Annotated in this window: 37 protein-coding genes and 2 pseudogenes; 16 read left to right on the top strand and 23 right to left on the bottom strand. The window is 72.0% G+C overall.

Annotated elements, in window-relative coordinates; genetic code table 11:
- On the top strand, positions 1–265 hold a 265-nt coding region (locus ACH4K4_RS27935), incomplete at its 5' end, for a hypothetical protein (RefSeq protein ID WP_398171033.1).
- Between the two features lie 3 nt (positions 266–268).
- Here the strand turns inward: ACH4K4_RS27935 and ACH4K4_RS27930 are convergent.
- Both ACH4K4_RS27930 and ACH4K4_RS27925 read right to left on the bottom strand, forming a co-directional pair.
- On the bottom strand, positions 269–1,009 hold the full coding sequence (locus tag ACH4K4_RS27930; RefSeq protein ID WP_398171031.1) for an ANTAR domain-containing protein: 741 nt from the start codon (positions 1,007–1,009) through the stop codon (positions 269–271).
- Positions 1,006–1,695 (bottom strand): GAF and ANTAR domain-containing protein, encoded by a 690-nt coding sequence (locus ACH4K4_RS27925; protein WP_398171066.1) that lies wholly within the window; start codon positions 1,693–1,695, stop codon positions 1,006–1,008. Before ACH4K4_RS27925 ends, ACH4K4_RS27930 begins: the two co-directional genes overlap by 4 nt.
- Before the next feature lie 570 nt (positions 1,696–2,265).
- Between ACH4K4_RS27925 and ACH4K4_RS27920 the strand changes: the two are divergent.
- The 6 genes and pseudogenes from ACH4K4_RS27920 to ACH4K4_RS27895 form a co-directional block, all read left to right on the top strand.
- Positions 2,266–2,559, top strand: a pseudogene (locus ACH4K4_RS27920) (urease subunit gamma); the annotation flags it as partial.
- Positions 2,542–3,129 (top strand): urease subunit beta, encoded by a 588-nt coding sequence (gene ureB / locus ACH4K4_RS27915; RefSeq protein WP_398171065.1) that lies wholly within the window; start codon positions 2,542–2,544, stop codon positions 3,127–3,129. The pseudogene ACH4K4_RS27920 and the gene ureB, both read left to right, overlap by 18 nt.
- A complete protein-coding gene (ureC, locus tag ACH4K4_RS27910) occupies positions 3,114–5,087 on the top strand; it encodes an urease subunit alpha (protein ID WP_398171029.1) in 1,974 nt (657 codons plus the stop codon). Before ureB ends, ureC begins: the two co-directional genes overlap by 16 nt.
- Positions 5,088–5,166: 79 nt before the next feature.
- Positions 5,167–5,841: an urease accessory protein UreF gene (locus tag ACH4K4_RS27905; RefSeq protein ID WP_398171027.1), complete on the top strand. Its 675-nt coding sequence runs from the start codon at positions 5,167–5,169 to the stop codon at positions 5,839–5,841.
- 30 nt (positions 5,842–5,871) lie between these two features.
- Entirely contained in the window at positions 5,872–6,567 is a 696-nt protein-coding gene (gene ureG, locus ACH4K4_RS27900) for an urease accessory protein UreG (protein ID WP_398171025.1), read from the top strand.
- The gene (locus ACH4K4_RS27895; RefSeq protein WP_398171024.1) at positions 6,564–7,436 is read left to right on the top strand and encodes an urease accessory protein UreD; all 873 of its coding nucleotides are present in this window, start codon (positions 6,564–6,566) and stop codon (positions 7,434–7,436) included. Before ureG ends, ACH4K4_RS27895 begins: the two co-directional genes overlap by 4 nt.
- Before the next feature lie 70 nt (positions 7,437–7,506).
- Here the strand turns inward: ACH4K4_RS27895 and ACH4K4_RS27890 are convergent, their stop codons facing one another.
- The 3 genes and pseudogenes from ACH4K4_RS27890 to ACH4K4_RS27880 form a co-directional block, all read right to left on the bottom strand.
- Positions 7,507–7,710: a hypothetical protein gene (locus ACH4K4_RS27890; RefSeq protein WP_398171022.1), complete on the bottom strand. Its 204-nt coding sequence runs from the start codon at positions 7,708–7,710 to the stop codon at positions 7,507–7,509.
- 70 nt (positions 7,711–7,780) lie between these two features.
- The gene (locus ACH4K4_RS27885; protein ID WP_398171021.1) at positions 7,781–8,005 is read right to left on the bottom strand and encodes a helix-turn-helix domain-containing protein; all 225 of its coding nucleotides are present in this window, start codon (positions 8,003–8,005) and stop codon (positions 7,781–7,783) included.
- An 80-nt stretch (positions 8,006–8,085) separates the two neighbouring features.
- Positions 8,086–8,993 (bottom strand): annotated as a pseudogene (locus ACH4K4_RS27880) (oxidoreductase).
- A gap of 136 nt (positions 8,994–9,129) precedes the next feature.
- On the opposite strand from ACH4K4_RS27880, the gene ACH4K4_RS27875 reads away from it, so the two are divergent.
- Complete coding sequence (locus tag ACH4K4_RS27875) at positions 9,130–10,062, top strand: winged helix-turn-helix domain-containing protein (protein ID WP_398171064.1); 933 nt, start codon at positions 9,130–9,132, stop codon at positions 10,060–10,062.
- Between the two features lie 71 nt (positions 10,063–10,133).
- Here the strand turns inward: ACH4K4_RS27875 and ACH4K4_RS27870 are convergent, their stop codons facing one another.
- From ACH4K4_RS27870 to ACH4K4_RS27860, 3 genes are all read right to left on the bottom strand, one after another.
- Complete coding sequence (locus ACH4K4_RS27870) at positions 10,134–11,285, bottom strand: MDR family MFS transporter (RefSeq protein WP_398171062.1); 1,152 nt, start codon at positions 11,283–11,285, stop codon at positions 10,134–10,136.
- A gap of 92 nt (positions 11,286–11,377) precedes the next feature.
- Positions 11,378–12,646 carry an ATP-grasp domain-containing protein gene (locus ACH4K4_RS27865; RefSeq protein WP_398171020.1) on the bottom strand — a complete coding sequence of 423 codons (1,269 nt, stop codon included), beginning with the start codon at positions 12,644–12,646 and terminating at the stop codon, positions 11,378–11,380.
- 194 nt (positions 12,647–12,840) lie between these two features.
- Positions 12,841–14,205, bottom strand: coding sequence for an aspartate aminotransferase family protein (locus ACH4K4_RS27860; protein ID WP_398171019.1), 1,365 nt, complete (start codon positions 14,203–14,205; stop codon positions 12,841–12,843).
- A gap of 228 nt (positions 14,206–14,433) precedes the next feature.
- On the opposite strand from ACH4K4_RS27860, the gene ACH4K4_RS27855 reads away from it, so the two are divergent.
- Together ACH4K4_RS27855 and ACH4K4_RS27850 are read left to right on the top strand one after the other, a co-directional pair.
- Positions 14,434–15,618, top strand: a complete 1,185-nt coding sequence (locus tag ACH4K4_RS27855) for an LLM class flavin-dependent oxidoreductase (protein ID WP_398171018.1) — start codon at positions 14,434–14,436, stop codon at positions 15,616–15,618.
- A 40-nt stretch (positions 15,619–15,658) separates the two neighbouring features.
- Positions 15,659–16,663: an alpha/beta fold hydrolase gene (locus ACH4K4_RS27850; protein WP_398171017.1), complete on the top strand. Its 1,005-nt coding sequence runs from the start codon at positions 15,659–15,661 to the stop codon at positions 16,661–16,663.
- Between the two features lie 71 nt (positions 16,664–16,734).
- Here the strand turns inward: ACH4K4_RS27850 and argJ are convergent, their stop codons facing one another.
- The 5 genes from argJ to ACH4K4_RS27825 all read right to left on the bottom strand — a co-directional run bounded on the left by argJ (position 16,735) and on the right by ACH4K4_RS27825 (position 23,295).
- Positions 16,735–17,916: a bifunctional glutamate N-acetyltransferase/amino-acid acetyltransferase ArgJ gene (gene argJ / locus ACH4K4_RS27845; RefSeq protein WP_398171016.1), complete on the bottom strand. Its 1,182-nt coding sequence runs from the start codon at positions 17,914–17,916 to the stop codon at positions 16,735–16,737.
- A 153-nt stretch (positions 17,917–18,069) separates the two neighbouring features.
- The gene (gene cs1, locus ACH4K4_RS27840) at positions 18,070–19,044 is read right to left on the bottom strand and encodes a clavaminate synthase Cs1 (protein ID WP_398171014.1); all 975 of its coding nucleotides are present in this window, start codon (positions 19,042–19,044) and stop codon (positions 18,070–18,072) included.
- Between the two features lie 13 nt (positions 19,045–19,057).
- Entirely contained in the window at positions 19,058–20,002 is a 945-nt protein-coding gene (gene speB / locus ACH4K4_RS27835) for an agmatinase (RefSeq protein ID WP_398171012.1), read from the bottom strand.
- A 40-nt stretch (positions 20,003–20,042) separates the two neighbouring features.
- Entirely contained in the window at positions 20,043–21,578 is a 1,536-nt protein-coding gene (locus tag ACH4K4_RS27830) for an asparagine synthase-related protein (RefSeq protein WP_398171011.1), read from the bottom strand.
- Position 21,579: 1 nt separating this feature from the next.
- Positions 21,580–23,295, bottom strand: a complete 1,716-nt coding sequence (locus tag ACH4K4_RS27825; protein WP_398171010.1) for a thiamine pyrophosphate-binding protein — start codon at positions 23,293–23,295, stop codon at positions 21,580–21,582.
- A gap of 363 nt (positions 23,296–23,658) precedes the next feature.
- On the opposite strand from ACH4K4_RS27825, the gene ACH4K4_RS27820 reads away from it, so the two are divergent.
- The 4 genes from ACH4K4_RS27820 to ACH4K4_RS27805 all read left to right on the top strand — a co-directional run bounded on the left by ACH4K4_RS27820 (position 23,659) and on the right by ACH4K4_RS27805 (position 27,141).
- Positions 23,659–24,654 carry an aldo/keto reductase gene (locus ACH4K4_RS27820; RefSeq protein WP_398171009.1) on the top strand — a complete coding sequence of 332 codons (996 nt, stop codon included), beginning with the start codon at positions 23,659–23,661 and terminating at the stop codon, positions 24,652–24,654.
- A 149-nt stretch (positions 24,655–24,803) separates the two neighbouring features.
- On the top strand, positions 24,804–25,259 hold the full coding sequence (locus ACH4K4_RS27815) for a nuclear transport factor 2 family protein (protein WP_398171008.1): 456 nt from the start codon (positions 24,804–24,806) through the stop codon (positions 25,257–25,259).
- A 49-nt stretch (positions 25,260–25,308) separates the two neighbouring features.
- Positions 25,309–26,496 (top strand): serine hydroxymethyltransferase, encoded by a 1,188-nt coding sequence (locus ACH4K4_RS27810; protein ID WP_398171007.1) that lies wholly within the window; start codon positions 25,309–25,311, stop codon positions 26,494–26,496.
- Between the two features lie 78 nt (positions 26,497–26,574).
- Entirely contained in the window at positions 26,575–27,141 is a 567-nt protein-coding gene (locus tag ACH4K4_RS27805) for a flavin reductase family protein (RefSeq protein WP_398171005.1), read from the top strand.
- A gap of 12 nt (positions 27,142–27,153) precedes the next feature.
- Here the strand turns inward: ACH4K4_RS27805 and ACH4K4_RS27800 are convergent, their stop codons facing one another.
- Together ACH4K4_RS27800 and ACH4K4_RS27795 are read right to left on the bottom strand one after the other, a co-directional pair.
- On the bottom strand, positions 27,154–30,213 hold the full coding sequence (locus tag ACH4K4_RS27800; protein WP_398171060.1) for a BTAD domain-containing putative transcriptional regulator: 3,060 nt from the start codon (positions 30,211–30,213) through the stop codon (positions 27,154–27,156).
- A gap of 375 nt (positions 30,214–30,588) precedes the next feature.
- The gene (locus ACH4K4_RS27795) at positions 30,589–30,762 is read right to left on the bottom strand and encodes a hypothetical protein (RefSeq protein WP_398171004.1); all 174 of its coding nucleotides are present in this window, start codon (positions 30,760–30,762) and stop codon (positions 30,589–30,591) included.
- Positions 30,763–31,024: 262 nt separating this feature from the next.
- Here ACH4K4_RS27795 and ACH4K4_RS27790 point away from each other — a divergent pair, with 262 nt between their 5' ends.
- Positions 31,025–33,811, top strand: a complete 2,787-nt coding sequence (locus ACH4K4_RS27790) for an AAA family ATPase (protein WP_398171002.1) — start codon at positions 31,025–31,027, stop codon at positions 33,809–33,811.
- 76 nt (positions 33,812–33,887) lie between these two features.
- On the opposite strand, the gene ACH4K4_RS27785 is transcribed toward ACH4K4_RS27790, so the two are convergent.
- The 6 genes from ACH4K4_RS27785 to ACH4K4_RS27760 all read right to left on the bottom strand — a co-directional run bounded on the left by ACH4K4_RS27785 (position 33,888) and on the right by ACH4K4_RS27760 (position 40,044).
- Positions 33,888–34,535, bottom strand: a complete 648-nt coding sequence (locus tag ACH4K4_RS27785) for a hypothetical protein (RefSeq protein WP_398171000.1) — start codon at positions 34,533–34,535, stop codon at positions 33,888–33,890.
- Complete coding sequence (locus ACH4K4_RS27780; protein WP_030023694.1) at positions 34,532–35,653, bottom strand: ROK family glucokinase; 1,122 nt, start codon at positions 35,651–35,653, stop codon at positions 34,532–34,534. Before ACH4K4_RS27780 ends, ACH4K4_RS27785 begins: the two co-directional genes overlap by 4 nt.
- 278 nt (positions 35,654–35,931) lie before the next feature.
- Positions 35,932–36,804, bottom strand: coding sequence for an ATP-binding cassette domain-containing protein (locus tag ACH4K4_RS27775; protein ID WP_398170998.1), 873 nt, complete (start codon positions 36,802–36,804; stop codon positions 35,932–35,934).
- Positions 36,801–37,871, bottom strand: coding sequence for an ABC transporter permease (locus ACH4K4_RS27770; RefSeq protein ID WP_398170996.1), 1,071 nt, complete (start codon positions 37,869–37,871; stop codon positions 36,801–36,803). The genes ACH4K4_RS27775 and ACH4K4_RS27770 overlap by 4 nt, the downstream gene beginning before the upstream one ends.
- Positions 37,868–38,881 (bottom strand): sugar ABC transporter substrate-binding protein, encoded by a 1,014-nt coding sequence (locus ACH4K4_RS27765; RefSeq protein WP_398170994.1) that lies wholly within the window; start codon positions 38,879–38,881, stop codon positions 37,868–37,870. Before ACH4K4_RS27765 ends, ACH4K4_RS27770 begins: the two co-directional genes overlap by 4 nt.
- Before the next feature lie 443 nt (positions 38,882–39,324).
- On the bottom strand, positions 39,325–40,044 hold the full coding sequence (locus ACH4K4_RS27760; RefSeq protein WP_360140676.1) for a GntR family transcriptional regulator: 720 nt from the start codon (positions 40,042–40,044) through the stop codon (positions 39,325–39,327).
- Positions 40,045–40,255: 211 nt separating this feature from the next.
- Between ACH4K4_RS27760 and ACH4K4_RS27755 the strand changes: the two genes are divergently transcribed.
- Positions 40,256–40,993 (top strand): GNAT family N-acetyltransferase, encoded by a 738-nt coding sequence (locus tag ACH4K4_RS27755; protein ID WP_398170992.1) that lies wholly within the window; start codon positions 40,256–40,258, stop codon positions 40,991–40,993.
- A 277-nt stretch (positions 40,994–41,270) separates the two neighbouring features.
- Here the strand turns inward: ACH4K4_RS27755 and ACH4K4_RS27750 are convergent, their stop codons facing one another.
- Positions 41,271–42,470, bottom strand: coding sequence for a cytochrome P450 (locus ACH4K4_RS27750; protein WP_398170990.1), 1,200 nt, complete (start codon positions 42,468–42,470; stop codon positions 41,271–41,273).
- A gap of 135 nt (positions 42,471–42,605) precedes the next feature.
- Entirely contained in the window at positions 42,606–43,271 is a 666-nt protein-coding gene (locus tag ACH4K4_RS27745; protein WP_398170988.1) for a bifunctional 4-hydroxy-2-oxoglutarate aldolase/2-dehydro-3-deoxy-phosphogluconate aldolase, read from the bottom strand.
- Positions 43,272–43,601: the final 330 nt, after the last annotated feature.

Here is a 43,601-nt window from a genome sequence, read left to right as displayed (position 1 = left end):
GCCGGTCACGGCACCCGGCAAGCTCCTCCGGAGTCATCCCCCCAGCGAACTACCAACCGAAATCCCTGACCAGCCACCTAACAAAGTCCTACTAGGAGCGATCGATCTCGATTCCGGGGCCGGTGCCGTATTCCTCGTGCCTGGCGGCCTGTCCGAAGTAGTGCTCCCGCTTCTGCTGATCTTCAAGGGTTTCCGCTCCGTGGAACAGCGCGCCCGTACGCAGGGAAATCGTTCGGATATGGCGCCCGACAGCCCTGGCGGGTGAGTTTCAAGTGTCTTTGGGGGGCCAGGTGCGGGTGCACATGACTTCGTGGGCCAGTTCGTGGAGCCTGGCGCGGTGTGAGCGGGCGTAGTTGCGCAGGACGGTGAAGGCGTCGTCGGGTTCGATGTCCAAGTGACCGGCGAGGAAACCCTTGGCCCTCTCGATGACCAGGCGGGTGTCGAAGGCCCGTTGCAGTTGGCCGACCAAGGTTGCCTGCTGAGCGGCGATCTGGTGGTGGCTCAGGGCGATGGCGGCGGTGTCGGCCAGGGCCTGGGCGTAGGTGCAGTCGGTGGGGGTGAAAGGGGTGGCGTCGTTGCGGTAGAAGACCAGCACACCGCAGGTGAAGCGGCCCTGGCGCATCGGGGCGGCGTACAGGGCGTGGAAGCCGGCATCGGTGGCGGGCGAGCGCTGTTGTGGCCAGGCGGAGGCAGGCGCGGACAGGTCGGTCACGGAGACGGCGTCCCCGCTGGTGTAAGCGGCGGTGCTGGGCCCGCTGGCGTGAGCGGTATGGGCGGCGAAGGAAGCGGCTGCGGCCGAGGAAGCGGCCACGGTTTCCAGGGTCCCGGAGGCATCGGGCATTTCCATGCTCAGAGCGCTGCCGGGCACCAGGCAAGCAGCGTGCCGCAGCACCAACGCGGCGTGAGCGTGCAAGTTGAACGGAACGTCGCTGGAACTGGTCAGTGCCAGCAGGGCGTCGACCAGGGCCTGCTGGCGAGGTTCGCCCTGCGAGGGGGAACCGGACGTCATGGCAGATGCTCCACCGGAAGTCGTCGCTGAAGGAGGTCTTCGGCCACCTCGGCCAGCGGGCGCTGCGCGACGAAGGCGTGTGCACGCAGCCGGGCCAGCGCCTGATTCTCATCCAGGCCCAGGCGGGAGACGAGGAAGCCGATGGCCTGCGAAATCACCGCGAGCGACGGCGGGATGAGTGCGGCCACCTCGTCCTGGTCCCGACCGGAGGCGAAGAGCGTGTGGGCGTCATGCAGCAACAGCACCGCTGCCGCCACGGCATAGGCCGCCGCCATCCGCTCCCCGGTCGCCGACAGTGCCCCTGGGGCCGCGCGGTAGAGCGAGAGGACCGCCACGACCTGCTCGTGCAGCAGCACCGGGAAGGTGAACACCGCCCGGATGCCCGCCTCCCACGCCTGCCCGGCGAACACCGGCCAGCGCTGCGCGGGCCCGCTTGCTCCCAGGTCCTCCGCCAGTACCGCCCGCCGCTCCATATGCGTCTCGATACAAGGCCCCTCACCCAGAGTGAACTGCAAGGCTTCGCCCGGTTCGGCCAACCAGCCGTGCGTGCTGACCGTCAGTCGGGCCTCGGCCGTCGGCTCTATCGCCACGGTCAGCCCCACCGCATCGACATCCGGCACCACACGCTGGCAGTGCTCGGATACCTCGGCCAGCCCTCCTCCTGCTGTCAGCATGGCCACCAGCATGGCCACCAGCTCCGTATCCGAAGACGCGGCCCCGCTCACCGGGTACCCGGCCCACGCGGTTGGTACGAGCACGTTCCCTCTGCCGGGTGCATCCCATGCTCCCGATCTCCTGAACGCCCACTACCAGCCGTGCAGCCGAAAGCGCCCGCCCGGGCTACCGCAGGACTTGAGCAGCGGCCCGGCTGGGCCGCAACCGCCCTGCCCTCTGATGGTATGACGGGGCGTGCGCCGCGTGCGGTCCGTCTTTGAGGCAATTGCTGTAAGCAATCTGATGTACGTGAAGCCGTCCACCCACCGGGCCGACGACCGCGACCCGACGCCGAAACCAGCCGCATGCCGGCCACGTCCTGGGGTCCTGGCGCTCCGGTATCGCGCAACCGCTCGTAAGGCCCTCTCAAACGAGTTGGAACGTGCGGTCACCTCATTGTGTGCAATGCCGCCGGCTCTCCCCTGCTCGCCTGCGGGGTCGGCCAAGATCTGCCTGCGGTTTCCGGCGCACCTGTACGCGTGCCGTTGTCCTCGTGAGCCCTCACCGCACGGATCGCAGTGACGAGCAGGAGGAGGGACGGGATGCATCTGACCCCGCATGAGCAGGAACGTCTGCTGATTCATGTGGCGGCGGACGTGGCGCGCCAACGCCGCCGACGCGGGTTGCCGTTGAATTACCCCGAAGTCATGGCGCTGTTGACGGCGTACGTGTACGAGGAGGCGCGGGCCGGGGCGACCGTCGACTCGATCATGGAGTCCGGCCGCCATGTGCTCAGCCGCGGCGACGTCATGGACGGCGTGCCGGAAATGATCGACAACGTGCAGGTCGAGGCGACGTTCCCGGACGGGACGAAGCTGGTGACCATCCGCGACCCGTTCGAGAAGCTCGCCGGCGACGAGGACGTGGCCGTCTACCCCGGAAAGGTCGACCATGTGCCCGCGCCCGAGGAGCACGAGGACGAGAAGGACTGTGTCTGCCCTGGGCACCAGGACGCGTCGGGCAGTGGCCGGTCAGGCGGCCGGCCGTCGTACACCGTGCCGTTCAACGAGGGCGAACCGGTCACCCGGCTCTGTGTGAAGAACCCGACGGACCGCCCCATCCAGGTCGGTTCCCACTTCCACTTCTACGAAGCGAACACGGGATACACCGCCGACGGGGAGAGCAGGCCGGGGCTGGACTTCGCGCGAGCGGAGGCGTACGGAAAGCGGCTGAACATCGCGTCCGGGACCTCGGAGCGGTTCGAGCCCGGCGATGAGCGCTGCGTGGAACTCGTGCCGATCAAGGGCCAGAAGACGGTCAAGGGGCTGCAGATCAAGCCGGACGCGGACGGCGGCAAGCTCGACGAGAAGAAGATCACCGCTCCGGCTGTCCCGGGGACGGGCACGGACACGGGCACCACGCGGAACACCGGCGGACGGGGGCGGTCGTCATGGCCAAGGCGCTGACGCGGCAGGAGTACACCGATCTGTACGGGCCGACGACGGACGACCGCGTGCGGCTCGCCGACACCGGCCTGGTGATCCGTATCGATGACGACTGGTCCGGCGGCCCCGGGCGCAGCGGCAACGAGATGGTCTTCGGCGGGGGCAAGTCGATCCGGGAGTCGATGGGCCAGTCGCACATCGAGCGCAAGGACACCTGCGCCGACCCGAAGACGGAGCAGATCCGCGCGGACGCGCCGGTGGACACCGTCATCACCGGGGCGCTGATCGTCGACCACTGGGGCATCGTGAAGGCCGACGTCGGCCTGTTCGACGGCATGATCGTCGCGGTCGGCAAGGCGTACAACCCGGAGACGATGGACCCGCTGCGCTTCGACGCCGAGGCCGAGGCCGAGGGCGCGGTGAACTTCGCCGTCGGGCCCGAGACCGAGGTGATCTCCGGGAAGGGCCGGATCCTGACCGCGGGCGGGGTCGACACGCATGTGCACTTCCTGTGCCCGGGAGAGATCCACGAGGCCCTCGCCGCGGGGGTGACCACGCTGATCGGCGGCGGCACCGGCCCCGCCGAGGGCAGTACGGCCACCACCGTGACGCCCGGCAAGTGGCACATCCACCGCACACTGGAGGCGCTCGACTCCTACCCGGTGAACATCGGGCTGCTCGCCAAGGGCAGTACGGTCAACAAGGCGGCGCTGCGGGCACAGTTGGCGGCCGGTGCCGTCGGCCTGAAGATTCACGAGGACTGGGGTGCGACACCCGCGGTGATCAACGCGGCCCTGGCGGTGTGCGAGGAGGAGGGCTACGAGGGACAGGTCGCCCTGCACGCCGACTCGCTGAACGAGGCCGGGTTCGTGCAGAGCACACTGGCCGCGACCCGGAAGCCGGGCGCGGAGGATGCGCCCAAGGCGCCGGGGGCGGAGGATACGTACCGCAGCCTGCACGTCTTCCATGTCGAGGGCGCCGGGGGCGGCCATGCCCCCGACATGATCAAGCTGGTGGCCGAGGAGAACGTGCTGCCCGCGTCGACGAATCCCACCCGGCCCCTGACGGTCAACACCGTCAAGGAGCACATGGACATGATGATCGTGTGTCACCACCTCAACCCGGAGATCGAGGCGGACATGGCATTCGCCGACTCGCGGATCCGGCCCTCCACGATGGCCGCCGAGGACCTGCTGCACGACATGGGCGCCATCTCGATGATGTCCTCCGACGCGCAGGCCATGGGCCGCATCGGCGAGATGATCATGCGGACCTGGCAGACCGCCCACGTGATGAAGTCCCGTTACGGTCTCCTGGACCAGGACAACAAGACCGATCGCCCCAAGGCGGACAACTTCCGGGTGCGGCGCTACATCGCCAAGTACACGATCAACCCGGCCATCGCCCACGGCATCGACGGCCTGGTCGGTTCCGTGGAGCAGGGCAAGCTCGCGGACCTGGTGCTGTGGGAGCCGAAGTTCTTCGGCGTGAAGCCGCACATGGTGCTCAAGGGCGGGCAGATCGCGTACGCGCAGATCGGCGACGCCAACGCGTCGATCCCCACGCCGCAGCCCTACCTGCCGCGCCCGGTGTGGGGCTCCTGCGGCCGGGCCCCGAAGGCGAACTCCGTCAACTTCGTGGTGCGGGCCGCCATCGACGGGGTGGACGCCGAGGGCAACGTCAACGCGAAGGGCGCCCGCGAGGGTGCGCTCACCCGGCTCGGACTGCTCAAACCGCTGTACGCCGTCGCATCCACCCGCACCGTGACCAAGAAGGACATGGTGCACAACAGCGGGAAGCCCGAGATCGTGATCGACCCGGACACCTTCCACGTCACCATCGGCGGCGCCGGCACCAAGGACGTACGCGTCAGCATCGGTGAGGAGCAGGCGACGAACCCGAACACGCCGAAGCCGGCACAGGTCGGCCGCCACTTCGCCACCGAACTGCCGCTGGCCCAGCGGTACTTCCTCTTCTGACCCGCCCCTCCCATCGGCCCGGCCACCCGCCCGCGGCCGGGCCCCGCAGCCGTGCGAACCCGCGAAAGGCGACGCCTCCATGAGCCGCGCAGCCCTGCTCGTCCTGGCCGACGGCCGCTTCCCCGCCGGCGGGCACGCCCACTCCGGCGGGGTGGAGGCCGCCGTCGCCGCCGGAACCGTACGCGACCCCGCGAGCCTGGAGGCCTTCTGCCGCGGCCGCCTGCACACCACCGGCCTGACCGGGGCCGGGCTGGCCGCCGCCGCGGCCACCGGTTACGACGCCCTGGTCCTGGACGAGGCCGCGGACGCCCGCACCCCCGTACCGGCGCTGCGGCAGGTCGCCCGCAGGCTCGGCCGCCAGATGCTGCGCGCGGCCCGCGCCACCTGGCCCTGCCCCGATCTCGACCGGCTGGCCCGCGACCGGCCGCACGGCATCCACCAGCCCGTCGTCCTCGGCGCCGCGGCCCGCGCCGCGGGCCTGACCCCCTTGGACGCCGCCCAGGCCACCGCGTACGAGAGCGTCGGCGGGCCGGCAGCCGCGGCCGTACGGCTGCTGAGCCTGGACCCCTTCGACGCGACCGCCGTACTGGCCCGGCTCGCCGGCGATCTCGACCACATCGCGGTCCAGGCAGCCTCGGCGGCAGCCCGCGTCGCCGACGAGGGCACCGGCGCGCTACCCGCCGCGTCCGCGCCACTGCTGGACATCGCGGCCGAACAGCACGCCACCTGGACCGTACGGCTCTTCGCCTCCTGAACCCGCCCCCTGCTCGCACCCGGAGTTGACATGCACCTCGACCACGCCGTGGACTTCCCCCAGCGGCACACCCACAGCTCCGAGCCGCTGCGCCCCGACGGCAGCCGCCGCGCCCTGCGCATCGGACTGGGCGGCCCCGTCGGCTCCGGCAAGACCGCCACCGTCGCGGCCCTGTGCCGGGCGCTGCGCGACCGGCTGTCCATCGCCGTGGTGACCAACGACATCTACACCCGCGAGGACGCCGAGTTCCTGCGCCGCGAGGCCGTCCTGCCCCCGGAGCGGATCACCGCGGTGGAGACCGGGGCCTGCCCGCACACCGCGATCCGGGACGACATCTCCGCCAACCTCGAAGCGGTCGAGGAACTGCAGGAGAGCCTCCCGGCGCTGGACCTGATCCTCATCGAGTCCGGCGGTGACAACCTCACCGCCACCTTCTCCCGCGGCCTCGCCGACACCCAGATCTTCATCATCGATGTCTCCAGCGGCGACGACATCCCCCGCAAGGGCGGCCCCGGCATCACCACCGCCGATTTGCTGGTCGTCAACAAGACCGACCTCGCACCCCATGTCGGCGCCGACCTGGACACCATGGCCGCCGACGCCCACAAGCAGCGCGGCGATCTGCCGGTCGTCTTCACCAGCCTGACCGCACCCGACGGGATCGACCAGGTCACCGCCTGGGTCACCGGACGCCTCACCGCCTGGCAGGCCGGGGCCCCCGCGTGACCACCACACAGGACCCGCCGCTGCCCCCGACCGCTCTCGCGCCCGGCGGGGTCCACGCCACGGCCCGGGCGCGCGCCGCCCACAACGGCCGGGTCACCACGCTCCCCCTGCTGCACAACGACGGCCCCTTCGACCTGCGACGGCTGCGTTCACGCGACGGGCGGGCCCGGGTCGGCATCGTCGGTGCCATGAGCGCTCCCCTGGGCGGCGACCGGCTCGCCCTCGACATCACCGCCGAGACCCGCGCCGAACTGGAAGTCACCACCGCCGCCGCCACCCTCGCACTGCGTGGTCCCACCGACGCGCCCGCCACCTACGACGTCCGGCTCACCGCGGGCGAGCACGCCACACTGCGCTGGCTGCCCCACCCACTGATCAGTACCCGCGGCAGCACCCTGCACCAGACCTACACCGTCGAACTCGCCGCCACCGCCCGGCTCGTCCTCCGCGAGGAACAACTCCTCGGCCGCACCGCCGAACCACCAGGCCGCCTCACCACCCGGCTCACCGTGCTCCGCGCCGGACACACCCTTCTCGACCAGCACACCGACTACGGCGGACCGGCCTCCGCCTGGGACGGTCCCGCCGTGCTCGCCGGACACCGCGCCACCGGCCAGCTCCTCATCGTCGCCCCCGACCTGGACACCGACCGCAAGCCGGTCCTGATCAACGAAGACGAACCCGGCCACGAAGGAGACGACCCGGCCCGGGGCCAAGCCGTCCTCACACCCCTCGCCGGCGGACCGGCCCTGCTCGCCACCGCCGTCGCCCCCACCACCACCCGCCTACGCCGCCTGCTCGACACCGCACTCACCCACTCCTTGCCTGCACGGCGCCAGACGTTCCCCGTTCGCGCGAGCATCGGTTGACGTCAAGAGCCCGGGCCCCTGCCCGTTCGGTGGAGCGCCGTACGACTTCGTCAATGGCCGGAGGTCATATTCAGACGTCTTGAAGTCTCATGGCCTTCTTCCCTCGGTGGGAGGAGCCGTTGTCGACGATCCAGAGAACGCGTCTGGCGCTGGCGTAGGGCTCGGTGGTCATGACCTGTTCGATCAGGGCCATGAACGGCTCGATGCCTGCGGTGGCCTCGCAGCGGCCGAAGACTCTCGCCCGATGGACGTCGTAGGCGGCCAGGTAGGCCACGGCACCTCCGCGGCCGCAGGTGTGGTTGACGCGTATCGCCCTGGCCCCTTCGTAAGTTCGGGCGTATAGGTCAGGATGCGCTGAGCCTTGGCGCGGTGGACGGCGAGATGGTGTCGGTGATCCCGCGCGAGGTCAGCTCGGCGGCCGGGAGCTGGCAGGCCAGTGCCTTGGCCTCGGCGACCTGCACGGGAGTGAAGCGGGCCGGGCGCCCGCGCCTGCGGCCGGCCAGGGCCGGCAGGCCGCCGTCGGCGAACCGGCCCCGCCAGGTGCGCACGGTGTCTACGTGCACTCCCACCTCGACGACGATCCGCGCGTTGGACCTGCCCGGGTCGCCAGGAGCACGATCTGTGACCGGACCCCGGCCTGGTGGCTTGTTCATGCTGTTTCGTGGTGGAGGGAGTCCAGAACGGCGAGTTCTTCCTCAGACAGGTGCAGGGAGCCGGCGGCCACGTTCTGGGCGAGGTGGCCGAGGTCACCGGTGCCGGGAATAGCCAGGACGTGGGGGCCCTGGTGGAGTGTCCACGCCAGCCGGATCTGGGCTGCGCTCGCGCCGCGGGCGCGGGCGATGGCGTGCACCTCCGGGCTGTGGTCGGTGGTCGCGCCGGCGTCGCGTCCGGTGCCGGCGATCGAGTAGAACGGCACGAACGCGATGCGTTGTGCACCGCAGATACGCAGGAACTCCCTCTGCTCGGACGATGCGCCGATGCCGTACATGTTCTGGACGCAGACCACCGGCGCGATGCTCTGAGCCTCGGCGAGGTGGTGGGGTCGGACATTGGACAGGCCCAGGTGACGTATGAGTCCGGCCTCGCGCAGTTCGGTGAGCGCGCCAAAGCGTTCGGCGATGGAATCGGTGCCGACGATGCGCAGGTTCACCACGTCGAGGTGGTCGCGGCCGAGCTGGCGCAGGTTCTCCTCGACCTGGCCGCGCAGCTGCTCGGGGTGGCATGCGGCAGCCACTGGCCCGCAGGGTCGCGGCCCGGACCGACCTTGGTGGTGATGACGAGATCCTCCGGGTAGGGGGCCAGCGCCTGATTGATCAGCTCATTGGCCGAGCGCAGCGGCGAGAAGTAGAACGCGGCGGTGTCGATGTGGTTCACGCCGAGCTCGACCGCGCGGCGCAGCACACCGATCGCCTGGTCGCGATCGCGTGGGACGGCATCGGCGGCGAATGCCTCGCCGTGCTGCGGCAGGCGCATCGCGCCGAAACCGATCCGGTTGACGGTGCGGTCGCCGAGCTTCCAGGTTCCTGATGCCGCCGTGGTGATCGTCTGTGAGGTCATGGTGGGATGATCTCCGCGAGGTAGGCTGACCCGCCATTGATTCATGTATGCCTGAATCCGTTGAGGAGCGATTGTCCTGGCAGAGCTGGCGTTCTCGACGAGCGATCTGGCGCAGGTGCGGTTCGCCCTCTCACCGATGTGGGAGGTCGCGCCCAGCTTCCGGCTGCTGAGGTCCGGCTCTACTCATCCGGTGCACCGGCCTTGGGCCGACCAAGTACGCCCGCGCATGGTGGCCGCCGGGCTGGACCGGGGCTGGCTCTGCGAGCTGATCCCGCCGACCGGCGGCTACATCCCCGACTTCCTCAACCCGGCCCCCACCGGACCGGCCCCCACCCCGGCGGCAGAGCGGGACGCGATCCGGGCCTCGCCCGTCGACCGGGTACGCCAGGACCTCGACCACCTGGCCCGCCACCAAGGGAACCTCGGCCCCCGGCTACGAGCCCTGCACAACGACCCACAGGGCCTCCTGGCCAAGGTCGCAGATGAGCTCGAAACCTACTGGGAGCTGGCACTCGCCCCCTACTGGGCACGGATCCGGGCAGTCCTGGACGCAGACATCCTCTATCGGGCCCGTATGGCCGCCGAGCACGGCACCGGCCACCTTCTCAACGACCTGCACACGTCGCTGAGCTGGGACGGCAACGCGCTGCGGATGGCCCGCCGAAAGCAGCCGCTTACCCGCACGACGGCAGGAACAGGGCTGCTGCTGATCCCCTCGGCCTTCACCGGACCGGGACTGCGCACCCGAACGACGCTGCCGGACCCCCCTCAACTCGCCTATCCGGCGCGCGGTATCGGCACACTGTGGAAGCCGCGCTCCGTAACCCAGGCCGACACCCTCTCCGCCGTACTGGGCCGCTCGCGGACCCTGCTGCTGACCGAGTTGGAGATCCCGGACTCCACCACACGCCTGGCCCACCGCACCGGACTCTCCCCCGCGGGGGTATCCCAAAACCTCACCGCTCTACGTAACGCGGGCCTGGTCAGTGCCCACCGAGCCGGCCGCTCCGTCCTCTACGCACGCACCGCCGCAGCCGAAGCCCTTCTCCAAGGCGGCGCCTCCGCCTGACCTCACGTCAACCCCCGAAGGGTTTATGGAGCCGACCACTAAGGCCCCCCCGCCGAGGGACAACAGGACCGTCACGCCTCGGTCGGCCGGCGTAGGCGGGCCAGTAAGAGGTGGGCGGTGGCGGCCAGGAGGGAGAGGGCCAGGCAGGTGGTCCAGACGATGGAGGTGCCGCCGGACGCGCCGATCAGTTGTGAGCTGAGCAAGGGGGCGAGGGTTACGGAGACGCTCCATATGGACAGGAACCAGCCCTGGTAGGCGCCTTGTTGGTGGGGCGGTGCGAGGGCGGAGACCAGTGTCATGCAGGTCGGCCAGACGACGATCTCTCCCAGGCTCCACAGCACCACGGTTCCCGCGTATCCCGGTACGGAGTGGACGGCGGCGGTGAGGCCCAGGCCCAGGCCGGTGAGCACGGTGGCGGCGGCCAGTGCGTGTTCGGGTCTCAGACGCCCGGCGAGCCGGGTCAGCGGCAGTTGGAAGACCGCGATGACCAGGCCGTTCATCATCATGGCCGTTCCGTAGTCGGCCGGGGAGAGGTGGTCGGCGGTCATCGTCAACGGCAGTGCGACCATCGGCTGCTGGAAGAGCGTGCCCAGGAGAAGTACCGAGCCGAGCAGTACCAGGAAGGGCCGGTCGCGGTAGACGGTTCCGGTGGGTGTGGGGGTGGTGGCGTCGGGGTCGGAATCGGGTACGGCCTTTGCCTTGCGGGTCTCCGGGACGCAGCGGTAGACGATGACGCCGGCGATCAGGTTGGCCAGCGCGTTGCCTACGAAGAGGATGAGGAAGCCGTGTTCGGCGGCGGCTCCCGCGGTCACGGCGGCGACGGAGAAGCCGAGGTTGGTGGCCCAGTAGAGCAGGGAGTAGGCGCGCGGGCGGTCCTCCGGGGCCACCAGTTCGGCGATGGCCGCTGCCCGGGCGGGCCGGGTCGCGTTGAGGCCCACGCCGACCACCAGGGTGCCCGCCAGTACCAGGGGTTGGGTGTGGGCCGTGCCGAGTCCCAGCATGCCGATGACGGACAGGGCTTCGGCGGCGAGCAGGACCGTCCGGCGGCCGAAGCGGTCCGCGAGCACCCCGCCGAGCAGTGAGGCGATGCCGCTGCCGACTCCGAACAGGGTGAGCGTCAGCCCGGTGAAGGCCACGGAGTAGCCCCGCACGCTGTGCAGGTAGATCGTCAGGAACGGCACCACGAAGCCGCCGGCGGAGGTGACGAGCGTTCCGCCCCACAGCCACCAGTACGGGCGCGGCAGCCCGCCCAGGGAGTTCCTGAGCGCCTTCGCGAGACGCTTGTCCGCGGTACGCCGCGCGGTGTCGCCGGTGCTCAGCTCTGCTCCTCGTACTCGACGTGCAGCGTGCGGGCGAGGTGGTCGCGGAACTCCGCGGCGGCGGCGTCCGACTCGTGGTGGGAGAGCACCAGCGCCGGGTATCCGGTCCAGTCCGGGTAGGGGCGGAGCAGGGTGCCGGGCGCGGCGGACCGTACGACGTAGTCCACCCGCGGGTCGGCTTCGATCTCCTCCAGGCCGCGTACCCGGACGAAGCGCCCGCCGGGGCCGACCGGTACCAGGTAGAACGCGCTGTGACCGGCCGGTTCCGGCTCCCGGCTCCAGCATTCCGGCTCCCGGCCGAGGTGGATGCGCAGCGCCTCGGCCGCCAGGTCGATCCCACTGCTGGCGTGGGTGACGTAGTGCATGGCGCCCCCGCCGCCGATGCGCGCGCCCATCTCCAGCAGCACCGGTCGGATGCCGCCGACCAGCCGCAGTTCGGTGTGCGTGGTTCCCTCGGTGATGCCGAAAGCGTGGTGGGCGCCGATCACCTCCGCCTCGATGGCCGCGAGGACTTCGGCGGGCAGCCGGGCGGGGGCCCGCAGAGTGGATTCCTCGAAGTAGGGCCCGGTCAGCTCGCCCTTCCAGCTGACGGCGCAGACCCGTACGCGGCCGCCGTGCACCAGGGACTCGGCGGAGACCTCCGGGCCGTCCAAGTACTCCTCGACGAGGACGCCGGCCTCCCCGGCGGGCTCGCCCGCCTGCCGCAGGTTGGCCTCGACCAGCTTCCAGGTGTTGCCGACCGCCTCTTCCAGGCGGTCCTTGTCGTCGACGCGGATCACGCCGAGGCTGGAGTAGCCGTTCGCCGGCTTGACCACCACCGGAAAGCGCAGCGGCAACGCGTCCGTCCAGCGGTCGGGGCCGTCCAGTTCCACGAAGCCCGGGGTCTGCAGGCCCGCGTCCCGCAGCAGCCGCCGCATGCTGCGCTTGTCGCGCACCACGGCCGCCGCGTCCTCGGAGATGCCGGTGAGGCCGAGCGTCCGTGCGGCGTGCGCGACGAAGGGTACGACCTTCTCGTTGCCCGCCATGATCCCGTCGAAGGGCTCCTGCCGGTAGCGGGCCACGAGCGCGGCGAGGGCCGCCGCCGGGTCCCCGTCGATGTCCAGCGGCAGCACCTCGACCACGGCCTTGGCGCGCCGCGCGTTCTCCACCGTGTCGTCTCCCCGGGGGACGAGCACCAGGTCGATACCGGCCCGTTCGGCGGCCTCGAACACCCACGGGAACAGGGTCAGCTGACCGACAAGGACGATTTTCTGGCGCTGCGGCATGGCGTCTCCGGAGGTGCGGGTGCGGGTCTACGTGGACCGGGCTCGTGGGGGGGGTGGCGGCGGCCGCCGGCTCGGAACGGCCCCCGCCAGGCTGTCCCGCCGGCCTTGACGCCCGCTTGCAGAACCGTTTGACGGCCCGCCACACCCCGGTACGACCGGCCAGGTCAGGCCGGGTGCGGCGGGGTCGCGTCAGGTCAGTGGACCTGCCCGTCGGGGCCGGTCCTGCCGAGCACGGACCGCAGCCCGTCCACGAGTTCGTCGGCCTCCTCGTGGGTGAAGACCAGCGGCGGGTTGATCACCAACGCGTACGGGTTGGTGCGCAGGATGATCCCGGCCTGTTCCCGCAGCGCGTCCGCCACCGCCATGGTGCCGCCCGTCAGGGGCCGCCGGGCGTCCCGGTCGGACACCAGCTCCACCGCCATCATCAGGCCGAGCTGCCGGATCTCCCCCACGACCGGCAGGTCGGTCAGCTCCGCCAGGCGTCCGCCCAGGTACGCGCCGATCGCGGCGGCGTTGGCCGGCAGCTTCTCGCGCTCGATGATGTCCAGGTTGGCCAGTGCCACGGCGCAGGCGGTCGGGTGCCCGGTGTAGGTGTAGCCGACGGGGAAGCCGGTGTCGCCGGTCACCACGGCGGCGACCTCCTCGGTCGTCAGGACGGCGCCGTGCGGCACGTACCCGGAGGTGATGCCCTTGGCGGTGACCATGATGTCGGGGACCACGCCGTAGTGCTCGGCGGCGAACCAGTGCCCGAGGCGCCCGTAGGCCGTGATCACCTCGTCGGAGACCAGCAGGATGCCGTAGGACCGCAGCAGTTCCGCGACCCGCGGCCAGTAGTCGCCGGGCGGGACGATCGCGCCGCCGCCGCCCATGACCGGCTCGCCGATCATCGCGGCGATCTTCTCGGGGCCGATCCGCTCGATGGTCTCGCGCAGCTCGGCCAGGCAGAAGTCGGTCACGTCGGCGCCGGAGAACAGCTCCCTGCGGTACGGGTGCGGCGGCGTCAGGAAGTGGACGTCCGGCAGGGAGGGCCCGAACCCCTCGTGGTAGACCGGCATTCCGGAGACGCCGCCGCTGCCGTAGCCGATGCCGTGGTAGGCCATCCGGCGGGAGAGGATCCAGGTCCGCTGCGGCTCGCCGCGCCGGTAGTGGTAGAGGCGGGCCATCCGCAGCGCGATCTCGTTGCCCTCGGCGCCGCCGCTGGTGAAGTACACCCGGCTCAGCGGGTCGGGGGCCAGTCCGGCCAGCCGCGCGGCCAGCTCCACCGCCCGGTCGTTGCTGATGGGGCCCCAGGTGTGGAAGTAGTCGAGGCGGGTCATCTGCTCGGCCGCCGCCTGCGCGAGCTCCCGGCGCCCGTGGCCCACCTGGGTGACCCCCAGCACGGCCGACGCGTCCAGGTACTCCCGCCCGCGGTCGTCGCGGACCCGGCTGCCGGAGCCGGAGACCAGCACGGTCCGGTCGGTACGGTGCGCGGGCAGGGTGGGGTGGATGAGCGCCGCGCGGTCCGCTGCGGCGAGACCGGTGCCGGGCGCCCCGGGCGGGGTGGACAGTGCTGAGGTCAAGACGGGCTCCTTGGGAAGGGGCGAGGACGCGTGCCCCAGGCTCGCCGTGGGGGCTTGCCACCCGCTGGACGTCCCGCTGCGCACGCGCCGGTCCCGGCCCGTCGCCGGCCGGACGGGCCGGGGCGGCGTACAGGCGCCGCGTCAAATGGATGGCAAGAGCGCGGTGGAAGGGTCGAGCCGCCTTCGACGCAACATCACGCGTCGGCGCCGCGAACCGAAAGGACCACGGTGAAGTCCATCCTCTTCTATCTGCCCACGGTCGGCAGCCATGCCCAGATCCAGCGCGGTATGTCCGGTATCAACCCGCGCAATTACCAGAACATGCTCTTGCAGCTCACCCGCCAGGCGCAGGCGGCCGACGAACTCGGCTACTGGGGGCTGTCCTTCACCGAGCACCACTTCCACGTCGAGGGTTTCGAGGTCTCGAACAACCCGATCATGCTGGGGCTGTACCTGGGCATGCAGACCAAGCACATCCGGGTCGGCCAGATGGCCAACATCCTGCCCTTCCACAACCCGCTGCGGCTCGCCGAGGACCTGGCGATGCTGGACCACATGACGCGCGGCCGCACCTTCGTCGGCATCGCGCGGGGGTTCCAGAAGCGCTGGGCCGAGGTCATGGGCCAGGTGTACGGCGTGGGCGGCACGCTGTCCGACGCCGGCGAGAGCGACCGGCGCAACCGCGCGCTCTTCGAGGAGCACTGGGAGATCCTCAAGAAGGCCTGGACGACCGAGACCTTCTCGCACTCCGGTGCCCAGTGGACGATCCCCACGAAGGACCTGGAGTTCCCGTTCGAGGCGGTGCAGCGGTACGGTCGCGGGGTCGGCGAGGACGGCGTGGTGCACGAGGTGGGCATCGCCCCCAAGCCGTACCAGCGGCCCCACCCGCCGGTGTTCCAGCCGTTCAGCTTCAGTGAGGACACCTTCCGGTTCTGTGCCCGCGAGGGCGTGGTGCCGATCCTGATGAACACCGACGACCAGGTCGTCCGCCGCCTGATGGACCTCTACCAGGAGGAGGCCGAGGCGGCGGGGCACGGCAGGCTGCGGCGCGGCGAGCGGGTGGGCGTGATGAAGGACGTCCTGGTGTCCCGGGACGCGGACGAGGCCCACCACTGGGCGGCCCGCGGCGGCGGCTTCATCTTCGAGAACTGGTTCGGCCCCATGGGCTTCACCGAGGCGCTGCGCAACGTCGGCGAGAAGGGCCCGATCGGTTCGGACTACGGGACGCTGGTCGAGCGGGGCCTGGAGTGGGTCGGCACCCCCGACGACATCAACCGCAAGATCGAGAAGCTGGTGGAGCACCACGACCCGGAGTACCTGCTCCAGTGCCAGTACTCCGGGCTGATCCCGCACGACGTGCAGATGCGCAGCCTGGAGCTGTGGGCCACCGAGATCGCCCCCAACTGGCTCTGAGCGGCACGGCCGCACCGGACCACCACCAAGGAGGACCGCGGTGGACCACCGCATCTTCGAGGTCGACGCGCTGCCGCTGCTCGGCGGGGAGACCCTCACCGGCGCCAGGATCGGCTACGCCGTGCAGGGGACGCTGGACGCGGACGGCGCCAACGCGGTGCTGTGCCCGTCGTTCTTCGGCGGCGACCACACCGGCTACGACTGGCTGATCGGGGCGGGCCGGCCGCTGGACACCGACCGGTACTGCGTGGTCACCGCGGGGCTGTTCGGCAACGGGGTCTCCAGCTCGCCCGGCAACCACCCCTCGGGTCGCGGTTTCCCGCTGATCACTCCGCAGGACAACGTCGCGGCGCAGTACCGGCTGCTCACCGAGGAGCTGGGCGTACGGGAGCTGGCGCTGGTCACCGGCTGGTCGATGGGCGCGGCGCACACCTACCAGTGGGCGGTCTCGCACCCGGAGATGGTGCGCCGGATCGCGCCGGTCTGCGGCGCGCCGGTGACCAGTGAGCACAACCGGGTCTTCCTGGCCGGGCTGGCCGCCGCGCTGACCGCCGACGGCGGCGGGGAGCGGGGAAAGCTCGCCGCCGGGCGGGTGTTCGCCGGCTGGGGCGCCTCGCACCCCTTCTGGGCCCGGGAGGCGTACCGGGAGCTGGGGTTCGCCGACCGGGAGGAGTACCTCGCCGGCTTCTGGGAGGAGTTCTTCCTGAGCGGCCCGGCGACCGTGGACCTGCTGGCCATGGCGCGTACCTGGGAGTGCGCCGACGTGGGCGCGACTCCCGGGTTCGGCGGCAGCACGGAAGCGGCGCTGGCCTCGGTCACCGCCGAGGCGGTGCTGCTGCCCGCCGCCTTGGACCAGTGCTTCGCCGCCGCCGACGAGGAGCGGGTCGCGCGTCTGCTGCCGCGTGCCTCGCTGGAGGTGATCCCGGGTGACTGGGGGCACCTCGCGGGAGCGGGCGCGAACGCCGCCGACCGGGAGTTCGTCGAGAGCGCGCTGCGCCGGCTCCTGGCCCGCCGGCCTGCGACCGTACGGGCGGGCGGCGCCTGACCGCCCAGCGGTACATAAGGAAGCGGACGGCACCCCGAGGGGGCCGTCCGCTTCCGCCGCGGCATGCGTGATCAGGTCGAGTAGTCGGCGTTCAGCCGGACATAGCCTTCGGTCAGGTCGCACCCGTACACGGTGAACGCGCCGTCCGCGATGCCGAGGTCGATGCCGATGACCACCTCGTCGCCGGCCATCTCGGCGGCCACGGCGGCCCGCACCTCGTCCTCGCCCGCCGCGCCCGGCCGCCCCGGCGGGTAGACGGCCACCTCGCCGAAGCGGATGACCACCCGCTCCTGGTCGATGTCGGTGTCGTCGGAGCACTTGCCTATCGCCATGGCGACCCGGCCCCAGTTGGGGTCGCCGCCGTGTACCGCGGTCTTCACCAGCGGGGAGTTGACCACGGCCTTGCCGACCCGCTTGGCCTGGGCGTCGTCCCGGGCCCCGCCGACCCGGACCTCGATCAGCTTGCCCGCCCCCTCGCCGTCACTGGCGATGTCCTTCACCAGCGTCAGCGCCACCTCGTAGAGGGCCTCCTCGAAGGCCGCCGGGTCCACCTCGCCCGCCAGGCCGTTGGCGAAGAGTGCCGCCGTGTCGCTGGTGGAGGTGTCGGTGTCGATGCTGACGGCGTTGAACGTCCGGTCCATCACGCGCCTGAAGATCCGGTCCTGCTCTTCGGGGTCGAGCCGGGCGTCGGTGGCGAAGAAGGTGAGCAGCGTCGCCATGTCGGGTTCCATCATGCCGACGCCCTTGGCGATACCGACCAGGGAAGCGTCGCCGATGCGCCGGGCGGCCCGCTTGGGCCGGGTGTCAGTGGTCATGATGGCGCGGGCCGCCCGGTCGAAGCCGCCCTCGGGCAGCGGCACGGAGAGGGTCTTGAGGTGGTCGCGGAGGGCCGGCATCGGGTACTGGCGGCCGATGACGCCGGTGGAGGCGATCAGCAGCTGCTCCTCGTCCAGCCCGGCCGCCCTGGCGACCGCCGCGCGCACCTCACGCGCGTTGCGCTCGCCCTCGGCGCCGGTGGCGACGTTGGCGTTGCGGGCGAGCACCACCACGCCCTGCGCGCGGCGGTCGGCGGTGGCGGCGCGGCTGAGCACCACGCTGGGCCCCGCGAAGCGGGAGCGGGTGAAGACCGCGCTCACCGCGGCCGGTGCGGTGGAGAGCAGAACGGTGAAGTCGTCCCGTCCGTCGTCCCCGAGGCCCACCGGCGCGGTGTGCACCGCGAACCCCCGCGGTTCGTAGGTTTCGCTGTCCGTCATGCCTGTTCGTCTCCCGGGTGCCGAAGGTGCGGGTTGGGTACGGCGCTGCGCCGTCCTGCTGATCCATACCATGTTCCGCCGCCCGCGGAACCGGACCGGGCGGCGCGGGGCCGCCCCGCCCCGCGCCGCCCGGCCCTGGTGCCGTGCCGCGGCTCAGCGGCGCGGGGAGAAGGCGACGACGTCGCCCGCGCGCTCCCCGCCGGAGAGCTGCCCGTTGCGCTCGGTGCGGATGTAGACGCGGTGCAGCCAGCGGTCGCGGCCGTCCCAGCGGGGGGTGAACGGGGTACGGGCGTGCGTGGTGCGGAAGTTGTCGACGATCAGCAGGTCGCCGGGGGTCAGGTACACCGACTCGGTGACCTCGTCCAGCGCCTTCGACAGCGCGGCGACCGCCGCCACGTCGTCCGGGTCGGTGGGGGCGAGCAGTTCGCGGTCGTACCCGAGGAACGGGTCCTCGGGGTTGCCGTACAGCGGCTTGACCTGGGCGATGGCTCCCGGGTCCGGAACGCCGCCGCGGAAGGCCACGTCCACGCAGCACGGCATCTTGCGGTCCTGGAGCCGCTCGCGCGTCTCGGCGGGGAGCAGCGGCAGCGCCTTGCGGACGGAGGCGACCTGGGTGGCCGCCTTGCGCTCGTGGTCGGCCCGGGAGCAGGCCAGCATCACGTAGTTGGGCTGGAGGTGGTGGTACGCCATCTCCGTGTGGAATTCGAGCAGCGTCTCGGAGGTCTCGGACGACAGGTGATGGGCGTTCGGGGAGGGGTACACGTCGTGGTAGACGGTGGCCGAGCGCAGTTCCTTGTAGCCGGTGTGCAGGCCCAGGCGGCGGCCGACGAGGCCGAGCATGGCCTCCATGGTGAGCAGCGCGCGGTCCTCGGGTGCCGGGGTGGTGGTCGGGGTGGGCGGCAGCGCCGCGTCGTCCTCCACCGGGAGGCCGCGCAGCAACAGGTAACCGTCGTGGTTGCCCTCGGCGTTGAAGGTGTCCAGGGCGGTGGCCAGGGCGCCGGGCAGGCCGGCGGCGGCCGACCCGGCGGAGTTCAGGAAGGCGTGAATGTCCGCGCGGGGGACCTGCGGCAGCTGCGCTGCGAGGGCGCGCAGCTCACCGGCGAATGCGGTGCAGTCCACGACTGTCATGGCGGTTTCCTTTCTATGCGTGCTTGCTGACGTGGGCGCGGGCGTACTGGTACAGGAGTTCCGCGCCGATTTCGGTGGCCAGGACGGAGGTGATGCCTCCGTGGTCGTAGAGCGGCGACACCTCCATGACGTCGAACCCGACCGGGTGCAGGTCGCCGATGCCGCGCAGCAGGGCCAGGACCTCCCGGGAGGAGGGCCCGCCGGGGGCTGGGGTGCCGGTGCCCGGGGCGAAGGCCGGGTCCACGACGTCGACGTCGACCGACACGTAGAGCGGTGCGTCGCCCACGATGTCCCGGACCAGCCGGGTGGCGGCCTGGTTGCCGAGGTCGGCGAACTCGTCGGCGGTGACGATGCGCACGCCGTGCCCGCGGGCGTAGTCGAGCGAGTCGGGCTCCGGGTTGTGTCCCCGGATGCCGATCTGCACCATCCGCTGCGGGTCGACCAGCTTCTCTTCGATGGCGTGGCGGAAGGGCGTGCCGTGGTGGTATTCGCCGCCGTAGAAGGCGGGGTTGGTGTCGCTGTGGGCGTCCAGGTGGAGCACGGCCAGCGGTCCGTGCTTCGCGGAGACGGCCCGCAGGGCGGCGAGGGTCAGCGAGTGGTCGCCGCCGAGCATGAGGAACGCCGCGTTGTCGCCGAGCAGTTCGGTCAGCCGGCGGTGCGCGGTGTCCATCGCGATGTGCATGTTGAACGGGGTCAGGTCGATGTCGCCGGCGTCGACGCAGCTGATCAGGTCGAAGGTGCCCGGTCCCCGGTCGATGCCCACGCCGTGGATCAGCCCGGACTCGTTGCGGATGGCACGGGGGCCGAAGCGCGCTCCCGGCCGGTAGCTGGTGCCGCCGTCGTACGGGGCGCCGATGACGACGACGTCCCGGTCGCGCGGGGCGGGGTCGTGCGGCAGGCGCATGAAGGTGGGGATCTGCGCGTAGCGGGGGGAGACGGTGGTGTCGATGCGTTCCACGCCCTGGTTGCTCCTTCGGATTGCGCTGGGTGACGGGACGTCACGCGATGGGCTGTACCGGCTGTGCACGGCGCTCCAGCCGGTCGACGACCAGCTGCACCACCTGCTCGGCGGCGACCTCGTCCGGGTGCCGCCCGGCCACCACCACCTGGTCGAACAGCTCCTGGACGACCTGGCTCTTGGCGTGGTGCACCCGCCCTTCGGGGACCCCGGCGTCCGTGAGCAGCCGGCTGAACGAGGAGGTGGTGCCGGACCCCTCGTGCACGCCGAGCTTGGGGCGCAGCACGGTCTCCTGCGGCAGCACGTCGCCCATGGCGGCCCGGAGCACCCACTTGTCCTGTCCGTAGCGGCGTTTCATGCCCGCTTCCAGCGAGACCAGGACGTCCAGGACGTCGCGGTCCCAGTAGGGGTGGGTGGACCAGTGGCCGGCGATGCCGGAGAGGACCGGGGTCATCTCGTTGAGGCCGTCGAAGGTCTCCATGTCGCGGGCGAGCGCGGTGTCCAGTGCGGGCAGCCGGTCCTCGCGGTGCATGCCGCCCAGGGGGATGTCGGCGCCGTAGCCCGTGAGGATGCGCCGCCCGGTGTCCTCCAGCCGCAGGTACAGGGCGGTCAGCGGGAGCAGGTACTCGATGATGTCCGGGTCCAGGGACTCCGCCGCCCAGACCGTGTGGGGCAGGCGGCGCAGCAGGTCGGCGGTGGGAATGGTCAGTTCGCGGTGCGCGGTGCCGAGGTGTTCGGCGACGACCCGCGCCTGCGGGAACTCGTCGGCGTCCTCCGTGCCCATCGAGACGGTGTCGAGCGGGCCGGCCGCCCGGTGGGCGGCCAGCGCGGCGACGCTGGAGGAGTCGATGCCGCCGGAGAGCACCACCAGGGGCGTTCCCGAGTCCATGCGGACGCGTACCGCCCGTTCCAGTGCCTGGCGGACGGCCGCCACCGCCTCGTCCTCCGGCATGATCCGGCGGGAGAGCGGCGGCGTCCAGGTGCGGTGCGCGGTGCAGGCTCCGGTGCCGAGCGTCACCTCCAGCACGGTGCCGGCCGGGACCTGGTAGACGCCGGGCAGGCGGCGGACTGGGCGGGCCACGGGCAGCGGCAGCCCGGTGGGGGCGGTGCGCAGCGCCTTGGCCTCGGTGGCGGCCAGCACCCGGCCCGGCGCCGCCGTCAGGTACAGCGGCACCGAACCGGCGTGGTCGGTGGCCGCCACGACCCGGCGCTCGTCGTGCACCAGTGTGGCGAACCGGCCGTTGAGCAGCCGGAACGCGTGCACGTCGTAGATGCCGAAGAGCGCGAGGACCAGTTGGGCGTCGCCGGCCGGATCGGCGCCGTGCGGCAGCAGCGAGAGCAGCTCGCCCTGGTTGTACAGCTCTCCGGCGAACACCACCGACGTGCCCGGTCCGCTCGCCCGGGCGGCTTCCGGCGCCCCAGCGTGCAGCAGGCTGGTGTGCAGGGTCAGGCCGTGCCGTTCCGCGCGTTCCTCGGCGCGGGAGCCGAGCGAGGCGAAGACCGGCCGGGGGACCCGGCCGCCGTCCTGCTGGACGGCGGCCAGGAATCCGGTGGCGGGGGGCAGCGTCCGCACCATGTCAGATGCTCAGGGCCGCGAAGCCGCCGGCCTGGAAGTCGTAGTTGACCGGGACCTCGATGAGGAACGGACGACCGAGACCGGCACCCTTGCGCAGCGCGGCGAGCAGCTCCTCGCGGCTGCCCGCGCGCACCGCCTCGACGCCGTTGGCCCGGGCGAGGGCGGTGAAGTCGACGCCGGTGAACTTGACCGCCGGGTCGTGCGAGCGGTGGTGGCCGATGTTCTGGTACAGCTCGATCAGGCCGTTGGTGTCGTTGTTGACGACCACGGTGACGATGGGCAGGTTGAGCCGGGCGATGGTCTCCAGGTCCGAGCTGTTGGAGTGGAAGCCGCCGTCGCCGGCGATGAGGAAGGTGGGCTGGCCGGGGCGGGCCATCTGGGCGCCCATCGCGGCGGGGATGCCGTAGCCGAAGCTGGAGCAGCCGGCCGAGGTCAGGAAGCCGAACGGCTGGTCGGCGCGGGCGAAGAGCACGCCGTAGTGCCGGAAGAAGCCGATGTCGGAGACGATGGTGCCCTCGCCGGGCTCGGCGGTCTCGGCCATCACGGTGTTCATGCAGTCCATCACCTGGTGGACGCGCATGCCGTCGTCGTAGTGCTCGGGGTCGGAGAGGAACTCGGTGATCCGCTCGCGGAGCGGCTCGATGTCGTGCGGGGTCTTCGGCGCCAGCTCGGCCGTGCCGGCGTCCAGGTGCTCGACGAAGGCGAGCACGTCGGTGACCACGTCCACGTCGGGACGGTAGACCCGCGGGATGGGGTTGACGGTCGGCGAGACCCGGACGGTCTGCTTGGCGCCGCCGCGCTGCCACATCGACGGGCGCAGGTCCTCGGCGTAGTCGTAGCCGAGGGTGAGGATCAGGTCGGCGGGGCCGAAGAGGGTCTCCAGCGCCGGGAAGGACAGGATGCCGTCCATGTAGCCGGTGACCGCGCCGTAGTTGAGGCGGTGGCCCTGCGGCAGCACGCCCTTGGCGATGTACGTGGTGATGACGGGGATGTTCAGGCGCTCGGCCAGGGCGCGGATGGCCGGCACCGCGCCGGACCGGATCGCCGCGGCGCCGACCACCAGCACCGGGTGCTCGGCCGTCGCGAGCAGGTCGGCGGCCTCCTTCGCCCGGTCCTGCCAGCCGTCCTGGACGGCGCCGACCGGCTTGCCGGGGGCGCGCACGGCCGGGCGCTCCTGCGTGGTGTCGATCTCGGTGCCGAGCAGGTCGACGGGGAGCGAGATGAAGCTGGGCCCGACCGGCTCGGTGGTCGCGGCGGCGATCGCGGAGTCCACGAGGTCGGTGATGTCGTCGGGGCGCTGCAGCTCCACCGCGTACTTGGTCATCGGGCGCATCACGGAGACCGAGTCCAGGCACTGGTGGGTGTCGTTGGGGAAGATGTCGTGCGACTCGGACTGGGCGGCGAGCGCGATGACCGGCGAGCGGTCCAGGATCGAGGTGGCGACACCGGTGGACAGGTTCGTCATGCCGGGGCCCAGCGTGGCCCAGCAGGCCTGCGGCCGGCCGCTGATCCGGGCGAGGACGTCGGCGGCCACGCCGGCGGTGAACTCGTGCCGGGTCAGCACGAAGTCGATCCCCTCCACCTCGTCGAAGAGGATGGAAGCGGCCTCCCGGCCGACCACACCGAACACGGTCTGCACACCGTGGTCCCGCAGGCGCTGGAGCAGGCCGTGCGCTGCCGTGGGGTTGTTGCTGGGGGTGGTGGACACACGTGACATGACGTCTCCTCATGCATACGGATGGGGCAGTGGCACCGGGCGGGTGAGCCGCCCCGGGCCGGCGCACGGACGGGACGGGCTGGTCCTGGCGCCGTGCTCACTGTGCGGAGAGGTCCTTGTACGGCAGTGGATGTTCCTGTTGCAGAGGTTCGTCCCGGCGGCGGGTCCGCGTGCCGCGGGACGCCAGCGCTTTGTCAAGCGCTTGGAAAGGGCGGCGTTGTGGCGGCGGGGCGTCGGCGGCTACCGTGCGACGGGGCCGGACCCCGCAGCCGCTTCCGTCTCTTTCGGCGCGGCCCTTTCCGCGACCGGCCCTTCCCTTCCTTCTTCCCTTGCCCCAGTGGCGTTTGCAGTGGAGGTTCTGCCGTGCCCGCTTCCCCGCGTCCACCTGTTCGCCTACTGCGCGATCTGCCCGTCAGCGCCCAAGGCCTGGGCTGCCTGCCGACCACGGCCTTCTACGGCTGCCCCGAGCCGGCCCGGGCGCTCGCCACCATCCGTACCGCCATGGACTCCGGGGTCACCCTGCTGGACACCGCCGACGTCCAGGGCATGGGCGCGGGCGAGGAACTGCTCGGCCGGGCCGTCGCGGGACGCCGCGACGAGGTGGTCATCGCCAGCAAGTTCGGCATGGTGCGCTCCGCCGACGGCACGTTCCAGGGGCTGTGCCACGAGCCGTCCTATGTACGCGCGGCCTGCGAACGCTCCCTGCGCCGCCTCGGCGTGGACCACATCGACCTGTATTTCCAGCACTGGACGGACCCGACGGTGCCGGTGGAGGAGACCGCGGGCGCGGTGGCGGAGCTGGTGCGCGAGGGCAAGGTCCGCCACTACGGGCTCTCCGAGCCTTCCGCCGACAGGCTGCGCCGGGCGGACGCGGTGCACCCGGTGACCGCGGTGCAGAGCGAGTGGAGCCTGTGGTCGCGGGAGATCGAGGCCGAGGTGGTGCCCGCCTGCCGGGAACTGGGCGTCGGCATCGTCGCGTACGCGCCGCTGGGCCGCGGCTTCCTGGCCGGAAGCGTCCGCACCACCGACGACCTGGCCGCCGAGGACTTCCGCCGCGGCCAGCCGAGGTTCAGCGCGGACGCCCTGGCGCACAACCGGACGCTGCTGGACCGGCTGCGTCCGGTCGCCGACGGACTCGGCCTGACCCTCTCCCAGCTCGCCCTGGCCTGGCTCCACCACCACGGCCCCGACGTCGTCCCCATCCCGGGCACCAGCAACGCGGCCCACTTGGCCGAGAACCTCGCCGCCAGCTCCGTACAGCTGGACGAGGACGCCCTGACCGCGATCGCGGAGGCGGTCGACGTCCCGGTGCACGGGGAGCGGTACGCGCCCGCGCTGCTCGCCATGGTCCGCGGCTGACTCCTTGCAAGCCGGGCCGCAGCGAGACGTCAAGCCGGTGCCAAGGCCGCCCTGCGACGGTGGGTCCGTCCGCCGGGCGGCCGCAGCGACGCCGCCGTCCCCGAGCGCGACGCCCCTTCCGCAGATTCCCGCACAATCGGAGGTCGATCATGCCCGAGGCACCGGCCGGCATGACGGACGAGCAGCGCAAGGCCGTCATCACCGCGTACTTAAAGGCTTTCGACAACGGCGGGGTCGGCAGCGACGGGACCGCCGTGCTGGACTACTTCGCCGAGGACGCCGACTTCTTCTTCCCCAAGTGGGGGCTGGCCCACGGCAAGGCCGAGATAGCCAGGATGTTCGACGGCCTGGGGAGCACCGTCAAGTCGATCACCCACCACCTCTGGTCCGCCAACTGGATCATGACCGGGTCGGACCTGTTCGCGATGGAGGGCACCACGCACGGCGAACACCGTGACGGGCCCTGGCGCGTGGGCGTGCCCGAATGGGGCGGCGGGCGCTGGTGCGGAGTCTTCGAAGTACGCGACTTCCTCATCCAGCGGGCCTTCGTCTACATGGACCCCGACTACGCGGGCAAGGACGTTGCCCGCTACCCGTGGCTCTGACGCCGCTCCCCGAATCCCCCCTCCGCACCTGCACAGCCAAGGAGCACCGATGGACGTCCTGGCCGCCTTGCAACGCAAGCCCAGCCTCAACCTCTTCCCGATCGAGAACCGGCTCTCCCCACGGGCCGCCGCCGCCCTCGCCACCGACGCGGTCAACCGCTACCCGTACTCGGAGACGCCGGTGGCCGTCTACGGCGACGTCTCGGGACTCAGCGACGTCTACGACTACTGCGTGGACCTCACCAAGGAGTTCTACGGCGCCCGGCACGCCTTCGTACAGTTCCTCTCCGGGCTGCACACCATGCACACCGTGCTCACCGCGGTGGCACCGCCCGGCGGCCGGGTGATGGTGCTGGCGCCCGAGGACGGCGGCCACTACGCCACCGTCACCATCTGCGAGGGCTTCGGCTACGAGGTGGAAGCCCTCCCCTTCGACCGGCAGCGCCTGGAGATCGACCACGCCGCGCTCGCGGCCCGGGTCGCCGAGCGCCCGGTCGACGTCATCTACCTGGACGCGTCCTCGACGCTGCGCTTCCCCGACGCGCGGGCCCTGCGGGCCGCCGCGCCCGACGCGCTGATCTGCCTGGACGCCTCGCACCTGCTCGGTCTGCTGCCCGCGGCCCCGCAGACCCTGGTCCTCGACGGCGGCTTCGACAGCATCTCCGGCAGCACACACAAGACGCTGCCGGGGCCGCAGAAGGGCCTGCTGGTCACCAACAGCGACTCCCTCGCGGAGAAGATGGCGGCGCGCATCCCCTTCACCGCGTCGAGCTCCCACTCGGCGACGGTCGGCAGCCTGGCGATCACGCTGGAGGAGCTGCTGCCGCACCGGGCGGAGTACGCGCACCAGGTGATCGCCAACGCCCGCCGGCTGGCCCGCGAGCTGGCCGAGCGCGGTTTCGACGTGGCCGGCGAGCAGTTCGGCTACACCGACACACACCAGGTCTGGGTGCACCTTCCCGAAGCCAACACCCCGCACGAGTGGGGGCGGCTGCTCACCCGGACCGACATCCGTACGACGACGGTCGTGCTGCCGAGCAGCACGTGTTCCGGTCTGCGCCTGGGCACCCAGGAGCTGACCCGCTGGGGCATGAAGGAGGACGACATGGCGCAGGTCGCCGAGCTGCTGGCCCGGCTCCTGCTGCGTGCCGAGGACAGCGGCAAGGTCGCCGCCGACGTGGCCGAACTGGCCCTGGCCTTCCCCGGCGTGGCGTACGCCGGGCAGCCCGCCCGGTGACCGTCGGCTGAGCCGGTACGGGGGGTGCGGCGGCCGGCCTCGCCGGCGCGCCCCCCGTACCCGACAAAGGAGACCCGTATGCCCCTTTCCGGGCAGACACGTTCCGTGCGGGACGGCCAGGCGTCCGTGACCGCCGAGCGGTTCCGCCGGGTGGCCGGCCACTACCCCACCGGCGTGGTCCTGGTCACCGGGCCGCGTCCGGAACCCGAACAGCCCCCGCCCGCCATGGTGGTGGGCACGTTCACCTCGGTCTCGCTGCACCCCGCGCTGGTGGGCTTCCTCCCCTCGCAGTCCTCGACCACCTGGCCGAAGATCCGGGCGGCCGGCCGCTTCTGCGTCAATGTGCTCGGCGCCGACCAGCAGCAGGTCTGCCGCGACTTCGCCACCGGGGATCCCCGCCGCTGGGAGGTGCCCCACCAGGAGACCGCCACCGGCTCCCCCCTGCTGCTCGACGCGCTCGCCTGGTTCGACTGCGAGGTGGCGGGCGAAGTGGCGGCGGGCGACCACTGGTTCGTGACCGGCGAGGTCCGCGGCCTCGGTGTCCGGCGGCTCGGTCCGCCCCTGGTCTTCCTGCGCGGCGGCTACGGCCACGGCGCCGAGGACGCCGACACCTCCGGGACCGGACGCCCCGCCCGCCCGGTCTGACCCCGCCGTGCGTCAGCGGTGCTCGTGATCGACGCTGTGCGCGGCCGCGCTGCCGCTGTCGTGTTCCCGCAGCAGGCGGGCGAACGGCCACTGCGGCAGGAGACAGGAGTACTCACCGCGCTCCTCGATCTCCCCGGCAGCGGCGGCGATCGTCCGCCGGGCCTCGTCGTGGGCTCCCGCGAGGTGCAGCGCGTCGGCGTACAGCCCCAGGTGCAGGGTGCGGCGCAGCCGGGTACGGTGCCGGGCCGCGTCGTGCAGCGCCCTGCGCATCCGGGCCAGACCCGTCTCGTGCCTGCCCTGGTACACCTCGGCCCAGCCGAGCGGGACGGCGAGCATGCGGTGCCAGAAGGGCAGCTGGCAGCGGGCGGCGAGGTCCAGGCCGGCCCGGCCGGCCAGCCAGGCGCCCTGGATGTCGTACTCGGTGACGGCGATGACGGCGTCCACGTACCGGGCGAAGGCCCGGTCCCAGGGCCGGTCGTAGCGGTCGGACTGGGTGAGGTGCAGGAGTTCCGACCGGTAGCGCCGGGCCTGGAGCTGGTCGCCGTTGAAACAGTGGCTGAGCGCCAGGTAGGCACGGAAGTCGATGCGCTGGTCCCTCAGCAGCGGGCTCTGCACCGGCGCGTACGCGGGTGCGTCCAGGAGGAAGTCGTTGATCTCGACGCCCTGGGTGAGCGGTCCGAGCGCCTCGTCCGGGCGGCCGCTCACGAACAGGGTGACCCCGTCCACGTAACAGGCCGCCGACCGGGCCGCCGGGCCGCCGCCGTGGTCGGCCAGCTCGTACAGCAGACCGGCGATCTCCCCGGCCTGCGCGTGCCGGCCCGCGGTGATCGCGCTCAGCGCCTGGGTGTGCAGCAGCCCGGTGGGCTGCGGGCTGCCGAAGGTGCGCTCCAGCTGCTGGGCATGCCAGAGGATCTTCTCGACCTGGGCCGATCCGTAGCCTTCCATCAGGGCGTGCAGCCAGATCATCCGCTTGCGCAGGTGCAGTTCGACGGCGGAGGCCGCCTCGTCCCCCGGCAGCGCCGCGACGACCGACGCCGCGCTCTGCAACCAGTGCAGCGCGGCCGCGTGGGCGAAGCGCGCCTGCTCCCGGTCGGCCAGGGTCAGCAGCGGCCGGACGCCGGTGCGGGCACCGAGGTGCCGGGCGGCCGCCAGGCAGTGGCGGTGGATCTCGGCGGCGTCGTCGCCCGGCTGGAACCGCAGGGCCAGGGTGGTGGCGATGCTGTGGTGCCACCGGGCGCGGGTGCCGGGCTGCGCGTTGTCCAGGAGGAAGTCGCGCGTCAGCCCGTGGACGAAGGACAGCCGGCCGTCGGTGGCCCGGTCGTGGCGCAGCAGGCCGGTCTGGACGGCTTCGTCGATCAGTGTGTGCGGCAGCTGGAGGGCGGACAGGAGGTCGGCGAGGAAGGGGCGGCGCACGCTCATGCCGGCCACCGCGCAGAGGGTGAGTACGTCGAGTGTGTGCGGTGGGCATTCGCTCAGCCGCTCGTACAGCACCTCGCGTACCTCGAAGGGGACCGACGCCCGCCGCCGGTCCCCGGCGGGCTGCGCGGAGACCATGCTGAGCAGGAGGAAGGGGTTGCCGCCGGACGCGCGCTGGAGCTCCAGGACCTCGTCGGACGAGGGCACCTCGCCCGAGACCGAGGTGATCAGCGTCCGGCTCTGCTCCTCGGTGAGCCCTTCCAGCCGGAGCATGCCGGTGTTGCCCTCCTGCAGGATGCGGCCCACGGCGCGCCGGACCGCCGGATCCTTCGCCAGTTCGTTGTCGCGCAGCGTGGCCAGGACGACGACGCGGGCCCGGCAGATCTGTTTGACGAGCAGTTGCAGCACTTCCAGCACCGGTACGTGGGCGAGGTGCACGTCCTCCAGGAGGAGGATCACGGGCTTTCGCTCGGCGGCGGACAGCACGGCCTGGCAGATCCGCATCTGGTGGGTGAGGTGCCGCTCGGGCGGCCAGTCGGCGCGGGAGGCGAGGTCGGCGGCGGCCTCACCGGCGTCGCTCCCCGGCTCCAGCTGCCGTACGACGTGGTCCCAGGTCCAGTAGCCGGGGGCCGACAGCGTCCCGACGCAGTGCGAGCGCACCACCTGGAACTCGTCGGTGGCGAGGAACCGCTCCGCTTCCTGCAACAGCCACGTCTTTCCGATGCCCTGCTCGCCGCAGACCAGCAGGGCGCGGCCATGGCCGCTGCGGGCGCCCGCCAGCAGGCTCTCCAGCCGTCGCAGCTCCGCCTGGCGGCCGGCGGGCCGGTCGTCCGGCGGGGAGACCGGGGGCGCCGGGTCCTCGGCTGCTTCCGGTGGGGCAGGCACCGCGGCGGGCGCCGGTACGGGCACGGTGTGCTCCGCCGGTTCCCGAACCGCCGACGTCGCCAGGTCCTGGCGCAGGATCTTCCCGTGCAGGGCCTGCAGTTCCGGGCTGAGGTCGGCGCCCAGGTCCTCCGCCACCGCCTTGCGCATCCGCTCGTACGTCAGCAGGGCTTCCGCCGACTGGCCCGAGTGGTACTGGGCGGTCATCAACTGGCCGCCCAACCGCTCCAGTCCCGGATTGCGGTGCAGTTCCTCGCCGAGCCGGACCGTCACTTCCTCATAGGCGCCGAGTTCGAGACTCGCCTGACCCCACATCTCAAGGACGCGTAAACGGATATGCTCAAGGCGATCCGCTTCCGCCACCGCGAACTCGTAACCGTACAGCTCGCCCAGCGGAGCGCCCTTCCACAACTCCAGGGCGGACCAAGCCGTCGCACGAACGGCTTCGAGGTCGCCGGCCTTCGACAATTCCCGGCAGTCCTTGACCTTCGCTTCGAAGACCGCCGCGTCGACCAGCAGCGGATCGGCTTCCAGAACGTAGCCCTGGAGATGGTGGACGAGCCGTATGGAGCGGTCATGGGCGTGCAGCAGTTTCCGCAACCGGGAAACGTAGGCCTGCAGCGTCCTGGTGACCTGGTTCGGTGGGTCGAAGCCCCAGATCGCCTTGATGATCACGGGCAGCGACACCACGCTGCCCACGTGGATCAGCAGCAGGGCGAGCAGGGCGCGCTGCCTCGGCGCACCGAGATCCACTTTCTTCTCGCCTGTACGCACATTCAAAGGGCCAAGGATTTCGAATCGCAGTGCATCGTCGTTCATCGTGCCTCCCGGCTGAGGGTGGTGGCGGAGGGGCATGCGAAGCAAACTACCGACGGATTGTCAGTGACTATTGCGAGACCGGAAGCCCGATCGGAAACAAGACGGGCAGGCGTGGGGAGTGGTTCGGGAAAAGACGGCGCACCCCGTTCACTCCCCGAGCCATCCGGGTGAATAACGCGCGAAACGGCACCGTTGCCGGTCGCGCCCCGGCCCGCGAAACGGACCGGAGGGTGTCAGCCCCGGTCGTACGGGCGCGGCATCGGAAAAGGGACGCACGCCGGGGACGCCCTGCGGGCAGGACGGTGTCAACGGCCCCGCACGGGGCACCCGTCAGATAGGGCAGCAGCGTCTCTTGACGGTACGCAGTGGACCGGCCGGCGGCGCGGAGGCCCGTATACGGCCGCGCCCGGGGTACTCGCAGTTCTCCAGCACGTCGGGCACGTACTCCCCCACCGGCTTCCGCTCCTCGTGGCAGTCCGGCGGGAAGGACGCTCCGACCTGCATAACTGCTCCTCGCTTCAGAGGCATTCGATCGCCTCTACGCATTCGGCCGACGCCTCCTGCTGGTGTCGTGGTCGCGGAAGACCAGTCTCCGCGAGGAACCGGACCGCGGCATCCGTCGGGCGACTCGCCGTCCACCAACCGTTACCGGGCGGTGACTCCCCGGATCATGACGCGATCGGCACGCAGAACGCACCGCCCTATCAGCAACCCACTGACATAAGCATCCGTCATACGACGTGGATCCACCACGAGAGGACATCGGATGCTGGTCGGGCGAGAGCAGGAACGGGACGAGTTGGGCAGGCTCCTCGACGATGCGCGCGCGGGGCGCAGCGGCACGCTGGTGTTACGCGGTCCGGCCGGGATCGGAAAGAGCTCGCTCCTGGCGGACCTGGTGCAGCGGGCCGAGCCGGACGTGTGGGTGCTGCGCGCGGTGGGCGTGGAGGGCGAGGTCGAGCTGCCCTTCGCTGCGTTGCACCAGCTACTGCTGTCTTTGCTGCCGTATGTGTCCCGGCTGCCCGTGCCGCAGGCCGAGGCGCTGCGGGGAGCGTTCGGGATGGGCACCGCCTCCGCCGACCCGTTCCTGGTCGCGCTGGCCGCGCTGACCCTGCTCTCCGACGCCGCCGAGGACGCGCCCCTGCTGCTGGTCGTGGACGACGCCCACTGGCTGGACTCGGCGACGGCGGACGCGCTGATGTTCGTGGCCCGGCGGATGGACATGGAGGGCGTGGCCCTGGTCTTCGCGGTCCGCGACGGCTCCCGCCCGTTCCCCGCGCCCGGCGTCCCCCAACTCCAGGTGGAGCCGCTGAGCGAGGACGCGGCACAACGGTTGCTCGCAGCAAAGCTGCCACACGTCGCGCCGACCGCCCGCGAGCGGCTGCTGCACGAGGCCGGCGGCAACCCGCTCGCGCTGGTCGAACTGCCCACCGTACTCAGCCCCGAGCAGCTGGACGGCACCGCGCCGCTGCCCACCCACCTGCCCCTCAGCGACCGTCTTCAGCAAGTCTTCTGGCACCGCACGCTGGGCCTGCCGGCCGGCTACAACCGGGTCCTGCTGCTGGCCGCGACGGAGAGCAAGGGCGACCTGGCCACCCTGCTCGGCGCCGCCGAGGACGCGGAAGCCGCCATGGACGTGCTCTCCTCGGCCGCTTCCGAGGGCCTGATCATGCTGGACCAGCACCAGGTGCGGTTCCGCCACCCCCTGGTCCGCTCCGCGATCTACCAGGGGGCCTCGCTCAGCGACCGGCGCGCCGCCCACCTGGCACTGGCGGAGACCGTCGGCAGCGAGGACGACCGGTACGTCTGGCACCTGGCGGCGGCAGCGGTCGGTACGGACGACACCGTGGCCAAGCTGCTGGCCGAACTGGCCGAACGCAACCGGCGCGCCGGCGGGGTGGCCACCGCGGCCCAGGCGCTGTGCCGGGCCGCCTCGCTGGCCTCCGACTACCGCAGCCGGGCCAGGTGGCTGGTGGACGCGGCCGAGTGCGCGTGGACGGCGGCGAAGACCGCCCAGGCCGAGGAACTGCTGGACCGCGCCGAGGCGCTGACGGACGACCCGGCCCTGCGGGCGCGCTCGGCCCGGGTGCGCGGTGCCATCACGCACGCCAGCAGCGACCCGGCCATCGCCTGCCGGATCCTGCTGGACGGCGCCCGGCTGGTGTGCGACACGGACGCGGAACTGGCCGGGGAACTGCTGGTGATGGCGGCCCGCTCGGCCTGGGTGGCGGGCGCCCCGGCGAAACTGACGGAGATCGGCGACCTGATCGGCCGCCTGCGCCCCACCCCCGCCGACCCGGCCCGTACCGACCCGGCGGACGGTCCCCGGACCGCCACCGACACCGGCATCACCGACTACTTCTCCCGCTGCTTCCACTACCTGGGCGGCCTCGCCCCCGACAACCCCCACGGAGGTCGCCCGTACACCCAGGACATCTCGGACGCCCGTATGGCCTGGCTGTCGCCGGCGCACCTCAAGCCCTGGGTCTGGCCCCCGGTGTTCCTCCCCTACCTGACCGGGTCCACGGAAGAGATGCTGCACGCGCACCAGCGGGCGGTCGACAGCCTGCGCAAGATCGGCGCGGCCGGCGCGCTGCCGATGTCCCTGGCCCCGCTGGTGGCGCTGCAACTCGTCACCGGGCAGTGGCCCGCGGCGCTGTCCCACGGCACGGAGGCCCTCACCCTCGCCGACGACACCGGCCAGCTCGGCGCCGCGAGCCACCTGCGGGCGATGCTGGCCTGGCTCGCCGCCGCGCAGGGGGACGGCGAGCGCTGCCGCGCCCTGGCCGAGGCGTCCCTCGCCGTCTCGGTGCCGCGCCGTATCACCTCCGCCGTGGGGCTCGCGCAGTGGGCACTGGGGTTGCAGGACCTCGCCGAGGGCCTCCCGGACCGCGCCGCCCGGCTGCTGGACGAGGTGGCCTCCCCCGGCGGGCCCGCCGGGCACTTCATGGTGAGCTGGCTGGTGCTGCCCGACCTCGTCGAGGCGGCGGTACGGGCCGGGAAACCGGACCAGGCCCGCGCGGCGCTGCGGCGCTTCGAGGTCCAGGCCATGCCCGCCCAGCTCCCGCACCTGCGCGCCATGTGGCTCAGGTGCCGGGCCCTGCTCGCGCCGTGCGAGGACGCCGACGAGCTGTTCACCGAGGCGCTGAACGTCGCGCACCCCTCGGCCTTCGACACCGGTCGTACGCATCTGCTCTACGGCGAGTGGCTGCGCCGCAACCGCCGCATCAAACCGGCCAGGGAGCATCTGCACCAGGCCGAGACGTATCTGCGCACGCTCGGCGCCCGCCCCTGGACGGAGCTGGCCGGCCACGAACTGCGCGCGGCCGGCGACCGCGGCCGCAACCAGCCGGCCCCCGACCCGTCCGCCGAACTCGGCCGGCTCACCTCAAGGGAGCTGCAGATCGCCCGGCTGGCCGCCGAGGGCATGAGCAACCGGGAGGTGGCCGCGCGCCTCTTCCTCAGCCCCCGTACCGTCGCCTACCACCTGTACAAGCTCTTCCCCAAGCTCGGCATCACGTCCCGTACCCAGCTCTACGGCAAGTCCCTCTGAGGTCCGCCGTAGGACGCCGCATGCCCCGCCGGAGCGTTCCGGCGGGGCATGCGGGCGGAAGTGTACGGGTGGGGCTTCAGCGTTTGAAGGCGACCGTCGAGACGACGTAGACCACCGGGTGTCCGGGCTCGTCGAAGTTCACGCTGATGTTCTGGCCGGGGTGCGGGTCCCCGGCCTTCACCGAGGTGCCGGCCCACTGCCCGCCGGCAGCCAGGTCCCAGCCGACCTTCGCCGCCTGCGCCCCGGTGATGGTGATCTCGCCGTCCTTGAGGGCGTCGCGGCTGGTGCCCGCCCAGCGGAGGTAGTGGTCCAGACCCCAGTCGTTCGTACGGAACTGTACGTACAGGGAGCTGCGGTGCCAGGCGTTGGCCTCGTAGTAGTAGACCGGCGTGGAGCCGGCCGGGATACGGACGTTGTAGATGCGCTGCTGCACCTTGGAGGGGAAGTCGTTGTAGAGGCCGGTGGAGGCCGCTTCCTCCTCCTTGCTCTGGCCGCTGTCCCGGCTCTGCTCGGCCGAGATGACGATGTAGCCCGCCGGGATCGCGATCAGCAGGAAGACGATCACCGCGGTGAGCCAGCGGCGCCGCCGCCCCGGGCGGGACGCCGGGCCCCCGGAACGTTCCGCCTCCGGCCCGTCCGGAGGCCCGCCGGGTCCGGTCCCGCGCTCGGCGCCCGGCTCCGGCTCGCGTTCCTCGGTCATGGCCGGCTTGACCTGCTCCGTCATCGGCGGCCCGACCGTTCGTAGCGCTCGTAGCGCTCCACGCGCCGCCGGTTGGCGCGCCGGAAGCGGCGGGCGACCAGGCGCGCCAGGTCGGCCGCGCCCACCATGCCCGCCTCCGGGCCCAGCTGCGCCTTGGCGATACGGGCCTCGGGGCGGTAGCCGCGGCCGGTCAGGGTCCGCCGGAAGGCGTCCCTGGCCGGGCCGATGAGCAGGTCGTCGGCGGCGCTGACGCCACCGCCGATCACGAAGCAGGACGGGTCCAGCGCGGCGGCCAGGTTGGCGATACCGACGCCCAGCCACTGGCCGATGTCCTGGAGCAGTTCGACGCACATCGCGTCGCCCTCGCGGGCCAGCTCGGTGATGAGCGGGCCGGTGATGTCGGTGACGCGGCCGCCGACCCGGTCGATGATGTTGTAGGCGACCGGGGAGTCGGCGGCGGCCAGCTCGCGGGCCTCGCGGACCAGCGCGTTGCCGGAGCTGTACTGCTCCCAGCAGCCGCGGTTGCCGCACGGGCAGCGGTGCCCGGCCGGCACCACCTGCATGTGGCCGAATTCGCCGGCCACCCCGTACTTGCCGCGCTTGACGGCGCCGTCCTCCAGGATCGCGCCGCCGATGCCGGTACCGAGCGTGATCATGACGAGGTGGTCCTCGCCGCGGCCCGCGCCGAAGCGCCACTCGGCCCAAGCGGCCGTGTTGGCGTCGTTGTCGACCATGACGGGCACCGCCAGGCGGCCCGCGAGGCGGTCCCGCAGCGGCTCGTTGCGCCAGTTCAGGTGGGGGGCGAACAGGACGGTGCTGCGCTCGGCGTCGACCCAGCCGGCCGCGCCGATGCCCACCGCGTGCACGTCGTGCCGGTCGGAGAGGTCCAGCACCAGTTCGGTGATGACGTCCTCGACGACCTTGGGGCTCTTGGACTTGTCGGGCGTCTCGGTGCGGACCTTCTCCAGGATGGTGCCGTCCGCGTCGACGACGCCGGCCATCACCTTCGTGCCGCCGATGTCGATGCCGACGGTCGGCACGCGGGGCGCGCTCAGGTGGGAGCGCCGCTCGCGGGTGCCCACCGTGCGCAGCACGGTCGCTCTGGCCGATCCTCGGTGCACCCGGTCCCGGTACGTGCTCATCGACCCACCTCTTCGCCGTTGCGGTGGCGGCGGCTGCGTGCTCGCAAGAGTCGTCTCGTCCCTGCGGGTGTCGGGAGGCCGGGGCCTCGGGCGTGCGTGGTCCGGTGTCGTGCTCGTTCGGTGCCGTACGCGTACGGGCGCGCTCCCCGGGGCCGGGCCCCGGAGTGCGTGAGCCGTGCCGGCGGCGTTGACGTGCACGGTCCGGTGCGATTGTGCCCTACCCGCGGTGCGCGGCGCATGGCGGCGCGGGCCCACCGGAACCCGCGCCACCGGCCCGCTCAGTGCGTCGGGTGGCCGCCGACGTGGCTGGGCTCGGGCGCCCGCGCCAGTTCGTGGCTGAGCTGTTCCAGCTCGCTGCCGCCCGCCATCTGGCGCGTCAGCTCGTCCAGCGCGATCTCGGACCTGGTGTGGCTGCCGGCCATCGTGCCGCGCTTGAGGAGGACGAAACGGTTGCCCACGAGGTAGGCGTGGTGCGGGTTGTGGGTGATCAACACCACGCCGAGGCCGGCGTCCCGCGCGGCCGCCACGTACTTCAGGACGACGCCGGACTGCTTGACGCCGAGCGCCGCCGTCGGCTCGTCCAGGACCAGCACCTTCGCGCCGAAGTACACGGCGCGGGCGATGGCCACGCACTGCCGCTCGCCGCCCGAGAGCGTCCCGATGGGCTGGTCCACGTCGCGCAGGTCGATGCCCATGCGCAGCAGCTCCGCGCGGGTGGTCTCGCGCATCAGCCGCACGTCGAGGCGCTTGAAGGGGCCGGCGCCCTTGGTGGGCTCGGAGCCGAGGAAGAAGTTGCGCCAGACCGGCATCAGGGGGACGACGGCCAGGTCCTGGTAGACGGTGGCGATGCCGCGGTCCAGCGCCTCGCGCGGGGAGGACAGCCGGGTCTGTTCGCCCTCGATGGCGAAGCGGCCCGCGTCGTGCTGGTGCAGCCCCGCGATGATCTTGATGAGGGTGGACTTGCCCGCGCCGTTGTCGCCGAGCACGCAGGTGATCTCCCCCGCGTGCACCTCCAGCGAGACGCCTTCGAGGGCCTTGATGTTGCCGTAGAACTTGCTGACGTCCGTCAGCTCGACGAGGGGCGGTACCACCTCCGGCGGGCCCGCGCCCTCGGCGCCCGCCGTGCTCCGCGGCCTGTCCGGGTTGCTCATTTCGTCGCCTCCGCGCGCTTGCGGACCCATGCGTTCAGGAGCGTGGCCAGCAGCAGCATCGCCCCGAGGAAGAACTTGTACCAGTCCGGGTTCCACTGGGCGTACACGATGCCCTTGCTGGCCATGCCGAAGATGAAGGCGCCGACGGCCGCGCCGATCGCCGAGCCGTAGCCGCCGGTCATCAGGCAGCCGCCGACCGCGGCCGCGATGATGTAGAGGAACTCGTTGCCGACGCCGTCGCCGGACTGGATCGCGTCGTACGAGAACAGCAGGTGCTGCCCGGAGATCCAGGCCGCCAGCGCGACGCCCATGTACAGGCCGATCCGCGTCCTGGTGACCGGCACGCCGACCGCGCGCGCGGCGTCCGCGCCGCCGCCCACCGCGAAGATCCAGTTGCCGACGCGGGTGCGCAGCAGGATCCAGGTGGCGAGCGCGACCAGGCCGATCCACCACAGGATCGTGACCTGGATGTCCACGCCGCCGATGCTCAGGTGCGACGCGAAGAGCGCCCTGGCCGAGTCGAAGCCCTCCATGTCGGCGATGGACTTCGTCGAGACGGTGCCGCTGATCAGCTTGGTGAAGCCGAGATTGAGGCCGGTCAGCATGAAGAACGTACCCAGCGTGATGATGAAGCTGGGCAGCTTCGTACGGGTCAGCAGGAAGCCGTTGAAGACCCCGATGGCCAGGGTGACCAGCAAGGACACCCCGACGCCCACCCAGACGTTCGCGGTCATCTGGTAGCTGAACATCGACGAGACCAGCGCCGAGCTGACGACCATGACGCCGGCCGACAGGTCGAACTCGCCGCCGATCATCAGCAGCGCCACCGGCACCGCCATGATGCCGATCGTCGACGACGCGTACAGCACGGTCGAGAGGCTGGAGGCGCGCAGGAACGTGTCGGCGGCGAAGGAGAAGAAGAGGAAGACCGCCGCGGCGCCGACCACCGCGCCCAGCTCGGGGCGGCTCATCAGGCGGCGCGCCAGCGACCGGTGCACCAGCCGCTCGTCCGGCTCCGCGCCGCCTCGCGGTCCGCTGTCCTTCACGGGGGTGTCCGCGGTGCTCATCGGGTCCCCCGCTTCGTGTACTCCTGCAGGGCCGCCGCGTCCTTCTTGGTGATCACCTGGGGTCCGGTGAAGACCGGCTTGCCGCCGCCGAGGACGTCGGCGTTGTACTTGTAGAGCCACAGCAGGTCCACGGCCTGGTAGCCCTGGAGGTACGGCTGCTGGTCGACGGCGAAGCCGAGCGAGCCGTCCTTGAGGCCGTCGGCGACCTTCGCGTTCAGGTCGAAGGTGTCGATCTCGGCCTCGCTGCCGGCCTGCTCCTTGGCCTTGACGGCGGTCGGTGCGAACGGCGCGCCGAGGGTGACCACGGAGTCGATGTCCCCGTCCGACTGGAGCTTGGCCTCGATGGTGGACTGGACGTCGGGCATGTTGGTGCCCTCCACGTACAGCTTCTGCATCTCGCCCTTGAAGGTCTTCTTCGCGCCGTCGCACCGCTGCTCGTGGCCGACGTTGCCCTGTTCGTGCAGGACGCACAGCGCCTTCTTGCGGCCCCGCTCGTTCAGCTCCTCGCCGACCGCCTCGCCGGCCATGGTCTCGTCCTGGCCGACGTGCGTCAGCGCCCCGTACGCCTTGGAGACCTCGGCGCCGGAGTTGACGGTGATCACCGGGATGCCGGCCTTCTCGGCCTTGGCGACCACGTCCTTCATGGCGTCGGGCTTGGCCAGGGTGACGATCAGCCCGTCGACCTTCTGGTCGATGTAGGACTGCACGAGCTGGCTCTGCCGCTGCGCTTCCTTGTCGTGCCCGTAGACGAACTTGATGTTGTCCTTGTCGGCGGCCTGCTTGGCGCCGCTCTGGACGATGTCCCAGAAGGTGTCGCCATCGCCCGAGTGGGTGACCATCGCGAAGGTCCACCTCGGGGTGTTGACGGCTGCCTTGCCGCCGGCGGTCTGGGCGGCGCGCGCGTCCTCGGCGCGCTTGCCGCCGGTGCTGCTGCACCCCGCCAGGGACGCGGCGAGCACCGCTGCCAGCACCGCGGTCACCGCGCGTACCCCTGTCCGAACCCTTGCCACGAGGTCGTGCCCTTCTCGTTGCTGTCGTTGCTGTCACTGTGCGCCTGGGGCGCTGTGCCGGGTTTGGGCCGAAAATGATCGGTCCCGGCCGCCCAAGTATCCGTTACGCCTGTTCCGTGTGGGGTCATCGGGTCCCGCCGCGTGCGGTCGGCGGGTCCCGCGCCCGGTGCACTCCTCCGGCCTCGGCACATCCTTGGCGGTAATGGTCGCCGGGCCGGTCGGCCGCCTCTTCTTGAGGAGCCCGGCGGCCGCCCCGACCCTGGTGGCACGGCGTTCGGCGGCACGGCGTTCGGCGGTACGGGGCTTGCGCACGGTACGCATCGTGGAACCGCCCTCTCTCCCGCGCCGCCCGACTGCGGCTGGAGGAGTTCTAGCGGCGGGCGACGAGCCCCGTCAATGCTTTGTCAGAACATTCTGACCCGATCAGGGCCGGTGTGGCGGCCTCACGGCCGTACGAGCAACTGGAACTCGAAGGCATACCGCGAGGCCCGGTAGACGTGCGACCCGAACTCGACCGCGCGGCCGGTGTCGTCGAAGGTGGTGCGCTGCATCGTCAGCAGCGGGGCGCCCTCGGGCTCGCCGAGCCGCTCGCCCTCCTCGACCGTGGCGGCGCGCGCGCCGACGGCCTGGCGGGCGCTGTGCAGCGTGATGCCGGCCCCCCGCATCAGGCGGTACAGGCCGGTCTCCTCAAGCTGCTCGGTGCCGAGGGCGAGCAGACCGGCCGGGAGGTGGTTGCGCAGGTGGGCGACGGGCTCACCGTGCGTGAGCCGCAGCCGCTCGACGAGCGCCACCTCGGCGCCCTCCGCGATCCCGAGCGCGGCGGCGACCTCGGCGGTGGCCTCGGTGGTGGTGTTCAGCAGCACGCGGGTGGCGGGCTTCTGCCCGGCGGCCTCCAGGTCGTCGTAGAGGCTGCTCAGCTCCAGCGGGCGCTTGACCTGGCTGTGGACGACCTGCGTACCGATGCCGCGGCGCCGCACCAGCAGCCCCTTGTCGACCAGCGACTGGATGGCCTGGCGGACGGTCGGCCGGGAGAGCCCGAGGCGTCCCGCCAGCTCGATCTCGTTGCCGAGCAGGCTGCCGGGGGCCAGCTTGCCGGTCTCGATGGCGGCCTCCAGCTGCTGGGACAGCTGGAAGTACAGCGGGACCGGACTGCTCCGGTCCACGCTGAACTGCACGGGGCTCTCGGCGCCCTTGGACTCTGTATCGCGTTTGCCCACGGCGCGAGGGTATCCGGCCGAACAGATGACGGGAAGTCCGGAGGTCACATTGTCCGGACAATAACGCCCGGGTGCGTCCGGAGCCCCCGGAGCCCGGTGGGCGATGATGGGCGGCAGCACCGTCCGGCCGCCCGTCCCTGGACCAGGAGCCCGTACCATGCCGTTGCCGGCAGAGCCCGCCTTACGGCCTTACCACCCCGCGGACGAGTCCGCGGCGCTGGAGCTGATCAACGCCGACCTGCTGCCGGGACAGCCGCGGACGACCGCCGCCATGCTCGCCGAGGCCCTCGCCGGCCGCTCCCGGGCCGACACCGACTGGTGGGCCGAGCTCGACCCGCCGACGACGGACGTGGCCACGGGCCCGCGCGGCGAGGTGGTCGGCATCGTCTCGTACGCCTTGCGCCGCAAGGACGACTCCGGGCTGATCCTGTGGGCACACTGCCGCGAGGACCCGCTGGTCGCCCGCGCGCTGATCGGCCGCGCCACGGACACCTTCACGCCTCGCGCCGTGGACGCCTTCCACCTCACCTCGGCGCTGACGCTCGGCCTGGAGGCGCTGCCCGCAAGGCACCGTCCGGCCACCCGCGCGGCCCTGGAGCGGTACGGGTTCGCGGGCGAGCGGCGATGGCGCTACCTGCGCCGGGAGCTGCCGGCCCCCGACCTGCCGCGCGCCGACGGCGTGACCGCCGGGCCGGGAACCGACGACGACCCGTTCTCCCGGTACCTGACCGTGCGGCAGGCGGCGGACACGGCGGAGGCGCTGATCGGCACGTGGGACGGCTGCGGCGCGCTGTGGTGGATCGGCGTGGCGGAGCACGCCCGCGGCCGCGGGCTCGGCCGCCGGCCCTGGGCACCGCCCTGGCGGCGCTCGGCGACCTGGGCGCGACGCAGGTGATCCCGCTCCTCGACGACGCGGACGACGCCACCGCCCAGGACGTACGGGACCGCACCGCCGCCGGCGCGCTCTACGACCGGGCAGGCTTCACCGAGGTCGACGTGCTCTACGCCTACACACGCCCACCCGGGCCGTGCGCCCCCTTCCCCGCTTCGCCATCCAGGCGTCCTCGCACTTCTTGTACGTGCCGTCGTGCGTCGCCAGGTGGACCCGCTGGTCGACGTACTCCTTGACCGACACCCCGCCCATGGCGATGCCGCGGCGGCGCGCCGGCTGTCTACCGCCAGCGCACCGGCAGGTGGTGCGGGCCGCGCATCAGCATGCCCGTACGCCAGGTCAGCGCGTCGGCGCCGGTGTCCAGGGCGAGTTCCGGGCAGCGGTCCAGGAGGGTGCGGACCGCCGTGCGGCCCTCCATACGGGCCAGCGGGGCGCCGAGGCAGAAGTGGATGCCGTGGCCGAAGGCCAGGTGGCCGCGCGTCTCGCGGGTGATGTCGAAGGTGTCGGGGGCCGTGAAGCGTTCGGCGGCGCGGCCCGCCGCCGCCAGCCCGACGAGGACGAACTCGCCGGCCGGGACGACCGTGCCGCCGATCTCGACGGGCTCGGTGGTGAACCGCCAGGTCGCGTTCTCCACCGGGCCCTCGTAGCGCAGCATTTCCTCGACGGCGTTGTCCAGGAGGGAGGCGTCGGCGCGCAGGGCGGCCAGTTGCCCGGGGTGCCGGAGCAGCGCGCGGACGCCGTTGGCTATCAGGTTGACGGTGGTCTCGTGGCCGGCGACCAGGAGGAGGAAGGCCATGCCGAGCAGTTCCTGCCGGGACAGCTGGTCGCCGTCCTCGTCGCTGGTCCGCACCAGTGCGCTCAGCAGGTCCTCGCCCGGCGCCTGCCGCTTGTCCTCGATCAGACCGGCCAGGTACACGCTCATGTCCCGGGCGGCCGCCGCGGATTCCTCCTCACCGGTCGGCGAGATCAGCTCGTTGGACCAGGCGCGGAAGGTCTCCCGGTCGATGTCGGGGACGCCGAGCAGTTCGCAGATGACGGTCATCGGCAGCGGGAAGGCGAGCGCCTCGACGAGGTCGGCGCGGCCGTCGGGGGCGGCGAGCATGGCGTCCAGCAGGTCGTCGGTGATCTGCTGGACGCGCGGGCGCAGCGCCTCGACGCGGCGGGTGGTGAACTCCCTGGCGACCAGCTTGCGCAGCCGGGTGTGCTGCGGCGGGTCGGCGTCGAGCATGTTCATGAACTCCCACTCGACGGGCTCCTCGGGGCCCATGAGGGTGATGCCGGCCCGGGTCCAGTCCTTGGCCAGGCGGGGGTCGGCCAGCGCGGCCCGCGCCTCCTCGTACCCGACGATGAGCCACGCTTCCTGGCCCTCGGGGATACGGACGTGGTGAACCGGCCCCTGGGCACGCAACTCGGCGTAGTACGGGTGGGGGTCGGCGACGAAGTCCGGTCCGTATGCGCTCAGGTCGATGATGTCCGCCATGGTGCTGTCCGCCCCTCGTAACGTTTCCCGTCACCGTACGTACACCCGGGGCGCGGGACATCGGCCCCGCGGAGGAGGCCGGGGGCGGCACCTCCTCCGTGAGGAGTGCTCCGCCTGCCGCACCCGGGGGCGGCCTCAGACCTCGTAGAGGCCCGCCCCGGGGCCCGCCGGGTGCGGCGGGGCGGCGTCCGCCAGGCGGGCCAGCAGGTCGGAGGCGCGCTTGGCGACGGTCTCGCGGTCGCCGTCCGAGAGCGCCGCCCCCATGCCGACGGCCACCGCGCCGGCGGCTATCCACTCCGGCGCGCTCTCCACCGTCACGCCGCCGGTGGGCAGCACGGGGGCCTGCGGCAGGGCGGCGCGGACGTCCCGGAGCCAGCCGGGGTGGTGGGCGGAGGCGGGGAAGAGCTTGAGCGCGTCGGCGCCGAGCTCCAGGGCGCGGACCATCTCGGTGGGCGTGCTGACGCCGGGGAAGACGGGTACGCCGTAGCGGTGGCCGGTGCGGATGACCTCGGCGTCCAGGCTGGGGGAGACCAGGAAGCGGGCGCCGGCGTCCACGGCCATCCGGGCCGAGACGGCGTCCAGGACGGTGCCCGCGCCGATGACGGCGTCGTCGCCCAGCTCGCGGCTGAGGGTGGTGACGGCCTCCAGCGCGAACGGCGTGGTCAGGGAGATCTCCAGGCTGGTGATCCCGGCGGACAGCAGGGTGTCCGCGGTGGCGCTGGCCTCGTCGTAGGTCTCGCTGCGGACGATGGCGAAAACGCGCTGCGCCAGAGCGGCCCGGGTGATCTCCCAGCGGTACACGGCAGTTCGCCGCCTTCCTTGTCTCAATCGCCTAACCCGTCGCCGTGCCCCCGCGGAACAGCCGGGCACACGGCGCCTCCTGGGCCGTGCCGCGCAGCAGGTGACCACCTCCTGGTCCCTTTGCCACCGTTGCCCGCCCATTCGTCGTTTCTACCGAAACGCTACCGGGGACCACCGACAATTCTCCCGCGGGGGTGCGCCAAAGCAGCGGCGGGGGGGCGGGGGGGGGCCCCCCCCCCCCCCCCCCGGCCCCCCGGCCCCCCCCCCCCCCCCCCGCCCCCCCGCCCCCCCCCCCGCGGGGGGGGGCGGGGGGGGTGTGCACCGCCAACA

Origin of the sequence: Streptomyces sp. NPDC017529 (assembly GCF_044329785.1) — a bacterium.
In the GTDB taxonomy this organism is placed as follows: domain Bacteria; phylum Actinomycetota; class Actinomycetes; order Streptomycetales; family Streptomycetaceae; genus Streptomyces.
Note: the sequence above shows the minus strand (reverse complement) of the source record. Positions and strands in the feature narration are given on the sequence as shown.

Excerpts from the sequence above, each read along its gene's own strand:
- ACH4K4_RS27930 (WP_398171031.1), bottom strand. The coding sequence starts at position 1,009 with ATGACGTCCGGTTCCCCCTCGCAGGGCGAACCTCGCCAGCAGGCCCTG.
- ACH4K4_RS27925 (WP_398171066.1), bottom strand. The coding sequence starts at position 1,695 with ATGCTGGTGGCCATGCTGACAGCAGGAGGAGGGCTGGCCGAGGTATCC.
- ureC (WP_398171029.1), top strand. The coding sequence starts at position 3,114 with ATGGCCAAGGCGCTGACGCGGCAGGAGTACACCGATCTGTACGGGCCG.
- ACH4K4_RS27905 (WP_398171027.1), top strand. The coding sequence starts at position 5,167 with ATGAGCCGCGCAGCCCTGCTCGTCCTGGCCGACGGCCGCTTCCCCGCC.
- ureG (WP_398171025.1), top strand. The coding sequence starts at position 5,872 with ATGCACCTCGACCACGCCGTGGACTTCCCCCAGCGGCACACCCACAGC.
- ACH4K4_RS27875 (WP_398171064.1), top strand. The coding sequence starts at position 9,130 with ATGTGGGAGGTCGCGCCCAGCTTCCGGCTGCTGAGGTCCGGCTCTACT.
- ACH4K4_RS27865 (WP_398171020.1), bottom strand. The coding sequence starts at position 12,646 with ATGCCGCAGCGCCAGAAAATCGTCCTTGTCGGTCAGCTGACCCTGTTC.
- argJ (WP_398171016.1), bottom strand. The coding sequence starts at position 17,916 with ATGACGGACAGCGAAACCTACGAACCGCGGGGGTTCGCGGTGCACACC.
- cs1 (WP_398171014.1), bottom strand. The coding sequence starts at position 19,044 with ATGACAGTCGTGGACTGCACCGCATTCGCCGGTGAGCTGCGCGCCCTC.
- ACH4K4_RS27830 (WP_398171011.1), bottom strand. The coding sequence starts at position 21,578 with ATGGTGCGGACGCTGCCCCCCGCCACCGGATTCCTGGCCGCCGTCCAG.
- ACH4K4_RS27825 (WP_398171010.1), bottom strand. The coding sequence starts at position 23,295 with ATGTCACGTGTGTCCACCACCCCCAGCAACAACCCCACGGCAGCGCAC.
- ACH4K4_RS27815 (WP_398171008.1), top strand. The coding sequence starts at position 24,804 with ATGCCCGAGGCACCGGCCGGCATGACGGACGAGCAGCGCAAGGCCGTC.
- ACH4K4_RS27810 (WP_398171007.1), top strand. The coding sequence starts at position 25,309 with ATGGACGTCCTGGCCGCCTTGCAACGCAAGCCCAGCCTCAACCTCTTC.
- ACH4K4_RS27805 (WP_398171005.1), top strand. The coding sequence starts at position 26,575 with ATGCCCCTTTCCGGGCAGACACGTTCCGTGCGGGACGGCCAGGCGTCC.
- ACH4K4_RS27795 (WP_398171004.1), bottom strand. The coding sequence starts at position 30,762 with ATGCAGGTCGGAGCGTCCTTCCCGCCGGACTGCCACGAGGAGCGGAAG.
- ACH4K4_RS27790 (WP_398171002.1), top strand. The coding sequence starts at position 31,025 with ATGCTGGTCGGGCGAGAGCAGGAACGGGACGAGTTGGGCAGGCTCCTC.
- ACH4K4_RS27785 (WP_398171000.1), bottom strand. The coding sequence starts at position 34,535 with ATGACGGAGCAGGTCAAGCCGGCCATGACCGAGGAACGCGAGCCGGAG.
- ACH4K4_RS27780 (WP_030023694.1), bottom strand. The coding sequence starts at position 35,653 with ATGAGCACGTACCGGGACCGGGTGCACCGAGGATCGGCCAGAGCGACC.
- ACH4K4_RS27775 (WP_398170998.1), bottom strand. The coding sequence starts at position 36,804 with ATGAGCAACCCGGACAGGCCGCGGAGCACGGCGGGCGCCGAGGGCGCG.
- ACH4K4_RS27770 (WP_398170996.1), bottom strand. The coding sequence starts at position 37,871 with ATGAGCACCGCGGACACCCCCGTGAAGGACAGCGGACCGCGAGGCGGC.
- ACH4K4_RS27755 (WP_398170992.1), top strand. The coding sequence starts at position 40,256 with ATGCCGTTGCCGGCAGAGCCCGCCTTACGGCCTTACCACCCCGCGGAC.
- ACH4K4_RS27750 (WP_398170990.1), bottom strand. The coding sequence starts at position 42,470 with ATGGCGGACATCATCGACCTGAGCGCATACGGACCGGACTTCGTCGCC.